At 68.9% G+C, this 54,658-nt stretch carries 47 protein-coding genes, 5 pseudogenes and 1 riboswitch; of the genes and pseudogenes, 15 read left to right on the plus strand and 37 right to left on the minus strand.

Annotated features, from left to right (window positions below):
• From N0A24_10010 to glmU, 30 genes and pseudogenes are all read right to left on the minus strand, one after another.
• Positions 1–108: S-layer homology domain-containing protein (locus N0A24_10010; GenBank protein ID MCS7173685.1), on the minus strand; the 108-nt coding region annotated here is incomplete at its 3' end.
• A 266-nt stretch (positions 109–374) separates the two neighbouring features.
• Positions 375–785: a pre-16S rRNA-processing nuclease YqgF gene (locus N0A24_10015; protein MCS7173686.1), complete on the minus strand. Its 411-nt coding sequence runs from the start codon at positions 783–785 to the stop codon at positions 375–377.
• 1 nt (position 786) lies between these two features.
• A complete protein-coding gene (locus tag N0A24_10020) occupies positions 787–1,074 on the minus strand; it encodes an energy transducer TonB (GenBank protein ID MCS7173687.1) in 288 nt (95 codons plus the stop codon).
• A gap of 584 nt (positions 1,075–1,658) precedes the next feature.
• A complete protein-coding gene (locus tag N0A24_10025; protein ID MCS7173688.1) occupies positions 1,659–3,467 on the minus strand; it encodes a TonB-dependent receptor in 1,809 nt (602 codons plus the stop codon).
• Positions 3,468–3,515: 48 nt separating this feature from the next.
• Positions 3,516–3,672: riboswitch (cobalamin riboswitch) on the minus strand.
• Between the two features lie 62 nt (positions 3,673–3,734).
• Complete coding sequence (locus tag N0A24_10030) at positions 3,735–4,670, minus strand: DUF3084 domain-containing protein (GenBank protein MCS7173689.1); 936 nt, start codon at positions 4,668–4,670, stop codon at positions 3,735–3,737.
• A 74-nt stretch (positions 4,671–4,744) separates the two neighbouring features.
• Positions 4,745–6,367 (minus strand): glycosyltransferase family 39 protein, encoded by a 1,623-nt coding sequence (locus tag N0A24_10035; GenBank protein MCS7173690.1) that lies wholly within the window; start codon positions 6,365–6,367, stop codon positions 4,745–4,747.
• On the minus strand, positions 6,364–7,437 hold the full coding sequence (locus N0A24_10040; GenBank protein ID MCS7173691.1) for an LptF/LptG family permease: 1,074 nt from the start codon (positions 7,435–7,437) through the stop codon (positions 6,364–6,366). The genes N0A24_10035 and N0A24_10040 overlap by 4 nt, the downstream gene beginning before the upstream one ends.
• A gap of 3 nt (positions 7,438–7,440) precedes the next feature.
• Entirely contained in the window at positions 7,441–8,205 is a 765-nt protein-coding gene (lptB, locus tag N0A24_10045) for an LPS export ABC transporter ATP-binding protein (GenBank protein ID MCS7173692.1), read from the minus strand.
• Positions 8,189–8,971, minus strand: a complete 783-nt coding sequence (locus tag N0A24_10050) for a hypothetical protein (protein ID MCS7173693.1) — start codon at positions 8,969–8,971, stop codon at positions 8,189–8,191. Before N0A24_10050 ends, lptB begins: the two co-directional genes overlap by 17 nt.
• Positions 8,971–9,492, minus strand: a complete 522-nt coding sequence (locus tag N0A24_10055) for a hypothetical protein (protein ID MCS7173694.1) — start codon at positions 9,490–9,492, stop codon at positions 8,971–8,973. Before N0A24_10055 ends, N0A24_10050 begins: the two co-directional genes overlap by 1 nt.
• 9 nt (positions 9,493–9,501) lie before the next feature.
• Complete coding sequence (gene lpxB, locus N0A24_10060; GenBank protein ID MCS7173695.1) at positions 9,502–10,620, minus strand: lipid-A-disaccharide synthase; 1,119 nt, start codon at positions 10,618–10,620, stop codon at positions 9,502–9,504.
• The gene (gene lpxI / locus N0A24_10065) at positions 10,617–11,411 is read right to left on the minus strand and encodes a UDP-2,3-diacylglucosamine diphosphatase LpxI (protein MCS7173696.1); all 795 of its coding nucleotides are present in this window, start codon (positions 11,409–11,411) and stop codon (positions 10,617–10,619) included. Before lpxI ends, lpxB begins: the two co-directional genes overlap by 4 nt.
• Entirely contained in the window at positions 11,404–12,222 is an 819-nt protein-coding gene (gene lpxA / locus N0A24_10070) for an acyl-ACP--UDP-N-acetylglucosamine O-acyltransferase (GenBank protein ID MCS7173697.1), read from the minus strand. The genes lpxI and lpxA overlap by 8 nt, the downstream gene beginning before the upstream one ends.
• Complete coding sequence (fabZ, locus tag N0A24_10075; GenBank protein ID MCS7173698.1) at positions 12,219–12,701, minus strand: 3-hydroxyacyl-ACP dehydratase FabZ; 483 nt, start codon at positions 12,699–12,701, stop codon at positions 12,219–12,221. The genes lpxA and fabZ overlap by 4 nt, the downstream gene beginning before the upstream one ends.
• 64 nt (positions 12,702–12,765) lie before the next feature.
• Positions 12,766–13,560, minus strand: coding sequence for a UDP-3-O-acyl-N-acetylglucosamine deacetylase (gene lpxC, locus N0A24_10080; protein MCS7173699.1), 795 nt, complete (start codon positions 13,558–13,560; stop codon positions 12,766–12,768).
• Positions 13,557–14,771 (minus strand): hypothetical protein, encoded by a 1,215-nt coding sequence (locus N0A24_10085; protein ID MCS7173700.1) that lies wholly within the window; start codon positions 14,769–14,771, stop codon positions 13,557–13,559. The genes lpxC and N0A24_10085 overlap by 4 nt, the downstream gene beginning before the upstream one ends.
• A 5-nt stretch (positions 14,772–14,776) precedes the next feature.
• Entirely contained in the window at positions 14,777–15,763 is a 987-nt protein-coding gene (gene lpxD, locus N0A24_10090; GenBank protein MCS7173701.1) for a UDP-3-O-(3-hydroxymyristoyl)glucosamine N-acyltransferase, read from the minus strand.
• 6 nt (positions 15,764–15,769) lie between these two features.
• Complete coding sequence (locus N0A24_10095; GenBank protein ID MCS7173702.1) at positions 15,770–16,168, minus strand: OmpH family outer membrane protein; 399 nt, start codon at positions 16,166–16,168, stop codon at positions 15,770–15,772.
• Between the two features lie 7 nt (positions 16,169–16,175).
• Positions 16,176–17,474, minus strand: coding sequence for a hypothetical protein (locus N0A24_10100; protein MCS7173703.1), 1,299 nt, complete (start codon positions 17,472–17,474; stop codon positions 16,176–16,178).
• Entirely contained in the window at positions 17,474–17,647 is a 174-nt protein-coding gene (locus N0A24_10105) for an OmpH family outer membrane protein (protein ID MCS7173704.1), read from the minus strand. The genes N0A24_10100 and N0A24_10105 overlap by 1 nt, the downstream gene beginning before the upstream one ends.
• 349 nt (positions 17,648–17,996) lie before the next feature.
• Positions 17,997–19,766, minus strand: a complete 1,770-nt coding sequence (locus N0A24_10110; protein ID MCS7173705.1) for an FtsQ-type POTRA domain-containing protein — start codon at positions 19,764–19,766, stop codon at positions 17,997–17,999.
• Positions 19,767–19,822: 56 nt separating this feature from the next.
• The gene (locus tag N0A24_10115) at positions 19,823–20,791 is read right to left on the minus strand and encodes a translocation/assembly module TamB (protein ID MCS7173706.1); all 969 of its coding nucleotides are present in this window, start codon (positions 20,789–20,791) and stop codon (positions 19,823–19,825) included.
• Positions 20,792–21,008: 217 nt separating this feature from the next.
• A pseudogene (locus N0A24_10120) lies at positions 21,009–21,215 on the minus strand (hypothetical protein).
• A 2,093-nt stretch (positions 21,216–23,308) separates the two neighbouring features.
• A pseudogene (locus N0A24_10125) lies at positions 23,309–23,695 on the minus strand (DUF748 domain-containing protein).
• A gap of 1,888 nt (positions 23,696–25,583) precedes the next feature.
• Positions 25,584–25,820 (minus strand): annotated as a pseudogene (locus tag N0A24_10130) (hypothetical protein).
• 182 nt (positions 25,821–26,002) lie between these two features.
• On the minus strand, positions 26,003–26,317 hold the full coding sequence (locus N0A24_10135; GenBank protein MCS7173707.1) for a DUF2118 domain-containing protein: 315 nt from the start codon (positions 26,315–26,317) through the stop codon (positions 26,003–26,005).
• Positions 26,318–26,329: 12 nt separating this feature from the next.
• Entirely contained in the window at positions 26,330–27,514 is a 1,185-nt protein-coding gene (gene wecB, locus N0A24_10140) for a UDP-N-acetylglucosamine 2-epimerase (non-hydrolyzing) (GenBank protein ID MCS7173708.1), read from the minus strand.
• 3 nt (positions 27,515–27,517) lie between these two features.
• Positions 27,518–28,639, minus strand: a complete 1,122-nt coding sequence (locus N0A24_10145; protein MCS7173709.1) for an undecaprenyl/decaprenyl-phosphate alpha-N-acetylglucosaminyl 1-phosphate transferase — start codon at positions 28,637–28,639, stop codon at positions 27,518–27,520.
• A gap of 8 nt (positions 28,640–28,647) precedes the next feature.
• Positions 28,648–29,619 carry a ribose-phosphate pyrophosphokinase gene (locus tag N0A24_10150; GenBank protein ID MCS7173710.1) on the minus strand — a complete coding sequence of 324 codons (972 nt, stop codon included), beginning with the start codon at positions 29,617–29,619 and terminating at the stop codon, positions 28,648–28,650.
• Positions 29,616–30,983: a bifunctional UDP-N-acetylglucosamine diphosphorylase/glucosamine-1-phosphate N-acetyltransferase GlmU gene (gene glmU / locus N0A24_10155; GenBank protein ID MCS7173711.1), complete on the minus strand. Its 1,368-nt coding sequence runs from the start codon at positions 30,981–30,983 to the stop codon at positions 29,616–29,618. Before glmU ends, N0A24_10150 begins: the two co-directional genes overlap by 4 nt.
• 339 nt (positions 30,984–31,322) lie before the next feature.
• On the opposite strand from glmU, the gene N0A24_10160 reads away from it, so the two are divergent.
• On the plus strand, positions 31,323–34,010 hold the full coding sequence (locus tag N0A24_10160) for a calcium-translocating P-type ATPase, SERCA-type (protein ID MCS7173712.1): 2,688 nt from the start codon (positions 31,323–31,325) through the stop codon (positions 34,008–34,010).
• Between the two features lie 220 nt (positions 34,011–34,230).
• Positions 34,231–34,848, plus strand: a complete 618-nt coding sequence (locus N0A24_10165; protein MCS7173713.1) for a hypothetical protein — start codon at positions 34,231–34,233, stop codon at positions 34,846–34,848.
• Between the two features lie 4 nt (positions 34,849–34,852).
• Here N0A24_10165 and N0A24_10170 read toward each other — a convergent pair whose 3' ends face one another.
• Positions 34,853–35,287, minus strand: a complete 435-nt coding sequence (locus N0A24_10170) for a hypothetical protein (GenBank protein ID MCS7173714.1) — start codon at positions 35,285–35,287, stop codon at positions 34,853–34,855.
• 498 nt (positions 35,288–35,785) lie between these two features.
• Here N0A24_10170 and N0A24_10175 point away from each other — a divergent pair.
• The 3 genes and pseudogenes from N0A24_10175 to N0A24_10185 all read left to right on the plus strand — a co-directional run bounded on the left by N0A24_10175 (position 35,786) and on the right by N0A24_10185 (position 37,689).
• Positions 35,786–36,699: pseudogene (locus tag N0A24_10175) on the plus strand (thiamine pyrophosphate-dependent enzyme).
• A gap of 194 nt (positions 36,700–36,893) precedes the next feature.
• Positions 36,894–37,391: pseudogene (locus N0A24_10180) on the plus strand (alpha-ketoacid dehydrogenase subunit beta).
• 109 nt (positions 37,392–37,500) lie between these two features.
• A complete protein-coding gene (locus tag N0A24_10185) occupies positions 37,501–37,689 on the plus strand; it encodes a hypothetical protein (protein ID MCS7173715.1) in 189 nt (62 codons plus the stop codon).
• Between the two features lie 8 nt (positions 37,690–37,697).
• Here N0A24_10185 and N0A24_10190 read toward each other — a convergent pair whose 3' ends face one another.
• Both N0A24_10190 and N0A24_10195 read right to left on the minus strand, forming a co-directional pair.
• Entirely contained in the window at positions 37,698–38,171 is a 474-nt protein-coding gene (locus N0A24_10190) for a low molecular weight phosphotyrosine protein phosphatase (protein MCS7173716.1), read from the minus strand.
• Positions 38,168–39,031: a COX15/CtaA family protein gene (locus N0A24_10195; protein MCS7173717.1), complete on the minus strand. Its 864-nt coding sequence runs from the start codon at positions 39,029–39,031 to the stop codon at positions 38,168–38,170. Before N0A24_10195 ends, N0A24_10190 begins: the two co-directional genes overlap by 4 nt.
• A 69-nt stretch (positions 39,032–39,100) precedes the next feature.
• On the opposite strand from N0A24_10195, the gene N0A24_10200 reads away from it, so the two are divergent.
• Entirely contained in the window at positions 39,101–39,610 is a 510-nt protein-coding gene (locus N0A24_10200) for a hypothetical protein (GenBank protein MCS7173718.1), read from the plus strand.
• On the opposite strand, the gene tkt is transcribed toward N0A24_10200, so the two are convergent.
• Positions 39,607–41,658, minus strand: a complete 2,052-nt coding sequence (gene tkt, locus N0A24_10205) for a transketolase (GenBank protein MCS7173719.1) — start codon at positions 41,656–41,658, stop codon at positions 39,607–39,609. The two genes, N0A24_10200 and tkt, sit on opposite strands and share 4 nt — an antisense overlap.
• Before the next feature lie 86 nt (positions 41,659–41,744).
• Between tkt and N0A24_10210 the strand changes: the two genes are divergently transcribed.
• The 6 genes from N0A24_10210 to glnA all read left to right on the plus strand — a co-directional run bounded on the left by N0A24_10210 (position 41,745) and on the right by glnA (position 50,916).
• Complete coding sequence (locus N0A24_10210) at positions 41,745–44,543, plus strand: CHAT domain-containing protein (protein ID MCS7173720.1); 2,799 nt, start codon at positions 41,745–41,747, stop codon at positions 44,541–44,543.
• A 300-nt stretch (positions 44,544–44,843) separates the two neighbouring features.
• The gene (locus N0A24_10215; GenBank protein MCS7173721.1) at positions 44,844–45,947 is read left to right on the plus strand and encodes a S8/S53 family peptidase; all 1,104 of its coding nucleotides are present in this window, start codon (positions 44,844–44,846) and stop codon (positions 45,945–45,947) included.
• Between the two features lie 81 nt (positions 45,948–46,028).
• Positions 46,029–46,433 (plus strand): periplasmic heavy metal sensor, encoded by a 405-nt coding sequence (locus N0A24_10220; GenBank protein ID MCS7173722.1) that lies wholly within the window; start codon positions 46,029–46,031, stop codon positions 46,431–46,433.
• 588 nt (positions 46,434–47,021) lie between these two features.
• Complete coding sequence (locus N0A24_10225; GenBank protein MCS7173723.1) at positions 47,022–48,041, plus strand: hypothetical protein; 1,020 nt, start codon at positions 47,022–47,024, stop codon at positions 48,039–48,041.
• A gap of 13 nt (positions 48,042–48,054) precedes the next feature.
• Positions 48,055–49,449, plus strand: a complete 1,395-nt coding sequence (locus tag N0A24_10230; protein ID MCS7173724.1) for an SPFH domain-containing protein — start codon at positions 48,055–48,057, stop codon at positions 49,447–49,449.
• 12 nt (positions 49,450–49,461) lie between these two features.
• Positions 49,462–50,916 carry a type I glutamate--ammonia ligase gene (gene glnA / locus N0A24_10235; GenBank protein ID MCS7173725.1) on the plus strand — a complete coding sequence of 485 codons (1,455 nt, stop codon included), beginning with the start codon at positions 49,462–49,464 and terminating at the stop codon, positions 50,914–50,916.
• A 52-nt stretch (positions 50,917–50,968) separates the two neighbouring features.
• Here the strand turns inward: glnA and N0A24_10240 are convergent, their stop codons facing one another.
• The 3 genes from N0A24_10240 to N0A24_10250 form a co-directional block, all read right to left on the minus strand.
• A complete protein-coding gene (locus N0A24_10240) occupies positions 50,969–51,646 on the minus strand; it encodes a Crp/Fnr family transcriptional regulator (protein MCS7173726.1) in 678 nt (225 codons plus the stop codon).
• A gap of 23 nt (positions 51,647–51,669) precedes the next feature.
• Entirely contained in the window at positions 51,670–52,101 is a 432-nt protein-coding gene (locus N0A24_10245) for a hypothetical protein (protein MCS7173727.1), read from the minus strand.
• Positions 52,102–52,663: 562 nt separating this feature from the next.
• Positions 52,664–52,852, minus strand: a complete 189-nt coding sequence (locus N0A24_10250) for a hypothetical protein (protein MCS7173728.1) — start codon at positions 52,850–52,852, stop codon at positions 52,664–52,666.
• 671 nt (positions 52,853–53,523) lie between these two features.
• On the opposite strand from N0A24_10250, the gene N0A24_10255 reads away from it, so the two are divergent.
• The 3 genes from N0A24_10255 to N0A24_10265 all read left to right on the plus strand — a co-directional run.
• Positions 53,524–53,922: a metalloregulator ArsR/SmtB family transcription factor gene (locus N0A24_10255; protein ID MCS7173729.1), complete on the plus strand. Its 399-nt coding sequence runs from the start codon at positions 53,524–53,526 to the stop codon at positions 53,920–53,922.
• A 66-nt stretch (positions 53,923–53,988) separates the two neighbouring features.
• Positions 53,989–54,309: a metal-sensitive transcriptional regulator gene (locus tag N0A24_10260; protein MCS7173730.1), complete on the plus strand. Its 321-nt coding sequence runs from the start codon at positions 53,989–53,991 to the stop codon at positions 54,307–54,309.
• Positions 54,306–54,658: copper ion binding protein (locus N0A24_10265; GenBank protein ID MCS7173731.1), on the plus strand; the 353-nt coding region annotated here is incomplete at its 3' end. The genes N0A24_10260 and N0A24_10265, both read left to right, overlap by 4 nt.

Consider the following 54,658-nt stretch of genomic DNA (forward strand, 5'->3'; position numbering starts at 1 on the left):
AATCAACCCCTTCGCCGCCAACTCCGCAATCGCATCGTACGCCCAGTGGTTCGTCGGAACATCCGCAAACGGCTGGGTGAACCCCGGGGCGACGAGGGCTAGGACCATGGCCAGAACCACTGCACCTGCGGTCTTCCTCGCCATGTAGCACCCCTCCATTGAGTACGATGTCTAGTAAAGCCCAGGGAGCCTCGCGCTAACCGTGTCGGGGAGTCTTCCGGTTTCCTCCACCGTCGACTCAGCGCTTCCTCCCCTGCGACACCCCCTCCGGCGGCATGATGGCATACAACTCCCCCACCTCCTTTCCCGCCTTCCGCCCCTTTCCGGAGGAGCCGGTGTCCGTTCTCCAGATTACATTCCGAATCTTCGCGCCGTCAAACGGATTTCCTCCTCCCCCTCTGGCCCGCTGCGAAAAATCGCTCCGCGAGGAGGACCGCCACGTAGTCGTCGTAGGGACGGTCGGGGACCCGCAAGAAGGCCGGAAGGAGCCGGCGCAGACCTCGGGGGGGGTGGTCTCGGAGGTAGCGGATGCGGGCCTCCAGGGTGGTTCCCCGCTCGGAGACCGGTACGACAGGCCGACCCAACCGCTTTGCCAGGGCCGTGACTTCCCGGCACCCTGTCTGGTCTCCCACCACCACCACCTCCACCCCGAACCGCGTCGCGAGCTCCCGGAGCCGTTCCTCCAGACTCTCCCGGGGGATCACCTCCCGGTGAAGGATCCCCTCCTCGTGGCACACCGCGATCCCGCACTTCCCTCGGCCCGGATCCACCGCGAGGACCCTCATGTCAGGGCTCCACCCGGAAGGTCACCCAGAGCACGTAGTACGCAAGGATAGGTCTCCCGTCCTGCCGGGCCGGCTCAAACCGCCAGGCCTTCAGAGCCTCCGCGGTCGCTCGATCCAGCTCCGGAATCCCGGAGGAGACCAGGACCTCCACCGAGCCCACGGTCCCGTCCGTCTGCACCAGGAGCTTCATGCGCACGCGGCCTTCCGGGACCCGGAGGGCCGCTTCGGAGGTAAGGTGGGAGCGCTGGATGGAGAGGGTGTAAACATCCGGGTAGGCTGGGTGCGGCATCACGAGCGGCCGGGGCGGAAGGAGGGTCGGAGAGGGTGTAGGCTCCGGGCCGGGAGAAGACCCGGGAGGAGGAGGGGTCAGATCGGAAGCAGGCGTCTGCGGAGGGGGGACATCGCCCCCGGCTGATCCTCGCGGGGTCTCGATGGCCAGGGCTGGCGAAGCCGGTTCCGATCCATGGACGGGAAGCCCACCTGCCGGGGATCCCTTTTCTGCGGTGGGGAATCCCTGCGCGCGGAACTCCCGGGTGGGGAGGTGCGACGCGGCTGCCTGGTCAGCCGAGGATCTTCCGGACTTCGGGGAAGGCCGGACGAGGGGGGCAACCGTGGCTTTTTGCCGTCTCGTGAGGGACGGCCGACGGAGTTCTGAAGGACGCATGGAGGGGAGCGGGGTACGGGGGTATGCGAGATCCCGGTGCTCCCGTCTCCCGGGCTGGGCTGCCTGCGCCCTCCCCGGATCTCCTTCTTCCTCCGCGGTTGGCCCGGGAAGGTGGAAGGGGGACGGGTTTGCGGGAGGAGGCGGAGTGCGCGGGGTGCCGGAGCACCCCGTACTCACGAGGAGGGCCGCCAGCAGAATCAGGGGACGCATCAGAAGCTCCCCCCAAACCGCAGGTACACGGATCGCCCCGGGGCGGGATACCCCCGGAGGGTCTCATAGCGGGCGTCCAGGAGGTTGTCCACTACGGCCTGCACGGTCCAGTTCCTCCACCGTATCTCGTACCGGAGGCCCAGGGTGAGGTAAGAGGGCAGGAGGATCCGGTTGGGGGGGAGAGTGGCGTAGTCGAGGTCGGGGCGTTCGCCGACGTAGTGCGCCACGAGGGTCAGGGAGCTCTGGGGGCTCACCTCATACCGCAGGGCCAAGTTCGCGGTCCACCCCGGCACGCGCAGCAGTGGTAGGCCGGTGGTCCGGTCCAGTCCGTCTGACCAGGTGAGGTTTCCCAGCACCGACCACCGGTCTCCCAGCCGGCCTACCGCCTCCGCGGAGAGCCCCTGGATGCGGGCGGAGCCGATGTTCTGCGGGGGGCAACCGCCCGTGATGAGGTCCCGGGAGTCCGTGTAGAAGCCGTTGAGCCGGACCAGGAGCCCTTCCCGTACCTCCGCCTCCATGCCCAGATCCAGGGACCACGCGCTTTCGGGCCTCAAATTTGGGTCGCTGCACCCCGGGAAGAACCGCTCCCCGAAGGTGGGCCCCCGGAAGGTGCGGCCCACGCTCCCTCGGACCCGGACGCCGGGACCCAGGAAGTGCACGAACCCCAACCTGGGGTTGAGCTGCATCCCCCAGGTGCGGTGTAGGTCCAACCGGGCGCCCACGCCCAGGAGCGTCCGGTCTAGCAGGGCAAGGTCGACCTGCCCGTAGCCCGAAAGGGCGGCGTCGTCCGCGGCGTAGCCCCCGAAGGAATCCTGAAAGCGGTAGCTGGCACCCTGCCATTCCGCGCCCAGGGTCAGGAGGGCTCCCGTGGGCAGGCGCAGGATCCGCTGCCAGTTCGCGCCGTATGCGCTCCCCCGGGCATCGGACCCGTACCCGGGAGAGGTGTACGCGAGCCCCTCCCCGTACCACCACATCCGGAACAGGTGCTCCGGCAGGTTTGGCTCCCCCCGCCGCCAGGTGAGGCCTGCGACCGTGCGCCAATCGGACTGCCGGTCGGAGGGCGTGGGCAGGAAGGAGGGCCCGGGAAGGCCGGAGCGCCCGTCCGTGTGGTGGAAGCTCAGCTCCACATCGCCCATCGGGAGCGCGGGAAGGGAGATCCGCCCGGTGGCGGTGAGGCGCCGCGCGTCGCCGTTGGGCAGAAACCCGCCCGTGGTGAGGAGCTCAGCGCCGAGACCGTACCGGAGGGCTTCGGAACCCCCTCCCAGGCTCAGGTGGGCCTGCGCGGTGTCGAAACTCCCGTAGCCGGCAGAGATCCGTGCGCGCTCGGGCCTGCGGGTGATGACGTGGATCACGCCTCCCAGGGCTCCGCTCCCCCACAGGGCGGAGTACGGGCCCCGCAGGACCTCGATGCGCTCCACTTCCGCGAGGGGAAGGGTGGCGAGGTTCACGCCGAACTGAGCGGTGGGGTTAAGGGGGACGCCGTCCAGGAGCACCAGGACCTGGAGGGGGCTCGTGCCCCGGATGCTGGGCTGGAGCAGACCGCCCGGCCCTGGGTAGGCCTCCCGGACGTACACCTCCGCCAGCAACCGCAGCGCCTCGCCCACGGTCAAAAACCCTAACCTGCGCAGCTCCTCGCCTCCCAGCACCGTCACGTACGTGGGCGTGCCCACCACGGGCTGGGGCCGACGGCCTGCTACCACCACCTCCTCGCCCTCGAAGACAGGCGGTACCTGGGCCGAAGCGGACAGGGCGGAGAGGAGCGGGAGGAGAATACTCCAGCAAGCCAGGACAAGAGGGCGTGTGCGCACGGGCCCACCTCCACTTAACCCCCGAAGGGGGTGGGTCTGTGCGCGGGCAGGTCTTCTGGCTCCGGATCCTCGCCTCGCCCGCCCTTCCCAGGCCGGCAGCTTGCACCCCTCCGGCCCAGTGGGTTGCTGTGGGCTCGGCTCCCCGGTTACAGCGGCGGGAACCGCGCCGGACTCGGGGCCCGGGCCCCTGCACCGGACTTCCCTTGGCCCGCGCGGCCTCAGGATAGCGCGGGTCTACGGCCCTGTCCACCGTTGACCCATGGGGGCTTACGGGGATGTCCCTCCGAGCTCGAACCCGAGCCACAGGGGACCCTCGGTGAAGGCATCCCGGAGCACCACCACGCGCACCCGGGTGGGCACCCCTCGCCGGAGGATCTGGTCCGTGATGCGCCGACCCGAGTCTCCGTCCACCACCACATAGGGCGGGCCGTTCACCCGGGTCTGCGGGGCGCTCAGGATGCGGCTGCGGCCTGGCGGCCCCGCGCGCTGCGAGGCTGCCTGCGCCAGGAGCAACAGGGCGTCCCGTACCTGCTCCCGCGGGCCGGGGGTCACCATTCCCGCTTCGAGCACCTGCCCTTTTCGAAACACGAGCTCGTTCTTGACCAGCTGTACATCCACGGGCACGGGCTCCCCCGCGAGTGCGTTCTTGGTGCTGACGATGCGGACCACCACCTCCTGCCTGCGACGTCGGATGAGGCGCTCGATGGCCTCCCAGGAGATCCCCGGCTGAAAGGGCACGATCACGTTCCCGTTCGCATCGGGGCCTGCCCCCTGACCTGTGGCGAACTCCACGGCCCGCTGACGCAGCCGGAAGAAGGCCTCCCGGACCTCCGAAGGCCCGAGGCGCCCATCCAACACTTCCCGGGCCAGCTCCTGATCGCTGAGCACGGCGATGGTGCCCTGTTCCAGCCGGGCGATGTCCCGCCGCAACGCCTCCGCGCGTTCCTCCAGCTGCCTCACCGTCTCCCGCAGCCGGAACAGGGCCGTGCGGGCGTCCCGGGAGAGCCCCAGGAGGGTCCCCACGGTGAGGAGGTGGATGAGCATCCCGGTGAGCACCGTCACGATGTGGGCGGTGGTCCGGGGGCGCAGGCCCCACAGGCTGAGGCGCTGCTTCCCTACCCGGCGGCCGACCACGTTTCCCACATACGCGATGAGCCCGCTGATCAAGAGCAGCAGGGGCAGGAGGAGGTAGCCGATCTCCATCGCCCTCCAGCATACCGCACGCCCCCGGGGCCCTGGGGCTCCGGTAGGAAGCGGCAGAGCGCCCGCAGAGGGGATCATCGGGTTCGGATTTGTCGCGGAACGGGAGGTTCGGTGGACCGAAGACACGCCGGTATCCTTTCGCCCGCGGGCTTCTCCAGCAGCAGATGGCCTCCTACCTGCCGCACCGTCCGCAGGCCTGAGAGCAGGTCCGGGTGGTAGAACCGCTCCGGCACCACCACCACGGCCCTCCGAGGGGAGGGGACCGCGCAGAGCATGCCCCGGAGGGAGTCCTCATCCTCCGCGTACCGCCAGTGCAGGCCGCTGTACGTGATGAGGCTGTTGAGGGTGCGGAAGCCGATCCGAACATCCCCGGGCCGCGCCACCGACGCCGCCGTCCGCCCCACCTCCGGGCCAGAGCGGTGGCGGTCCACCTCGGGCAGGGCGATGCCGACGGCGAGGGCGAAGAACAGCAGGCTGCTGCCGCCGAGGGCCAGCACCGCACCTCTGACGGAGCCGCGCAGGCCCAACCGCGCGGCAACCCCTCCTCCTGCCACCAGGGCGGCCACGGGGGGGACGAGGGCTGGCACGAGGGCCCGGGTCTGGGAGGGGTACAGCAGCGCTCCGTAGGCCGCCACCGCAGCCCCGAAGAGCGCGCAGAGGGCCGCCAGGAGTCTCCACCCACCCCGTGGCTTTTCCTCCTCCCCAAACGTCCCGGCCTCCAGCGCCCGGCCGATGAGGAGGGCCGCCGCGGGGTACAGGCTCAGCACGTAGTTCGGGAGCTTCGTGCCCGCGAGGGAGAAGAAAGCGAATCCGAAGGCGAGCCACACGAGGAGGAAGAGGGAGCGGGGATCCCTCCTTTCCCGCACCGCCCCTGAACAGGCCTCCGGGAGGAAGGCAGTCCAGGGCAGAAGGCCCAGGACGAGCACCGGCACGTGGTACCAGATGGGGCCGCTCTGCCCCTCCACCACGCCCACGTACCGGTTCAGGGTGTAGTAGCCGAGGGCGGTGCGCAGAAAGGCCGCCCCGTGCAGGACGGCCTGGATCCCATACCACCCGCACCCCAACACCGCATAGCTCAGAAGAGCGGGAATCCACGGCACCTCCCGTAACCGGCCCAGCTCCCGGCGGAGCACCAGGAACAGGAACCCCACCGCGCCCGGAACCGCCGCGGCCACGAACCCCTTCGTGAGGGTCCCCAAGGCCGAGGCCACGAAGGCCAGGAGGTATGCCCGACGTTCCCCCCGCGCGTATCCGCGCCAGAACCCGAGGAAGGACAGCAGCATCCACAGCACGAGGAGGGGATCGAAGACCGCCAGCCGCGCCTGCGCCCACCACTGGAGGGTGGTGGCCAAGACGAAGGCCGAGAGCACCCCGCACCGGGGGCCGAAGAGCTCCCGGCCGAGCAGCCCTGTGACGAGCACCCCGAGCACACCAGCTACCGCGGACCAGAACCGGGCCGTGAACTCGGTCACCCCGAAAAGTCTGCCGGTGGCGGCCACAAGCCAGAAGTAAAGGGGCGGGTGGACGAACCACGGTTCCCCGTTCCACCGCAGGGTGACCCAGTCCCCGGTCCGCAGGATCTCCTGCGCGATGCCCGCGTACTTCGCCTCGTCCTGATCCCACAAGGGGGAGGTTCCCAGGCGCCAGAACAGGAGGAACGCAGAGAGGGCAATCCCCACGTGCAGCGCGCGCCTCACCGCCTGCGCCACACCAGAACGATCCCGCTTCCCGCGGTCACCAGATTCGGGAGCCAGGCCGCGAGGGCCGGAGAGAGGTAGCCCGCCTGCCCCAGGAGGGTGCTGGCGGTGGTGAGGAGGTAGTAGCCGATGAGCACCAGAACCACGAGCCCGAAGGCAATCCCCCGACCGCCCCGAGGGTGTACCAGCCCCAGGGGGAAGCCTAGGAGGGCAAAGGCGAAGGGGGTCCCCAGGAGCGCGTACTTCCCTGCGAGATCCACCTCAAGCGGCCGGGTGAGCTGTCCATCGCGCCGGAGCCTCCGAAGCTCCTGCCGGATCTCCCGGATGCTCATCTCCAGCACCGTCCTCTCGGGTGGAGCCACCTCCTGCGGGGAGCGGGCGAGGCGCAGCCGGAGTACTTCGAATCCGGTCAGCAGGACCCCGTCCTCCAGCACCACCATGCGGCCCCGGTGGAAGGTCCATCCCCCCGGCCCCCAGGTGGCGCGCTCCGCCTCGATCACCCGCACGAGCCGCCCGTCCCGGTGCTGCTGCACGGTCACCCGCTCCAGAGTCCCGGCGGAGAGGTCCAGTCTGTGGGCGGAGACCACCACCTCGCTGCCGTCCTGTATGCGATCCCGAAACAGGACGTTCCACCGGACGTCCTCCGCCCGAGGGCTTCCCACGGCCCGGCTCCAGGCCCGCCGGTACTGCAGCTCTGCCCAGGGCACCACTCCCTCCCCCAGGCCGTAACTCGCCGCGCTCACCACCGCGGCCACCAGCACACCCGGCAAGAGGATGCGCTCGGGTGGAATCCCGCCCGTCTGCATGGCTTCGATCTCCCTCCCCTCCGCAAGACGGCCGTAGCCCAGGACGGTGCCGAACAACACCGCCATGGGGAGGGCGAAGCCCACGAGCGTCGGGAGGCGATAGGCCACCAGCTGCACAAAGGCCCCGGGGGGGAACCCGTACTGTACCGCGGACCGGGTGACGAAGAAAAAGTGGTTCGCCACCAGCAAGGTGGTGAACACCCCGACCCCGAACAGGACCGCGCCCAGCACCTCCCGGCCCACGTACCGGTCGAGCAACCGCATTCCTCACATCTGAAAGCGCTCGCCCAGGTAGAACCGACGCACCTCCTCGCTGGCCGCCAGGGCCTGTGCGGTCCCCTCGAACAGGACCTTTCCCTCGTACAGGATGGTGGAGCGATCCGTGATGGCGAGGGTCTCCCGCACGTTATGGTCGCTGATGAGCACTCCGATCCCCTGTTTCCGGAGGGTCGCGATGATGTCCTGGAGTTCCTGGATGGACTTGGGATCCACCCCCGTGAAGGGCTCGTCCAGCAGGAGGAACCGGGGGCGGGTGGCGAGGGCCCGGGCGATCTCCACCCGCCGCCGCTCCCCGCCCGAGAGGGTGTAGGCGGGCTGGTGGCGGAGGTGCGCGATGTGCAGGGCCTCCAGCAGCTCCTCTACCCTGGCCATCCGTTCCGCCCTGGGAAGTCCGTGCTGCTCAAGGATGAGCTCGATGTTCTCCGCGGGGGTGAGCTTGCGGAACACGGAAGGCTCCTGCGCGAGGTAGTGGATGCCTGCCCGGGCCCGAAGGTGCACGGGGAGGTGCGTGATGCGGGTGTTTCCGAGGTACACCTCTCCCGCGTTGGGGCGCACGAGGCCCACGATCATGTAAAAGCAGGTGGTTTTGCCCGCCCCGTTGGGGCCCAGCAACCCCACCACCTCGCCCGGCCGGACTACGAGGCTCACCCCGTCCACCACCGTGCGGGCGCCGTAGCGCTTTTGAAGCCCTACGGCCCGCAGGGCGGTCCCGTCGGGATCCCCTCGTGCGGCAGGTTCACGGACGGACCACAACCCGTGTCCTCCCCACGCTCCACGCTCTCCCATCCCGGTACGCGTACCACACCTCCGGTGCCGTAACCCGATCTCCGTCCCGCACCACCTCCACCCCACCCCGCAGCACCGCAACCCCCTCCGGAACCCGGACCTCCACCTCCTGGGCGGTGGCCGCCATCCGACCGTCCGTGATCCGCACCCCGCCCGCGGCGTACAGGACGCGGCTCCGCAGGTCGGCCCGGAGGAACCCCGCGCGGACCGCCACCCCTTCCACCTGGGCCTCCGGCTGCCCGCGGGCCACCGCCTCCCCGACGTCCCAGTCCACGGAGAGGGTCGAGGCATAAAGGCGCACATCCCGGTAGCTCCCCCGTACCCCGTCCGTAGCCTCTACTCGATTCGCCCGAAGATCCGCCTGGAGGTGTGGAGCCTGCACCACCACGGTCCCTCCCTCGGCTTCCCGGATCACCGTCACCTCCCCCTCCGCCTCCAGCCACCGCGTGTCCAGGCGGTAGTCCAGCCGATGGGCGATCAGGCGCTCAGAGGGACGGAGCAGCGTAACTCCTCCCTCCGCGGTTATGCCCCGCCGGTTCCGGTCGTAGCGGATGCGGGGGGCCTGCACCTCCAGGTCTTGCCATCGGACCCGGACGGGGTCCCCGAGGAGCTGCCAGACGCCCGTCACATCATCCAGGTCCGCCACCCGTGCCTGGAGGACCTGGATGGCCCCTTGCGCCGCGGCCGGAATCACAGCCAGCAGAACCGCCAGGAACCCAACGAGGAGCCTCATCACGGCTCCTCCACCGCCTCCAGGCGTACGTTGCCCACCAGCCGCGCCCGTCGCAGCCCCACATCGGCCACGAGGCGATCCCCCCGGCCCACCAGACGCTCCCACCGCAACTGCACCCGCTCTGCCTGGACCTGGCCGGCCTCGTACACCGCCCGATCCGCCCGCAGCCAGCGGTCCCGGGTCACCACGATCTCCACGGAGCCCACGAGTGCCACGCGTCCCGTGCGGAGGCCATACTCCCCGCGTTGCGCGCGGAACTGCACGGGACGTCCGTCCTGGGCGAAGAATACGCCCCTGGGCTGCAGAAAGGCCGCTACTCCCCTCCGCTCCTCCACGGTCACGGACGCGGCCACCAGTTGCCACACCCTGCGGCCCCGAGCATCCGCCCCCACGACCCAACCCTCCTCCAGCTCCAGCACCGGTGAGGGTGCGGACCACAGGAGGCGCGGTACTCCCACCACGAGGCTCAGGGCCGCCAGGAGCCCCAGGACCCACTTGCCGCGCAGGCAGAGCTGGCTCACGCTCCGATCCTACCCCATCCTGAGGCCCCGGGCGAGCACCTCCCGGGCGGATCGTTCCAGGGCACCGGGCGGTCCGAGCCGTTCCCGCAGCGCCCCGAGCACCCGCCGTATCCGGTCGGCGTGATCCGGGTCCAGGATTCGCAGAAGCTCCTCCGCGAGGGCCTGGGGATTCGCCTGCTCCTGCAGCATCTCCCGCACCACCTCCGCACCCGCGAGGAGGTTTGGGAGGGAGATCCAGGGGACGGTGGCGATGCGGCGGGCGATCCAGGCGGTGACCCGGGAGACGCGGTAGGTGACCACCATGGGGGTCCCCAGGATCAGGGCCTCCAAGGTAGCGGTTCCGCTCGCCACGAGGGCCGCGTCCGAGGCAGCCAGGAGGTCGTAGGGGTGACCCGGGATCACGGGGAGGTCCAGGGCGTGCTGGGCAATGAGCCGCTCCAGGGTTTCCGAGGCCCGGGCGATAACGGCCTGGAGGCCCGGTACTCGTTGCCGGGCGATCCGGACGGCTCCCACCATAGCGGGAAGCAGCGCGCGGACCTCCTGAGTCCGGCTCCCGGGGAGCAGGGCCACGAGGGGACGAGTGGCATCCAACCCCAGGGTGGCACAGAACTCCTCCCGGGACCGCTCCGGACGCACCCAGTCCAGAGCAGGGTGCCCGGTGAAGATCACGTCCGCGCCCGCCTCCCGGTACAGGTCGGCTTCGAAGGGAAAGGGTGCCAGCACCCGGACGGGGAGCCGGGCGAGCTTGCGGGCTCTGCCTGAGCGGCGGCCGTAGGCCATGGGCGGAAAGTAGTACATGGTGGGGATCTGAGGGCTCAGATGCCGGGCCACCGCCAGGTTGAATCCGGGGAAGTCCACCAGCACCAACACGTCCGGCGCTTCCTGGCGGATCCAGCGCAGCACCCGCCACAGCCGTTCCGCGAAGATCGGCACGCGCAGGTAGCTCTCCAGATACCCGATGACCCCCCAGGTGGAGGTGTCCAGCACCACGCGGACCCCGGCCTCGCGCATCCGCTGCCCGCCTCCGCCCACCACCTCCACTCGGGGCTCAAGGGCTCGCAGGGCACGGGTCAGGTGGGCGGCCGCGATGTCCCCGGAGACCTCGCCCGCGAGGAGGAAGACCTTCACAGCCCTACGAGGGCCACTCCTGCCTCCTCTGCCCGGGCCACTACCGAGGCCCGCTCCAGGAGGAGGGTCCGGCCCGCCTCTACCCCCAGGGCGGTGGCACCCACCTGTTTCAGGAGGGTGATGGTCCGGGGGCCGACGGTGGGGAGGTCGAACCGGGGATCCTGATCGGGACGGCCCGCCTTCACCACCACCGCGTGGGGGCCGAAGGCCCGGAGGCGTCGGAGCATGCCGTCCGTCCCTTCCGCGGCCTCCACGGCCAGCACCACGCCGTCTCGAACCGCCACCGCCTGCCCGACGCCTGCCCCCGCGACGGTGCGGGCCACTCGGAGCCCGCGCTGGAGGTCCGCCCACTCCCGATCCGTGGGTGCCCGGCCGCCAATCAGGCCACTCGGCGCTATCAGGTCGGGCAGGAAGTAGGGTTGGGGGAGGATCTCAAACCCGTGCCGGTCGAGCACGGTGAGGAGAGCCCTCCAGAGGTCCGCGTCCGTGCGGTCCGGGGCCCGCTGAAGGATCTCCCGGGCGAGGGGATCCAGAGGGCCGGAGAGGAGCTTCAACCTGTCCACCCGACCCGCCAACACCAACCGGCGGACGCCGCCGGTCTTTAGGGTTTTGAGGACCCGGCCCGCTTCTCCCGGGGAGATCAGGGCGTGCACGTGGCACCACCGCTGCAGGGCCCGCGGGCTTCCCGCCACCTGGACGCAGACGAGCCGGTGCCCCGCGGTACGGATGGCCCGGGCCAGGAGGAGGGGGAGTTGTCCTTCTCCTGCGATGAGCCCCACGGGCTCACACACGGCTCGTCCCCCGACGGATGAGTCCCCTGGGGGAGTGAAGGCTCTCGCGGACGAAGGTCACGAGTTCCGCCACGATCCCTTCCTCTCCCAGCTCCCGCACGATCTCCTCCACCGCGTGCGCGGGGGTAAGACCCCGCCCATACAGGATCCGGTACGCGGACCACACACGCTCGATCTCCTCCCGGGGAACTCCGGCCCGTAACAGGCCCACCCGGTTGAGGCCACGCACCCGGGCGGGCACCCCGCTCGCGAGGAGGAAAGGGGGAAGATCCTGCAGCAGGGCGCTCTTGCCGCCCACCATGGCGAGCCGTCCGATGCGCACGAACTGGTGGACGCCCGTAATCCCGCCGATCTGGGCGCCGTCTCCCACCTGTACGTGCCCCGCCAGCCCGCTCCCCGTAACCACCACCACGTCGGATCCCAGCCGGCAGTTGTGGGCGATGTGGGCCGTGGACATGATGTAGTTCCGGTCCCCGATCACCGTGGCTGCCTCCGGTCCCGTGGCCCGGGCGATCTGCACGTATTCCCGGACCACATTGTCGTCGCCGAGGATGGCGAAGCTGCGCTCGCCGCGGAAGGCACGGTCCTGGGGCTCGCACCCGATGACGGCACCCGTGTAGATGCGATTCCGCCGTCCGATGCGGGTACCGGAGTGCAGGACCACGTGCGGGCCGATCACGGTATCCTCCCCCACCTCCACGTCCGCCTCGATGACCGCGTACGGACCCACCCGCACCCCCGGCGCGAGCCGGGCCCGGGGATCCACGAGGGCGGTGGGGTGAATGTGGACCGCCTGGGCGGCTTCCCTCATGGATCCTGCACCCGGGCTCCCTCCAGCTGGGCGGACGAAACCCTGGGGGCGCGCCCCAGGGAGAAGGTCAGCACTCCGGTGGCCGCCACCTCGTCGCCCACCCGCGCCGTCCCCCGCACCCGGATGAGCCGTCCCCGGATCCACTCCAGGGAGATCTCCAGGAGGAGCTGATCCCCGGGCAGGACGGGACGGCGGAAGCGGAGACCGTCGATGGCCGCGAAGTAAGCCTTTTCCTGACGCAGCCCCACCTTGTGGAATACCAGGATCCCCGCCGCCTGGGCCAGGGCTTCCACGATGAGCACCCCGGGCATCACGGGCGCGCCGGGCAGGTGCCCGCTGAAGTACTCCTCATTGATGGTCACGTTCTTGAGGGCCACGATGCGCCCCGCCTCCGGATCCATCTCCAGTACCCGGTCCACCAGGAGAAACGGGTAGCGGTGGGGAAGGGTGGCCAGGATCTCGTGGATGTCAAACCTCATCGTTCCCTCCAGGCTTCGGGCTCAAGCGGCCGCGAGATATGGTACACGGTACACCCCCCGCCGGCTAGCTCGACCTCCGCGGGATGGCCCGGGCCAAGCGCAGGTGAAGCCCGTGGCCTCCTCCTACGCACACCACGTGGGCCACAAGCCGCTCCCCGAGGAGCGCGAGATCCCCCAGGAGATCCAGGATCTTGTGCCGGGCGGGCTCGTCTGGAAACCGCGGTGGGTTGAGGAACCGGCCTTCCTCCAGCACGAGGGTGTTGTCCAGGCTACTCCCCCGCGCGAGGCCCTTTCCCCAAAGGGCCTCCGCCTCTTCCCGGTATCCCCACGTGCGGGCAGGGGCGATCTCCGAGACGAAGCGCTCCGGGGTCACCACGAGATCGTACGCGCAGGCCTCCCGCCCCCGGAGGGGGACCACGTAGGTCACCCGCAGGTGCGCGTCTGGGAATGCCGCGGCGAGGGCTCCCCCTTGCTGCACCCACACCGGTGCCGCCAACCGGAGCTCGGGGACCTCCTCCTCCAGCTCCCGAGCTCCGGCTTCCCGGAGGAGTTCCACGAACGGCAGCGCACTCCCGTCCCCGGCGGGAATCTCCGGCCCCTCCACCAACACCCGTAGGGCGGTTATGCCCAGGGTCCACGCCGCGGCCAGGAGGTGCTCCACGGTCAGCACGCTGCCCACCGCCACGCAGCGGGCCGTGTGGGAAACCGCCTCCAGCCGGCAGGGAGTCTCCTGATCCCCTGTCAGGAGCCGGATGCCTGGTGTCTCCGAGGGAAGCAGGGTCAGGCGTGCGGGTTCCCCCGTGTGGAGGCCGGAGCCGGAGTACACCACGGGCTTCGCAATGGTCCGGTGCCTGCTCATGGCCTCAGGAAGAGGCGAAGGGGAAGATAGGACCCCGCGGAAGGAACCGTGAGCAGCGTGACGGCCTCGCTTCCCGCCGGAGGGAGCGATAGGGAAAGCAGGTCCCGCTCGCGCCCCGCGGCTAGGTACGAGAGGTCCACGAGCCGCCCGTTCACCACGAACGCGGCATACGCGGGTCCGCCCGCGGCTCGGATCACGATCCGGGCATCCCGGGGCTCTTGGGTGGGGTTGGCGAGTTCCAGAAAGAGGCGGTAGAGGACCCCGTAGTCGCCCACCAGCACCGCCTCCGTGAGCAGGTCGCGCAGGGTCCGGCTCGCACCCACCTCCAGAGTCTCCGAAGCGCCCACGGTGAGTCGCCGGCGCACCTCCAGGGTGGGGCGCGGGAACACCCCGCGGGGATGGCCGGTGGGCTCGGGCTCCAGCTCGGGCAGGGGAGCGTGGTCCAGTACGTAGGAGGGCCGGAGGCCCACGGCGATCTCCAGTGCCTCCCCCTCCAGAAGCTGCGCCTGTAGGAGCCCTGAGACCACGAAGCCTTCGGGGAGGCGTTGGGTCCAGAAGGTGAAGCCCTTCTGAGGCGGAAGTTCCAGTACGTAGCCGCTCCCGGAGGCCACGAGCTGCACAAACCTCCTGGCCGCCGCGTGCCCCGTGGCCATGGTGTCGTGCCAGGGCCGAGGGGCGGCTACCTGGAGGTGGACCCGCGCGGATCGGGCCCCCGGGTTCCCCAGACGCACGAGCACCACCATTCCGCGACCCGTGGCATTCTGGTGGTGGTAGAGCAGGCGCACCGCCTCACCGAGACGAAGTCGCTCGTCGAGCAGCAGGCCGGGGGAGCGCAGCTGCTCCGGGTTGTTGCTCACCACGAGCCGGGTGGGGTCGTGGAGCAGGAGGGAGAGGCCGGCGACGCGCACCCACACGGTCCGCGACAGGGGCGCTCCGAAGGGGTGCCGCGCCTCCACGCGGACAGGCAGGAGGATCTCTTCCCCGGGACCCAGGGAGGAGACCGTGGGGCTTCGGATCTCCAGCACCGTCGCAGGAAGGCGCCGGACGGCCTGTTCCAACCGCCGCGTGATGGCCTCTCCGATCACCTCCGCATCCGCGGGATTCCCCGTCACGTGCACCTCGAGGAAATCCGGGACTTCCGCGGCGGGCGGGCGGCCCGAGGCTGGAAGCGCCAGCAGGAAAATTCCTAGCAGGGCGACGGAGATCCGCATGAAGTTTAGGAGGTTTCCTGCCCGCGACGTCTCCGTCGCACCAGCTCCCGCAGCAGGGCGTGCTCCCGCAGCACCTCCCGGTGAGGCCGGGCGGGGAACCCGGAGACCACCATCCCCGGCGGCACGTCCTTCGTGACCCCCGAAAGCGCCAGGACCACCGCGCCCCGGCCGATCCGCACGTGGTCTCCCACCCCCACCTGCCCCGCGATCACTACGTCGTCCTCGATCACCGTGCTCCCCGCGATCCCCGTCTGCGCCGCGATGAGGCACCGCCGGCCGATGCGCACGTTGTGGGCGATCTGCACCAGGTTGTCGATCTTGGTGCCCGCGCCCACCCGGGTCTCGCCCAGGGTGGCACGGTCGATGGTGGTGCCCGCGCCCACCTCCACCTCGTCCTCCACCACCACGATGCCCACCTGCGGGATCTTGCGGGGGCCCTGCGGCTCCCGGACGAATCCGAATCCATCCGAGCCCAGCACCGCGCCGCCGTGCACGATGACTCGATCCCCCAGGACGCATCGTTCCCCTACCACCACGTGCGGATAGAGAATGCAGTAAGCACCCACGCGCGCATGCGGGCCGACGTACACATGGGGGTAGAGGATGGAGTGCGCGCCGATGCGGGCACCCTCCTCGACCACCGCGTAGGCTCCCACCGCCACCCCTTCCCCCAGCTCCGCGGTGGGCGCGAGGACCGCAGTAGGGTGAATGCCCGAGGGGTGCATCCTTGGCGGCCCCAGGGCTTCCAACAGGAGGGCCAGGGCACGACGGGGCTCAGGGACCACCACCGCGGGAAGGTCCTGGGGAGGAGGATGGGGGACCACCACCGCGGAGGCCCCCCGCCTCCGCGCGGTCTCCAGGGCCGTGGGGGTGTAGCATACCACCACCGCGCCGGGCCCCGCCTCCTCCGGGGCCGCCACCCGCTCGATCTCCACAGAGCCGTCCCCTACCAGGGCTCCGCCCACCAGCGCCGCGAGTTCCTGCAACCGCATGGCGGCTCACTTCAACCGCTCGAGGACCTGGTCCGTGAGGTCCCGCACGTTCCCGGCGTGCACCCCGGACTTCACCAACACCACCCGTATCCGTTCCCGCCGGGCCACCTCCGCCACCGCCTCTCGGACCCGCCGGTTGAGGCGGTCCTCCAGCTCCTGCCTGAGCCGCTGCAGCTCCAGCAGGTAGGCCTGCCGCTGCTGCTCCAGGTCCCGCGGGCTCAGCCGGGCCGCGGCGGCGGCGAGCTCCGCGGCCATCAGCTTCTCCCGGTCGTTGAGCTCCTTCTGGTAGCTGAGGGCCAGCACGCTCTCGTTGAGGATGCGCTGGGTGTCCACCACGCCGACCGCGGGCCGGGTACAACCCGCGAGGGCCAAAACGCACCAAGCCAGCACCACCGCCTTCCGCATGCTTCCCTCACCTCCGCCGAAGGCGCTCCAGGATCTCGTCCGTGATGTCGAGCCCTCGGGGGGCGGAGAGGTGCCGCACGATCACCACGTCCAGCTTGCGCTCCAGGGCCACCGCCGCGGCCTCCACCCGTAGCTCCGCCAGGAGGGTTGCCTCCAGGGTCTGCTGTTGCAAGCGCAGGGCCTGGACCTGCCGGTTCAGCTGCTCCACCCGCGTCCGCTCCTCCTCCAGGTACCGCTCCCGGGCCCTGCGGGCGAGGTCCTCCAGGGTTCGCCGGGCCTCCTCCACCGCGGCCCGCTGCTGTGCCCGGGCAGCCTCCCGGGCTTCCTCCACCGCCTCCTGGATCTCCATCCGGGCTCGCTCCCGAGCTTGGCGGTTCAGCGTCTCCTGCTGGGCCTGCAGCAACTCCCGGAAACGCTGCTCCCGCTCCCGGGCCGCCTCCGCCAACTGCCCCTGCAGTTCCCGCTCCCGCTCGGCAACGCGCTGCCGCGCCTGGACCTCCAGGGCCTGCGCGTAGGCCTGGAGCTCCGCGTTGGCCTGCTGTCGGGCCTCCTCCACGTAGGCCTCGAACTGCCTGCGCTGCTCCTGCTGGAACTCCTGCACCTTCCCGTCCCGCTCCCGCTGCAAGCGCTCGTACTCCGCCACGAGCCGGTCCATCTCCTCGCGGCTTCCGGGCTGCGCCACCTCCAGTTTGAGCCGGAGGTTCAGGAGGCGCTCCCGGTACGTGCGGATCATCTCCTCCTCATAGGCCCTGACGGCGGCCTCCAGCTGCCTGCGGCGTTCCTCCACCTTTGCCTCCAGCGCGGCCTGCAGTTCCCGCTGGCGGGCCAGGAGCTTCTCCTGCTGTTCGGCCCGCACCTGCCTGACGAACCGATCCAGTTCCGCCCGCACGCTCTCCTGAAGCGCCCGCATCTCCGCCTGGAAGTTTGCACGCAGCTGCGCGGCGTGAGCCTGCAACTGCCGCTGGGTCTCCGCCCGGATGCGTTCCTGGATGGCCTGTATCCGCTGCTCCAGGGCCTGACGGACCTGCGCGGTGGAGGAGGGGGGTGTGGGGGAAGGGAGCCGGGGAGGTGCGAGGGGAGTGCGCAATGCGGCTTCCAGCTCGAGGATGCGCTGGCGCAGCTGCACGAGCTCCTGCCCCCGCGGATGGGCCCGTAGGATCCGGTCCAGGTCCACGGTGCCGATCCGCACCGCCTGCAGCGTCGGCAGGGCGGAAGGCGCGGGGGAGGCGGCGGGCCGGGGGGGAGCCGGGGCACACCCGAGGAGCAGCAGGCTCAGCGCGCAGACCGGACCCAGCGCTTTCCCCATCACTTCGCTGCTTTGAGTTCCTTGATCACCGCATCCGTGAGGTCCGTCCCGCCGTACAGGACCACCGTCTTGCTGAGCACCACGGAGACCCCGCTCGCCCGCGCTACCTTCTCCACGGCCGTCCGGATGTCCCGGTCCAGGCTCGCCAGCAGCTCCGCCTGCTTGCGCAGGATCTGCTCCTGAGCCTCCCGCAGGATGCGCTGCTGCTCCACCGCGGGCTTCCCCTGGGCCTGCCTGCGGGCCTCCGTCATCTTCGCCCGCGCGAACTGGTTCAGGGCCTCCTCCGCAGAGGCCTTGCGGGGGTGCGCATCCAGGGCCCGCTGCATGTCCACATACCCGATGACCACGTTTTGGCTGAACCCTACGGCCCCTGAGGTGCTGACCCCCCACGCCACGCCCGCCAGGGCCGCCACCGCTACCACCGCGATCAACAGGATTCGCGTCCTACGTTCCATCGTCTCCTCCCGGGTTCACTTTGAGAAAAACCCTCCGCATGGTACCACACGGGCTCCGGGCACACCCCTAGAAGGGATTGCCGAACTGGAGCCACGTCTGCGTCTGCCCCCCCGGCCCGATGGCGTAGTCGATCCGGATGGGCCCCAACGGCGACTGCACCAGCACCCCTGCCCCGTACGAGACCTGCAGCTGTTCCACCAGTCCGAATCCAGAGGCGGCCACGCCTCCCGCGTCCACGAAAACCGCCAGGGTCACGGACTCCAGTCCGGGCGCGAAAACCCGGAGGGGCAGCCGGTACTCCAGGCTCGCCAGGGTCATGCTCTGCCCCCGCAGGGCACCGATGGCCAACCCGCGGACGCTCTGGGGACCGCCCACCCAGTACTGCTCCTGGAGCGGCAGATCTCCCGCGGAAACCCCGGCGCGGAAGCGGCCCACAAGGGTTCCCTGCCACAGGGGGACGTAGTGTACGTACTCCGCAAGGAGCTTCCCGAACTCGAAGTCTCCCCCCAACAGCCGTGTGCCGTAGTCCAGAGAGGCGAAGGCGTTCTGCCCCCGGGTGGCGGCGAAGGGATGGTCCCGGGTATCATAGCTGGCCTCCATCCGGAAGGCGTGCACGAGACCTCGGGAGAACTGAATCTCCGAGCCATCCCCCTCCAGAACGACAAAGTCCCCGCGTTCGGTCCGAAGTCCCAGGGAGAGGCTCAGGGCACCCGTGAGCCGCCGGCTGAGGGACACGCTCCCACCCTCCAGCAGCTGGAGGTACTTCACCCCAAGGGTGCGGTCATCGAAGAGCTGCGCGGTGTCGTGCAGCTCCAGGGAGAGGGATTGTCCCGACATTCCAAACCAGGGATCGCGGTAACGGATGAGGAGATTCTCCGTGGGGATCCCGGACAGCAGGCTCGCCTCCCCTCCCGTGAGGGAGGTGAGGTTGCGCTCGTAGCTGAGGGCCACGGAGCGCCCCATGCCGTGAAGGTTGCGCTCCGTATACTGGATCCGACCCAGAAAGCCTGCCTGTGGGCTGTAGCCCAACCCTCCCCCCACTTCCCGGCTCGGCCGCTCCTCCACCTCGATCACCAGCACCACCTTGTCCGGATCGGATCCCGGTTGAGGGTTGGCCCGGACGTTCTCAAACAACCCCGTGGCAAACACCTCCTGCAGGTCCTGCTGGATCCGCGGGAGGTGAAAGAGCTCGTTTTCCCGTACCCGGAGGGCCCGCTGGATCACCACGGGCCGGGTGCGCCGGAGCCCCCGGATCTCGATACGCTCCACGCGCCCCTCCCGAATCTCCACCCGCAGCACCCCCTCCCGGAACTCCACGTCCGCCACCCGCACCAGGGGGTAGCCGCGGTCCTGGTAAAGCTTCTCCACGTTGCGGGCCCCCGTTCGCAGATCCACGGTGTTGAGGACCCTCCCCTCCTGTACCCCCAGAGCCTCCCGGATCTCCTCCGTGGGAATCACGGTGTTCCCCGTAACCTCCACCCGCTGCACCACAGGATTCTCCACCACGAGGAACACCACCACCACTCCTTCCGGAACCGGCTGGATCCGCACCAGAACGTCCGCAAACCACCCACTTCCGAGGATCTGCTCCACGTCCTGCCGGATTCGGTCCCGGTCCAGCAGATCCCCCGCCCGGGAACCGATGCGGCCGAACACCACCTCCGGCGGGATCGTCTGGAGTCCATCCACCTGGATGTCCACGATGCGCTGTGGCCCCTCGGGTGTGGGACCCGGGCTTGGAGCAGGTGCAGGGACCTGCGCGCCCGACCACGGATTCAGGGCCAGCGTCGCCACGAAGACCGCGAGGAGCGGGGCACTACGTACGGGGAACGGCACCCTGTGCCCTCCTGTCCAGGGATCTGATACGTCTTTCCGGGTCCCACTGTTCGAACCTACCACAGGAACCGACTCCGGAGGAACACAAGGCAGAAGTTCCGGGTGTCGTACGTAAGGGTGAGGGCCAGGCTGGGGGTGAACCGGTACTCCAGGGACCAGAGGAACTGGAGGGGATCCGTGAAGGTGGTGGTGAGGGCCAGGTACAGGTTCTGCAGGAGAAGCCCACCCACCCGGAGCCGCAGGGGACGCTCGAAGTCGTACTCGATGCGCAGTTCCTCCAACCCCAGGGCCCGGCGCACCCGGGCCGCGAACTCGCCCAGCACCAGGCGGCTCAGCTGCTGCCGCAGAAGCCCCTCCACATCCCCCCGGACCGCGGACGGAAGGCCGACTTCCCCGGCCAGGAGTGCTCCGAGCTGCTCGGGAGGAAGCGGGGGGTCGCTCGCCAGTCGGACCTGCAGATCTCCCGGGGGGCCCTCGATGTTCGCGAACACCGTGACATCCCCGACCTCCGTCCGGGCACGGGCGGAGAGCAGGGGCGTGGCCCCCCGGAAGCGCTGGAACTGGGCGGAGGCGGACTCCAGGCGGAAGGTGCGACCGAGGGCGGTGAAATCCCCATCCCTTCCCGTCACCGTGCCCTCCAGCTCCGGCCGAGCAGGGCTGCCCGTGAGGCGCAGCTGTCCCGAAACCCCAAGCCGGACCGGCCCCGCCACCGCGAGAAGGTTGTCCCCGGCCACGAGATCCAACTCCCAGTGCAGGGGAATGCGGTCAAAGCGCCCAGGAGCAACCCCGCCCCCCGTCTCCGCAAGGATCACCTCCCCGTCCCGCAAGGTCACGCGGCCGCGGAGCTGAGGCCGCAGTACAGGGCCGCTCAGCTGCAGCCGCGCGTCCACCAGACCCCGGTACAGCGGGGTCTGGAGCTGCGCCCCAGAAGCGGTGAGGGAGAGCTGAAGCCGGTCGGGGCGGAGCGCGCGGAAGGCAAGTTCCCCGTCTGCCTGCACCACCCCCGCGCCCAACCGCCCGTGCATCTGCTCCAACCGGGCGACCTGTTCATCGAATCGGATACGCGCGGAGACCCCTTCCAGGGCAGGGCGGAGCCCGTGGAACCGCACCCTGCCACCTGTCACCTGGACTTCCCCTTCCCAACGGGGAAACTCCGCGGTCCCCGAGACCCGGAGGTGCGCGGTGAGGGCTCCGGAGGTCGCTTCGACCAGCTGCGGGAACCACAGACGCAGGATGCCTAGATCCACCCGGTCCGTGCTCGCCTGCAGGGAAAGGGGCCGGGAGGGATCCAGCTGGAGGGTATCGCTCCGCAGGGGGAGGTTGCCGGTGGCGCGGGCCCGGTACCCACCTTCCTCCACCAGCACCTGCTCCAGTACGAGCACCCCCTCCCGGTAGTAGGCCTGCCCCAGGATCCGATCCACCCGTACCTCCGCCGTCCCTACCTCCCGGGCCTCGAGGGAGAGTCCGGCCATCGGCGCCTGCAGGGTTCCCGAAAGCTGCAGGGTGAAATTCAGGGTGCCCAGCAGGGGTGGGATGCGGACTCCCGCGAGCGTCCGGAGGGCCTCCAGCTCCATTCCCTCCCCGCTGAGCTCCAGCTCCGTCTCGCCCGCGAGGTTGAAGGTCCCTCTGGCCCGGAATACACCCCTTCTGGGCTCAAGCTCCAGGGACCCGATGGTCACCGCCCGGCCCTGCAGCTGGAGTTCCCCCGTAGCCCTCTGGATGGGATATCCGCCGAGGTGACCACCCTCGAGGGCGAGGGCGAGGGTCGCCGTGAGGTTCTCCACGGGGCCCCGGAGCGTGAGCCGGCCCACGAGGTCACCGTCCGCGGCAAGGGGAATGCGGCTGAGGCGGAGGAGGGTACCGAGCCGACCGGACTCCGTCCGCAGCGCGAGGTCAACCTCCGGGATCGCTCCCAGACGAACCGTCCCCTCCAGGGTATACCGCTCGGTGCCCCGCACCCCCTCCAGGGTCTGCAGCACGAGTACACCCGGCTGCCACGAGATCCTCCCTCCCGCGGTATTGAACCGCACGCCGTTGAGGACGAGATCCTGGGATCGAACCGCCGCGGAAACCAGGGGCTGCCGCACCGTTCCCCGTACAGTCCCCTCAAGGTCCACGCTTCCCTGCACGGGGAGGTGCAACGCATCCAAATCCTCCAGCCGCAGCCCGCGCAGCGAAAACCCCAGCTGCACCCCCTCCGGTTCCACCCCTCCAGCGAGGCGCAGCTTTCCCCGCTCCAGATCCGCCTCCAGGTCCTCTATAGCCAACCGATTCCCTTCCCACCGGAGGTGCGCCCGGGCGGCCCGTACCCGCTCTCCAGCCATGAGGGCGTCCCGGAGGTGGAGCATGCCCTCGGCTCTAGGCTGTCGAGGGGCCCCAGAGACCTGCACTGCTCCCGAAACCACACCCGCCACCGGAACCTGGAGCCCTACCAACCGACCGAGCCGGCCCACCTCCGCTCCCTCCGTCCGTACGAGGAGGTCGAGCCGCGGCTCCCTCTCCCAACCGATCTCCCCCTCCATCCGGTAAACGTCCGCGCCGTCCCGCACCAAGGCCTGATGCATCCGGAGTCTCCGTCGTGTGAGCACGAGCTCGCCCACTCCTTCCTGAAAGCGGACCGGACCCACCTCCCCCCGCTCCACCCGTACATGCCCCTCTACGTGGGGTTCCCTCGGGGTTCCCCGGATCCGGCCTGCGAAGTGCATCTCCCCCTCCACGGGGACCTGCAGGCCCACCACGGTTCCGAAGCGGGCGAGCGGGGCGTTCCGGGTCACCGCGAAGAGGTCTAGAGCCCCCGCCGTGGACACCGTTCCCTGCACCCCCAGCCACGCCTGCCCGAAGGAGGCCGTGGCTGCCGCGATCCGGAGTTTCCCCTCGCCGTACCCGAAGGCCGCGAAGAGCCGGTCGAACGGGACGCCGAAGGCCCTCCCAGGTCCCCCCTGCAGTGCCGCCTGAACCCACACGTTCTCCGGATCCCCCGCTGCGAGGAGCACGCCCGCGGCACGGAACTGGACGGGGGCCGTGAGGCCTAGGGTCCGAACCACCTCCGTGGGAACGTCCCGGAAGGAAGCCGCCAGCACGAAGCGCCGGTCTGAGGGGTCCAGGAGGAAGTCCCCCCGCACACGCCCGCCAGAGAGGAGGGCCCGGAAGTCCGAGAAGGCCACAAGTCCGGACTCGTAGGCAAAGTCCGACGCTACGGAGCGCAGGGACTGCTCCGCCACCACGAGGGAGGAGGACCGGAAGTACCCGGTAAGGCGCGGGGCCCCTGGAGGCCCAGCCAGCCGTATCCGGCCGCTAAGTCGGCCCTGGACGGGGAACATGCCCGGTAACAGGCGCCGCAGGAGGTGGGTGTCCACCCCCGTGACCTGGATGTCCAGATCCAACGAGCCGCCGCCCGCGAGCAGTGCCTCGCCTCGCAGGGTGGCCGTCCCGCGGCCCAGCCGCACCCGGACTTCCTGTAGTTCCAGCCGGGACGGGGTAAAGCGGACCGGACCGGTGGCCACAACCCGGATGCCTTCGGGGAGGATGGAGAGGGTCACCCCCTGGAGCCTCAGGCTTCCGTCCCAGCCCGTTCGGCCAGGGCCAGGCCCGTAGAGCCGCACCGAACCGGAGACGTATCCTCCCTCCCATCGCACCCTGGGATGGGGCACAAGATACGTCCCCCACGATCGCACCGGGACCCTCGCCACCCGCACCTGAAGGTCCAGGGCGCCCTCGTCCCCGCGGATCCAGCCGCTGGCCTCCACGGCCGCGGATTCCTGGGCGGTGGCCCGCCCGCGGAGCGTAAACCGCACAAGGGGGAAGTCCCGCAGGGAGAAATCGCCGGAAAGCTCCTCCAAGGAGGCCTGAAAGACGGGGTGCCGGGAGGCGTCCAGCAGGTGCACCCGCCCGTCCCGGATCACCACGGTGCCGGTGAAGGCCGGTTGCATCGGGCCCTCGGGAGGTGCCCTTTGGAGGAGCTCCCCGAGGTTCCACCGACCCTTCGGATCCCGCTCCAGCAGCAGGACCGGACCTTCCAGGAGGACACGGCGGACGGCGGGGAGAACCAGACGTGGACCCCGCAGCAGACCCCGCAGAAGGGCCTCGGGGTCGAGTTCCACGGTGAGGCGACGGATGCGCAGAAGATCTCCGCCCCGTGGGGTGCGGTCTTGGGTAACCCGCACCCCCTCCGCCACTACCCCCCGCCATGGATCGCCGCGGAGGGACCGGATCTCCACCTCCCGCCCCAGAGCCTGCGTCAGGGTGCGTGCCACCGCATCCCGGACCGCGGCTTCCAGGATCCCGGCCCGCACGAGGTACACCACGGCCCCCAAGAGGCCCACAAGGGCCCCCGCCAGGAGGAACGCGGCCGCAAGAAGGACCCGCCGCATGCGCACCCGCGGAGAACCCCCGCCCTCACTCCACCACGATGGGAATCACCACCTCGCCCCGCACCACCCAGTCCGTGGGCAGAATCTCCCCGGCGAACGCATCGAAGTAGATGAAGCGCTTGGCAGGGTCGTCGGAGGGCGGGATCCCCGTGGGGATCAACTGGAGCAGCACATCTGTGTTGCGTCCGAACCGTTCGAAGAACTCCAGTTCCTGTTCCAGGCTGTCAAACCGCGTCGGCTGCGGTTCCCCCGCGACCCGGCTCAGCAGAAGGTTCGTGGGATCCACGGCCTCCCGGGAGCTGCCGGCGCTGCCGACCACGAGGAGGGCCGGACCCCGCGGGAAGTTCTGAGGGACCTGGATCTCCACCACCCGGGTCCACTGCTCCTCCTGGAAAGGCCGCAGGCGGAGGCGTACCCGGAGTTTCCCCCCCTGCGGAACCGTCCGGTGCTCCGCCTCCACCTCCACCACAGAGGCGATGAGGGGCCGGCGGGTGAGGGTGACCTCCACCGAGAGGTCCACGGGCTCCAGAGGCGCGAACTCGTTGTGGAACAGGATGCGGGTCGCTTCCACCACGTCCAGCACGGCGGCGGCAGCCACGTCGCGGGCGCTGTAGACGCGGTTCGTGCGCTCCACGGGCCGTGGGAGCCCCCGGGCCCGGGCGGCGATTCGCACCTCCGCGGTGCCCCCTCCGGAGGCGTCCCACCCCCGCTCGATGGCGGAGAGCACCAAGCCGGGGATGAGGGCCTGCGCGAGATCCCGGCGGCGGACCATGTGGGTTCCCAGCTGCAGGCTGCGACCTCCGTCCCGATCCACCACCCGGACCACCACATTGAAAATCCGGGGAAGGCGCCCCAGCTCCCCGCCGATGCCGGCCGCCCGATCCCGGGTCACCGTGCCCACCACGTTCCCGAGATCTCCCTCTTTGAAGGACATCTCCAGGCTTCGCACCACCGTGTGGATGTAGGCGGTGGTGAGCATGTACGCGCTCTCTCCCGAGCCCAGCATCTGATGGCCCAGCCCGAGGAACCGTCTTCCGCGGCGGTACGTGAGGGTGCCGAAGGCCACCAGGTTCACGTCTCCCCGGGCCAGGGCCACGCCCACCGCACTTCCGGGCACAAGCGGCGCTTCCGGGAACCGGCCGACTCCCCCGTAGCCCTGGACGGGGACCACGGGAAGAGGGCTCAGGGAGGCCCGGAGGAGGCGGAAGGCCCGATCGCCGAGCCCGGAGACCACGAGGGGGGTCACCACGGGCGCAAAGGCAGGGATCCCCATCCGTGCGGAAGCCGCCCGGCCGGAGGCCACATCCCGGGCCACGAGGATATGATCCACGGTGCGCCCCCCCAGCCGCAGCGGCCGATCCAACCGCATAAGGCCGGGGTGATGCGCAGCTGGCCGTCCTGCCTCCAGGAGCTCCAGCATTCGCTCAATGGGCGTGAACAGCCCCAGGTTCCTATCGGGTCCCGCGAACACGTAGCTGTATGAGAGCGCGCCCGCAAGCCGACCCTGGAGGTACATGGGGCTCCCGCTCATCCCCGCCGCCACCCCACCCGCCTGCTCGATCACGGGACCGTAGGCCCGGAAGAGCACGAGGCGTCCCGAAGGCCCCTCCGTGGTCCCGAGGACCTCGAAGGAGAACTCCTCCACCCGCGTGCCCCGGATCACCGTCCGACCCACCCCCCGCATCCCTGGCCGGATCTCCGCAAGCCGCATGAACGCCTCGGGCTCCGCGGCGTGGGCGGCCGGAAAGACGAGGCTTACGGCCACCAGCACCCACCCACCTCGCTTCACCCACCCGAGCATCCGATCCCTCCCGGAGCACTTCTCCGATGCGGCTTCATGCTATCACAGGCCTGTCGGGGAGAAGGTCACCGCGGCGCCAGGCGTACCACGGGGTCACCGATCTGGATCCGCTGCCCCGGACGCACCAGGACCTCCACCACCTCCCCGTCCCGGGGCGCGCGCGCCGCCACCTCCCGGGGTTTCGTGCCGGTGCGGACGTACACCAGGGGATCTCCCTCCGTGACCCGATCCCCCACGGAAACCGTCTCCACCACCACGCCGCCGATGGTGGCTCGCACGAGATCCGGATCCGGGGAGGGAGCCGCGGCGGTCCACCGAACCCATCCCGGGATCCCGAAAAGCAACGCCCAAACCGTCGTGAAAACCGCCACGCGCCGCATGGCTCCCTTCCGTTAACGAGCCTTCCGGGTTGCGGGTTCCCCCACGGGCGGAGGGGCGGGATCAAAGGGCTCCGGGAGGCGGTCCGACAGTCCGAAGTGTACCCGCAGGATCTGACGGATGCGCGCGGCAGCTCGGCCATCTCCATAGGGGTTGGTGGCGTTCGCCATCCGGGCATGAGCCTCGGGATCCCGAAGCAGCCGGTTGGTTTCCTCCACGATGCGGTCCGGATCCGTCCCCACCAGTTTCGCAACTCCCGCCTCGATCCCCTCCGGCCGCTCCGTGGTCTCCCGGAGCACGAGGACCGGGGTACCGAAGGCGGGGGCTTCCTCCTGGACCCCTCCCGAATCCGTGAGGATGAGGTAGGCCCGGCGCTCCAGCGCCACGAAGGGCCCGTAGTCCGGAGGATCCAGGAGGTGCACCCGAGCCAGATCTCCAAGCTCCCGGAACACCACTTCCCGGACCACGGGATTCCGATGCACGGGGAAGACCACCTCCACGTCCTCGAACCGCTCCACGAGGACGCGCACCGCCACGCAGATGCGGCGAAGGGGCTCCCCCCAGTTCTCCCGGCGGTGGGCGGTGACCAGGATCATTCGGGCACCCGGGCGCACGGGCAATCCAGGATCCGGGAGAGGATCCCGTGCTGTGATCCACCGCAGGGCGTCGATCACGGTGTTGCCCGTCACGTAGACGCGGTGGGCCTCCACTCCCTCCCGGAGCAAATTCTGGAGGGCACCGGGTGTGGGCGCGAAGTGGAGGTCCGCCAGCGCCCCGGTCATGCGGCGGTACATCTCCTCGGGGAAGGGATGGTACTTATCGTGGGTGCGCAAACCTGCCTCCACGTGGGCCACGGGCAGCCGGTGGTAGAAGGCCGCGAGGGCGCCGCAGAAGCTGGGTGCCGCATCCCCCTGCACCAGCACCATCTCCGGCCGCACCCGACGGATGCACGCATCCAGGCCCACCAGGGTTCGGGCCGTGACCTCCGTCAGGGTCTGGCGGGGCCGCATCACGTTGAGGTCCACGTCGGGGGTGAGGTGAAAGAGCCGTAGGACCTGGTCCAGCATCTCCCGGTGCTGGGCAGTGGCCACCAGGATGGGCTCGAACGCGGGGTCTGCCCGCAGCTCCAGGACCACGGGCGCCATCTTCACCGCGTCCGGCCGCGTGCCCACCACCAGGAGGAGGGGAATCCGCCGCATCCGCTAGGTCCGCTGGAGCTCAGAACTCCGGTCCGGCGTGCGGACCAGGAGTCCCAGCCGCCAGGCGGAGATCCAAAGGCTACCGCCTAACCCGAGGGCGAGGAGGAGGAAGACCCCGGGTCGTACGCTCCCCGCGATCCACAGGGCGAGGACGGCGAGAAGGGCCGAGAGCCCGTACAGCAGGAACACCGTCTGGCGCTGTGAGAGACCCCGGTCCAGCAGCCGATGGTGGAGGTGTTCCCGATCCGGCTGGAACACCGGCACCCCCCTGCGCAGCCGGCGCACGATGGCCAAGGCAGTGTCGAAGATAGGGATCCCCATGGCCAACAGCGGTACCGTCAGGCTGATCAGGGTAAGGGTCTTGAACATCCCCACCACAGAGATGGCACCCAGGAGGTAGCCCAGCAGCAGCGCCCCTCCGTCGCCCATGATCACCCGGGCGGGATTGAAGTTGTAGCGCAGGAAGCCCACGCAGCTTCCCACCACCGCGGCACACAGCACCAGGATCCCGAGTCCACCCCGCAGGGCCGTGGCCGCGGCAAAGAAGGTGGCCGCCACGATGGCCGCGATCCCCGCCGCGAGCCCGTCCACCCCGTCGATGGAGTTCATGGCGATGGCTGCGGATCCGATCCAGGCCACGGTGAACAGCTGGCCCAGTACCCCGAGCGGTACGAGCTTTCCGGTGAGAGGGTTGGTGAGAAAGGGGGTGGTGACGCCGAAGAACACAGGGAGGGCGGCTGCAAGATAGATGAGGGGGAACTTGGTGCGACCGGAAAGCTGCCGGAGATCATCCACCACCCCGAGGGCGGTGATGGCCACGGCTCCCAGCAGCACTCCCACCAGCCGCCCGTCCACGGGCCCGTAGGGGACCGCCAGTACGAAGTACTTGGGCTCCCGCACCAGGGCAATGGGGCCCGGGATGGGGAGCGTGAGGAGCGCGGCGAGAAAGATCCCGCAGAACAGGGCCACCCCGCCCAGGCGGGGGAGCGGCCTATGGTTGATGCGTCTACCGCCCGGATAATCCACGGCCCCCGTGCGGCAGGCGATCCAGCGGGCGGTGGGGGTAGTCCAGTAGGTGACGAACCAGGCCACCACCGCGCTCACCACGTACGGCGGGATGAACATGCTTCCTCCTACAGGATCACCTCCGCGGGCTGCGGCTCCTCCAGCAGCTCGCTTATGGAGGTGTTCTCGTGAATGCTCAGGATCGCTTCCGCCACCAACCGCGCGATGGAGATCACCCGGATCTTCCCGATGCGCTTGTGGGGCGGAATGGGGATGGAGTCCGTGACCACCAGCTCCCGGATGGGGCTCGCCTGGATGCGCTCCACCGCGGGATCCGAGAGCACAGGGTGGGTGCAGCAGGCGTAAACCTCCGACACACCCCGGCGCACCAGGGCCTCCGCGGCGGCCACGAGGGTGCCCGCGGTGTCCACGATGTCGTCCACAAGAATGGCGGTGCGCCGGTACACCTTCCCGATCACGTGCACGATCTCGCTCACCTGGTTGGGCTGGTCCCGGCGTTTATCGCAGACCGCCACGGGCGCCTCGATGGCCCGGGCGAAGTCCCGGGCCCGCTTGAGGCCTCCGATGTCAGGGGAGACCACCACCACGTTGGCTAGGCCCTTGCGGAGAAAGTAGTCCGCGAAGAGGTTGCGGGCGGTGAGGTGATCGAGGGGGATGTCGAAGAAGCCCGCCACCTGCCCTGCATGGAGGTCCACACAGAGGATGTGGTCCGCGCCCGCCCGGGTGAGGAGATTCGCCACCAGCTTCGCGGAGATGGGCTCCCGGGGACCCAGTTTCCGGTCCTGTCGGGCGTACCCGAAGTAAGGGATCACCGCGGTGATCCGGCGGGCGGAGGCCCGGCGCAGGGCATCCAGGATCACCAGGGATTCCACCAGGTTCTCGTTCACGGGAGGACAGGTAGGCTGGAGGAGGAAGCAATCCTGACCCCGCACGCTCTCGTCGATCCGAACCCAGACCTCCCCGTCCGGGAAGCGGGAGACCACCATCTCCGCGAGGGGCACATCCAGGTACACGGCCACCCGCCGGGCCAGGGCCACGTTCGCGGTACCCGCGAAGATCTTGGGGGGATCCTGTCTCATCCTTCCGACTTCGGTTCCACGGTGCGGATCACCCGGGCGGGGACACCCACCGCCACCGCGCCCGGCGGGAGGTCACGGGTTACCACCGTCCCCGCTCCCGTCACTGCTCCCGCACCCACCCGCACTGGAGCTTGGAGCATGGTGTCGCTGCCGATGAAGGCGCCGTCCTCGATCACCGTCTGCTGCTTCCCAGCTACACCATACCGCAGATTGCAGGTCACCGTGCCTGCCCCGATGTTCACCCCCTGCCCCACCAGGGCATCCCCCAGGTAGGAGACGTGGTGGACCTTCGTGCGGTCTCCTACCCGCGCGTTCTTCAGCTCCGCGAAGTTGCCCACCTCCACCCCCCGGCCCAGCACGCACCCTGGCCGCAGATGCGCGTACGGCCCCACCCGGGATCCTTCCCCGATCTCGCTGTGCTCCACCACGGACCACCACACCCGGACCCCATCCCCCACCCGGGCGGAGATGAGGTGCGCACCCGGCCCCAGGATGCAGTCGCGGCCCACCGTGGTCTCTCCCTCGATCACGGTGAAGGGGTGGATCACGGTGTCCGGGCCGATCCGGGCCCGGGGGTCCACGTAGGTGGTGGCGGGATCCACCACGGTGACTCCGGAGGCCATCAGTTCCTCCAGCACCCGCCGACGCATGGCCGCCTCCGCCTGCGCGAGCTCCTTCCTCGTGTTGATCCCCATGACCTCCTCCGCCTCCCGTACCTGCAGAATTCCCACCCGACTCCCTCCCTCCCGGAGAAGCCGGAAGACGTCGGTGAGATAATACTCCCCCTGGGCGTTCTCCGCACGGAGGCGGGGAAGGATCTCCCGCAGGGCGCCCACCTCGAAGCACCCGAGCCCTGTGTTCACCTCCGAAACCGCCCGCTCCTCCGCGGTGGCGTCCGCCTCCTCTACCACCCGATCCAGGGTACCGTCCGGCCGGCGGATCACCCGGCCGTAGCCCGTGGGATCTAGCATCCGGGCGCTTACCAGGGTGGCGGTGTTCCCCTCCTGGATGTGCCGCTCCACCAGGCGCTGGAAGGTGGCCGTTCGTACGAGTGGGGTGTCGCCGTAGGCTATGATCACGGGGCCCTCGAGGCTCTCCAGGTAAGGGAGAACGCAGGCCACGGCGTGCCCCGTTCCGAGGGGCCGGTCCTGGACCGCTACGGATACCCCGTCCGGAAGAACTGTCCGCACGCGTGTTCCCTCCTCGCCAACCACCACCACGAGGGGGCCCTGCACCACGGGCCGGAGGGCTTCCAGGACATACAGAAGCATGGGCCGGCCGCAGAGGGGATGGAGGACCTTGGGGAGGCGGGAACGCATGCGCTTTCCCTGTCCTGCTGCCAGAACCACCGCCGCCGCCCTCATCTCAAACCTCCCGATATTGACCGTATTGACCGCCAGAGGTACAACCGGTAAGGTTTTGGTGGCCTCGCGGGGCGCGAGGCTGAGGGGAGTAACCGGCGGTAGCTCGCGGCAGAGGACCGCAGCTGCCGCGGTCCGGTCGTCAGGACGGCGATCCAGGAGATCGCCCGGCTGGACCTGTGGTGGGATCGCACGGTGAGACCTCCGGCCTTGTGGTCGGAGGTCTTCCTATTGGGCCTGGCCGATGAAGCTGGACCGGCTCCCCTTACCCCTGACTCCCTCCTGTTGGAGGCGATGGGGACTCGGACATCCATTAGGGAGGTACGGAAGGGGGAGCCTTCCATGCATCCCCGGGGCGAAGAGGAACGTCCCATCTGGCACACGCTCCCTGCCGAAGCCGTCCTTGCGCTACTTCACTCGACATCCGCCGGTCTGGCTTCTGCCGAAGCGGCGCGCCGCCTCGCGGAGTACGGACCCAACGCGCTGGAGCCCGGCCGTAAGGTCTCCCCGTGGGAAGTCCTGCTCGGCCAGTTCAAGAACATCCTCATCCTGATCCTGCTCGTTGCGACCGGGTTGTCTGCGGCCCTCGGTCATGTCGTTGAAGCCATTGCCATCACCGTCATTGTACTCTTCGCGGTCCTGCTCGGATTCGTCCAGGAATATCGAGCGGAACGGGCCCTCGAGACCCTGCGCGAGATGGCTGCTCCCACCGCCCACGTCCTTCGGGACGGACAAGAGATTGGAATCCCGGCACGTGAACTCGTCCCGGGTGATGTGGTGATCCTCCGAACCGGTGACAGGGTACCCGCTGACCTGCGCCTCATCGAGGCGATCAACCTCCAGATAGACGAAGCACCCCTGACGGGGGAATCCGTGCCGGTGGAGAAATACACGTCCCCTCTGCCCGACCCCGCGCTCCCATTGGCGGACCGCCACAACATGGCTTACGCGGGGACTACGATCACTTACGGTCGTGGGCGTGGGGTGGTGGTGGCCACGGGCATGGCCACGGAGTTCGGGCAGATCGCCCGGATGCTTCAGACCGTCGAAACCGGACGAACACCTCTCCAGGAGAACCTCGACAGGGTCGGCCATACCTTGGCGCGTGCCGCCCTCGTGGTCGTCGCCCTCGTCGCTGCGCTGGGTGTCGTCCGGGGAGAACCCCTGATCCAGATGTTCGTCTTCGGAATCGCCCTGGCCGTGGCGGTAGTCCCGGAGGCCCTGCCCGCTGTGGTAACTATCTCCCTGGCCATCGGAGTGCAGCGGATGGTCCGCCGGAACGCCCTCATCCGCCGCCTTCCCGCCGTGGAGACCCTCGGCAGCGTGTCCGTGATCTGCTCCGACAAGACCGGAACGCTCACCAGGAACGAGATGACGGTCCGTGAGATTTTCGTCGCGGGCGAGCTCTGGGAGGTCTCCGGAGAGGGGTATGAGCCGCGCGGCAGATTCCTTCGGAATGGACACCCCTACGATCCCCCCGAGGCCCTCACCCTCCTGCTGCGGGCTGCAACTCTGGCGTCCGATGCGGAACTCGTACAGGTGGGTGGTCGATGGCAGGTCCGGGGCGACCCCACCGAGGCAGCCTTGGTGGTCGCCGCGGCCAAGGCAGGACTCCAAAAGCAAGCCTTGGATGCTGCGTTCCCCCGTCTGCACGAGATCCCCTTTACCTCGGAACGGAAGCGGATGACCACGCTCCACCGGGATTCCCAGGGCCCCGTTGCCTACTCCAAAGGCGCCCCTGAGGTACTGCTGGCATCCTGTCACAGCGTATACACGACGGATGGCGTCGCTCCGCTGAGCGAAGAGCAACGCGAACAGATCCTGGATGTCGCGCGCCGAATGGCGCAGAGAGCCCTCCGAGTTCTGGCTGTGGCGTTCAAACCGAACCCCAACCCCCAGGACCCAGAACAGGATATGATTCTCCTCGGCCTCGTGGGGATGATGGACCCTCCGCGCCCGGAAGCCAAGGCAGCAGTCCAGACCTGCGAACAGGCCGGAATCAAGCCGGTCATGATCACCGGCGACCATCCCATCACTGCCCAGGCTATCGCCCGGGAGCTGGGAATCCTGAAGGACGACTGCATGATCACGGGGCCGGAATTGGATCAGCTCCCGGATGAGTCCCTCGCTGCTCAGGCTGACCACATCCGCGTGTATTCCCGGGTCTCCCCAGCCCACAAGCTTCGCGTGGTCACCGCGCTGCAGCGGAACGGCCACATCGTCGCCATGACCGGCGACGGAGTCAACGACGCTCCCGCCCTCAAGAAGGCGGACATCGGGGTCGCCATGGGCATCACGGGGACCGACGTGAGCAAGGAAGCTGCGGATATGGTCCTCCTGGACGACAACTTCGCATCTATCGTGGCAGCCGTGGAAGAGGGTCGAGCCGTCTTCTCGAACATCAAGAAATACCTCATGTACCTGCTCTCCTCCAACGTGGGCGAAATCCTCCTCATGGCCGCCGCTAGCCTTCTCGGGCTTCCCCTTCCCTTGACCGCGGTTCAGATTCTGTACGTGAACCTAGCCACCGACGGACTGCCGGCCCTTGCCCTCTCCGTAGATCCACCGGAACCTGACCTCATGCGCCGTCCACCCCGGGATCCACGGGCTTCCATCTTCACCCGTCCCGTCATCGTCCTCCTCCTGGTGGGGGGCATGTGGTCTGCCTTGGTCAACCTGACGGTGTTCTCCTGGGCCCTGGGATCCGGGCGCGGTCTATCGGAGGCCATGACCATGACCTTTGTCTCCCTGGTTCTCATCCAGTTCTTCAAGGCGTACAACTTCCGTTCCGACCGACACTCGGTCCTGCACCGGCCCTTCGCCAACCGGTGGCTCAACCTCGCCATCCTCTGGGAACTCCTGCTCCTCTCCGCTATCGTCTACCTTCCCTTCTTCCACGCACCCTTCGGTACCTTTCCGCTCACCCTGGAGGACTGGGCTATCGTCGTCGTGCTGGCCTTTACGGTCTCCCCTGTGTTGGAGATCACGAAGTGGATCCTACGGCGAACGGCATTCGCGGGGACATCCTGATCGGAAGTCCCCGTACTCCCCGGCAGGCTACCTCTAGAGCCCTGGCCATCCCCACGGGAGCCCTGTGGCTTCACCGGGCCGACGACCTCTGAGCTCAGAAGCCCGCCGAGCATCCTCCACCATGAAGATGCTCTGGTAGAAGCCCAGGGCCTCCAGACCTCCCCACGGAGAGCGAGAAGTCACGGTTCCGCGGGGTTTTGAAGCGCGGTAAGATGGTCTTGTGAACCGGATCGCCATCACCCTGGAGATCGTGGACACAGGGGAGGATCTGGAGGCCCTGCCGTGCCTTTTCTCCCTGGAGGTCGACGGACGGCCGGTGCTCCTGCTCGGGGAGTGCGCACGGCCTCAAGGGATCCCTTCCCATGACGCCTCCTACGGGACCTACTCCCTCTTCGAGGCCACCCAGGGCCTCATCCTCACCCTCCTGGCGGATCACCACCCTGTTCTGGACCCCGAGGATCCCTACGCGGCCCCCCTCTTTGTGGCGGAGTGCGGCATGGACTGCTGCGGGTATCACGATCTGGGCATCTACCATCGGGGCGGGGCCATCGTGGTGGAGGTCCCGGACCGGGGAGAGCGCTACACCGTGGATCCTGCGGATTATGCGGCCGCGGTGACCTCCGCGGTGCGGGGCTTCCTCCAGCTTGCCCTGGGGGAGCGGCGGCTGCGGGACGACGAGGCCTGGCACCTCTACGACCACCTCGCGTGGCTGCTACGGCGTGCGGCCCACGACGGACCCGTGCCCATCCGGCAGGTGTGCCGCAGGTTCCTCGACGAGGCGGAGGAACGGATTCAGCAGGCCACCCAGCCCGTGCAGGCCGTGCAGGGGACGCACTGAACCGTTATCGTTCGTACCAGATGGCCTGTGGCCGCAGGTTGCGCTGGAGCCCCAGCTGCGCGGCTATGCGGTTGGTCCACGCCACGAACCCGTCAATGATCTCCAGGCATTCCTCCTCGATCTCTTCGGGGCTCAGGGGACCGTACTGCAGACGGGCCAGCATGTCGCCGATGGCGCTGCAGAAGGCGCTGATGTCCTCCAGGAGTTCCCGTCCGATCCGCAGTCCCTGCAGGCTGACCCCCGCGGGACGGCGGACTCCCGTCCCGGAAAGCCGCCGCCGCTGCTGCGTGGCCCACTCGTTCAACTCGTCCAGCACGAAGTACGCATCCTCCGGCCCCCGCTCCATCACCAGGGTCACGAACCCCTGACAGGCACGCCAGGTCTGGTGGATGATCCCCGCCAGATACCGCTTGTCCTGAGCCTCCAGCTTCGGTGGCATGTTTCCTCTCCCTGGTGAAGGATTCGACCCCCACACCCGGTTTCCTCCCGGGCACATGGACAGCGACACCAGGGTACAACGGCCTGCGCCCTCGGTCCAGGCAAAAGCCAACCCCTCCGCCGCGCCGGATCCCCACAGCCCCGTGGGCCACGGCCCGGGCACATCACTCCGCTGCCTGTACTACGCCCCATGGTCCACCCATCCCATTGACGTTTCCCCTTCCGGGAACTACCGTGAGCATGGGGCAGCAAGGATCCTGGGGGTGTGTCCTTAAAGCCTGCATCCCCTCCCGAGCCTGAAGCGGTTTCCAGGATTCCCCTGTACGTTCCCAAAACCGGTGGCTTGAGCACCACAAAGGTCTCCGTAGTCCGATGGCTGAAACGGGAGGGCGAACCGGTGTACAAAGGCGAGCCCCTCGTGGAGCTCCTGACGGAGAAGGTCACCTATGTCCTTGACGCTCCTGCGGGTAGAGAGAAACTTCTTTGGATGTACACCCAGATGGTTCGCATCCGCCGGTTTGAGGAGAAAGTAAAACAGACCTTGGAGAACCACCCCGGGATGATCCGTGGCCATACCCACCTCGCGGATGGCGCTGAGGCGGCCATCGTCGGCGCGCTGGCCACCCTACAACCAAATGACTTTGTCATGTCCACGTACCACTGCCACGGCTATCCCATCGCCCTCGGAACCCCCACCCGTCAGATCATGGCTGAGATTTACGGTAAGTGGAATTGTCGGACAGGTCATTCCTCAAGCCACGGGCGCCGCCTGGCCGTTCAGGTTAAAGGTACCCATCAGGTCGTCCTCTGTTTCTTCGGCGACGGCGCCACCAAGCAGGGAGCCTTCCACGAATCCTTGAATATCGCCTCCCTTTGGAAACTCCCTAGTGTACATCTTCTAGTGTACATCTTAGAGAACAACGAATACCAAGCTTACACCCGTGTCGAACTGGAGGACGCCAATGCCGCGGCCGGCGAGGATCTCTCCGTCAAGGCGAGAGCCTACAGCATGCCCGGCGTGACCGTGGACGGCTCCGATCCCATCGCCGTGTATCAGGTCGTTGGACAGGCCGTGGCCCGTGCGCGGGGGGCAAGGGTCCTACGCTGGTGGAAGCCAAAGTTTACCGGCTCAGTGCACACGGGAACGCCATCACGGTGCCCCCGATTCCCACCAAATTCCCCGAGCATGAGGCCATCTCCGTTTACGACAACCCGGGTGAGTACGAGACAGGCCGGAGAAAAGACCCCATACCCCGATTCCGGGCGTTCCTGCTCGATGCAGGGATCGCCTCTGAGACGGAGCTGGAAAGCATCGAACAGGACACCCAGAGTGAAATGCAGGAGGCCGTGGCCTTCGCCTTGGAGGAGCCCTATCCGGCCCCCGAGGAGGCCCTGAGGTACGTGTACGCCTAGGAGGGGATGACGATGCCCAGAGAGGTCATGTACGCAGAGGCCATAGGGGAAGCCATTGCGGAGGAGATGCAGCGTGATCCCACGGTCATTTACTACGGCCAGAACATGGCGATGACCGAGAAGGACCCCTTTTGCGAATCTTCGGCAGGAACCGAGTTCGGATCACCCCTGTTTCGGAAACGGCACAGATCGGCATGGCCATTGGCGCAGCGCCGGCCGGCCTTCGTCCCATGGTGGAGCTTTGGATGACCGACTTCATGCTTGTGGCCCTGGATCAGGTCATCAATCAAGCCCCACGACTTCGCTATATGTCCGGCGGCCAGGTCAAGGTGCCTTTGGTATTGAAGGCGGGATATGGCTTCATCGCAGGCTGGGCAGGCCAGTATTCGAACTGCTACTACAACCTTTTCCTGGGCGTCCCGGGATTAAGGGTCGCCATCCCCTCTACACCCTATGACGCCAAGGGGCTGATGAAGGCAGCGATTCGAGACGATAACCCGGTCGTGTACCTGCATCACTGGAACCTGACCCTGATTCAGGGCGAGGTCCCGGAAGAGGACTACGTGGTGCCTTTCAGGGTTGCGGACGTAAAACGAGAAGGAACGGACGTGACCGTGGTCGCGACGGGATGGATGGTCCACAGATCTTTATCCGCTGCGGAGCAGTTGGCTCGGGAAGGGATCAGCGTGGAGGTGGTGGATCCCCGGACCCTGGCTCCCCTCGACATCCAGACCACCCTCAACTCCGTGAAGAAGACATCGGCGGCTGGTGCTTGTCGATCAGGCGCCGAAATACGCATCGGTGTCCTCGATCATCGCGGCAGCTGTCGCGGAGGAGGGGGTCCATTCCCTCAAGGCTCCGATCAAGCAGGTAACCGGACTCGAGGCGACGATCCCCTACAGCAAGCCCATGGAAGAGTACGTGATCCCCAGTGAGGAGCGGATTATCCAGGCGGTCAGGGAAGTCCTCGCCGAACGCGCGGCTGCCTGAGGCGGCCCTTATGACTCCGCCACCGAGCCTGCGGGAAACCGCCGCAGGTACTCCAGGAGCCCCCGGCAGCATGCCTCGATGAGGCGATACGTCCCCTCGAAGTCCCCCGTAACGCGGGGATCCGGGATATCCTCCGGAGTGCCGGGAGGTCCAAAGGCCGACAGCAGTCGCAGCTTTCCCTCCGTACCCGGTGGGGCCATGGCACGCAGGATCTCCAGATTCGCACGGTCCACTGCCAACACGAGGTCGTACACCCGGAGATCCTCCCGTGTGACCAGGCGCGCCCGGTGATCCGTCCACAGTCCGTGCCGCTCCAGGACCGCCAGGGTGGGAGGAGGGGGAAGCTGTCCTACCCGGTAGTCCATGGTCCCCGCGGAGTCCACCTGGCACGGGATCTCCGCCTCCGTACAAAGGGCCCGGAAGATGGCCTCCGCCATGGGAGACCGAGCCATGTTCGCGGTGCAGACGAATAGGATCCTCACGTCCGTACTCCCTCCAGGCAGAATACCGTCACCACAGCACCCCAGATGAGGGCCGCCAATGCCAGATGGGCGGAGACTACCGCGGGATGCAGCAGGAACCACTTGTTAAGGGCACCCACCAGGATCTGGAGCCCGTACAGGGCGGCGGCGAGGTGCGCGGCTCTCCGAACCACGGGGCTGAGGGATCGGGTACGCACAACGAGTCCCGCCAACAGCACGAGGCCACCGAGGGCCAGTACCCGGTGGGTGAAGTGCACGTGCACCCCGGGAAGCGGAGGGGGAAGGAGCCGTCCACGACACAAGGGCCAGTCCGGGCAGGCGAGTCCCGCGGCACTCGCCCCCACGTACCCGCCCAGGAGGATGAGAAGATACAGCGTCCCGAGCACCAGGAGGACGTACGGACGGAGTCCTCCGCTCTGCACCGCAATCCCGGAGGCCCGGAAGGCGAGCATCAGCAGAACCGCGAGGACCAGAAGTGCCAGTCCCAGATGCACCACCACGGTCCAGTCCTCTAGCCCGCTCAGGACCACCACGCCTCCCACGAGCCCCTGCACCACCACAAGCCCCAGGGCCGCCCACGCCAGCGGGCGCAGCCCGCGTAGCTCCGAAAGGCGATGGGTCCAGACCACGGCCCCCACGCCCAGCAGACCCACCATACTCGCCACGAGCCGGTGCGCGTACTCCAGGAGCACCCGAGGCTCTGGCGGAGGAATCAGTCGTCCGTGGCAGAGGGGCCAGTCCGGACACGCATCTCCCGCACCCGTGGTCCGCACCACGCCACCCAGAACGATGAGGACGTACGTGAGGCCCACCAGGGCTGCCGTGTACCGGGCGAACGTCCTCGCGCGCGAAGGGTACATCGGTCTTGCGATCTCCAGGTCCTTCGGACAAACTGGACACGAACCGTCCTCATTCTACCGGAGGGAGACGTGATCGCACACCGGGAACTGCCAACGAGTGGTCGGCACGTCTTCGGGGTGGGATTTGCCGCCACCGCCACCACCCTGCTCGCCTCTCTCCTCGTGGTCCTGTGGGGGCTGGGGCGCGCCGTGATGCATCCGGAGGCCACGGACTTCCTCACCCGGTGGTTCCTAGGTCTATGGGACAACTTGGTGCTGGACCGCACGCGGGTGGCCTTCAGCTGGTCCCTGGTGGCGTTCGCTCTTACGGGAGTTCTGTACGCGCACCTCTACGTCCGCACCTTCGGTCCCGTGTTCTACCGGGTGGAGGCCCTGGCCACGCGGCCGTGGCTGTGCGGACTGCTCTTCGCACCCGTCCCGTGGTTGGTGACCCTGTTCGTGACCCTGCCGCTGGTGGGCGCAGGCTTTTTAGGAAGCGCCCTCGCCTCCGGCGGGTTTGCCTGGCTCGCACTCCTGGCCCACCTCCTGCACGGTCTCCTGCTGGGCGTCTGGTTCGACGCCACGGCCCGATCCGGTTAATCTGCCTCCAGGAGCTCCAGACTCAACCGCTCCACGCGGTCCGGGGTAAACCCGAATCGCTCCGCCACCACCGGATAGGGGGCAGAGGCCCCGAAACGGTCCACTCCTACGATCCGGCCCCGGCAGCCCACGTATCGTTCCCAGCCGAGGGGACTTGCCGCCTCCACCGCGATGCGGCGCTCCACGTGCGGAGGAAGCACGGCCTCCCGATACTCCCGGGGCTGAATGTCGAACAGTTCCCAGCACGGGAGGCTGACCACCCGGGCCCGGATGCCCCGGCGCACCAGGCGCTCATAGACCTCCACGCACAGCACCACCTCCGAGCCGCTGGCGAGGAGGATGAGTTCCGGAGGGCCCTGCCTGGAATCCGCGAGCACGTATCCGCCCCGGCGCAGGCCGCTTGCGGGCGCGTACCGGGTGCGGTCCAGGGTTGGGACCGGCTGGCGGGTGAGCACCAGGGCCACGGGACCCGCGGTGTACTCCAGGGCCACCCGCCAGGCCTCCGCGGTCTCGTTGGCGTCCGCGGGCCGGATCACGAGAAGGTGGGGGATGGCCCGCAGGGAAGGGAGGTGTTCGACGGGCTGATGGGTGGGGCCGTCCTCGCCCACGAAGATCGAGTCGTGGGTGAAGACGTAGATGACGGGAAGCCTGCTCAGGGCCGCAAGCCGGATCGAGGGCCGCATGTAGTCGCTGAACACGAGGAAGGTGGCGGCAAAAGGGCGCACCCCGCCGTGGGCCGCTAGTCCGTTCGCAATAGCCCCCATGGCGTGCTCCCGGACCCCGAAGTGCAGGTTGCGACCCCGGTAATCCACGGAGCCGCCGCTGCCGCCCTGCGGGTCCCCGATGCGGCGCGCGGGGCTCTGGAAATCCCCCAGACCCCGTAGGGTGGTGTTGGTAGAGGGGTTGAGGTCCGCGGACCCGCCCACCAGCCACGGAACGCGCGGCGCGATGGCGTTGAGGATCCGTCCGCTGGCCGCGCGGGTGGCCACCTGCTCCCCGGGCGGGAAAACAGGAATCTCCTCATCCCACCCTTCCGGGAGCTCGTGGCGATGCGCGTGGTCCCACAGAGCGGCGAGGTCCGGGTAGGCCTGCGCCCACGCTTCGAAGTTCCGCCGCCACTCCGCCTCCCACCGCCGTCCCCGTGCGAGGGCCTCCCGGAAACGTCGCAACGCCGCCTCCGGCACCGTGAAGGGCTCCTCGTAGGGCCAGCCCAGCCGCTCCTTGGTGGCCCGCACACCCTCCACCCCCAGGGGGGCCCCGTGCGCCTCATAGGATCCCTCCTTCGGGCTTCCGTAGCCGATCCGCGTGTGCACGATGATGAGGGAGGGTCGGTCCAGCTCCTCCCGCGCTGCACGGATAGATGCCTCCAGGGCTTCCAGATCGTTGCCGTCCGGGACATCCTGCACGTGCCATCCGTATGCCTCGAACCGCTTTGCCACGTCCTCCGTGAAGGAGTAGTCCGTGCTCTCGCTCAGGGTCACCCGGTTGCAGTCGTACAGGTAGATGAGCTTGCCCAGCCGCAGGTGCCCCGCGAGGCTCGCGGCCTCCGCGGCCACCCCCTCCATGAGATCGCCGTCCGAGACCACGGCGTACACGTAGTGGTCCACGATCTCATACCCAGGGCGGTTGAACACCGCGGCAAGGTGGCGCTCCGCGATGGCCATGCCCACTCCGTTCCCGAAGCCCTGTCCGAGCGGCCCCGTGGTTACCTCCACCCCGGGGGTCAGGTGACGCTCCGGATGTCCCGGGGTACGGCTTCCCCACTGCCGGAAGTTCCGGAGGTCCTCCAGGGAGAGATCGTAGCCCGTGAGGTACAGAAGGGCGTAGAGGAGCATGGAGGCATGGCCCGCGGAGAGCACGAACCGATCTCGGTCGGGCCAATCTGGGTTCTCGGGATTGTGCTTTAAGAACTTCGTCCACAGGACGTAGGCGGCAGGCGCGAACCCCAGCACCGCCCCGGGGTGTCCGGAGTTGGCCTGTTGGATGGCGTCGATGGCCAGCATCCGGATGGTGTTGATGCACAGCTCGTCCAGCGCCCGCTCCTCCATCTCCGCCTCCCGCTGGGTACTCACCCCTCCACGATAGCAGGAGCTCCTGGGATCGGGAACGAAAGCCGCACACGATGCCGGAGGCTTTGGAGCCTGATCTGGCCTGGGAAGCGACCACGGAAGCGGAGCTGCGGGCACGGTTCGGCCCACCCACCCCTGAGACGGTGGAGATCCTGAAGGACCGCCTAGACCGCCTCGCGCACCGCGCCCCCTCGGCCGCCCTGCACGGCGCCCGAATCCTCGTGGCGTACGCGGCGAGCGGAGCGCCCGCGTGTCGGGCGCTGGCCCAGCTCGCCCTGGCCAACGCCCTCCTGTGGACGGATCGGCTCCGGGAAGCTGCGTCGGCCTATGACGTGGCACGGGCGTGCGCGGAGGAGGCCGCAGACCCGGTGCTCGGGGCCCGATGCGGGATCGGGAAGATGGGAGCCCTCTTCCTCCAGGGACGTTCGGAGGAGGCCCTCGCCCTGGCGGACGCCATCGAGCCGGTGCTGGCCGGATCGGACCAACCGCTCCTCCTCGCGCGGGTCCTCAGCCAGCGGGCCACCCTGCTCAAGCACCGGGGAGACCTGGTAGGGGCCGTGGAGGCTTATACCCGGGCCATCGCCCTCCTGCGGGGCGTGGAGGGTGGAGCCCTGGACCTGACCATCGCCCTCCACAACCTTGCCCTCGGCCTCTTGCGCCTGGGCCGGGCAGAAGAGGCCCTCCACCGGCTGGAGGAGGCGCGGGAGGCTGCCCATCAAGCCCGCAGCACCCTGTGGGAGGCCCGGGTTGCGGCCGCGGAGGGGGAACTAGACACGTATCTGGGCCGGTATGCCCGGGCCATCGTCGCATTCGAGCAAGCCGCAGACCTGTACGAGGGGGCCGGCGTCGGGGCCACCGCGGCTATGTACCGGCTGCGGGCGATGGAAGGATGGCTGTACCTGGGCCGGTGGGAACGGGTGGAGCAGGAGGCCGGTCCGCTGGCGGAGGACCTTCACGTCCGGGGGTTTGCGGCGGAGGCCGCCCGGGTCCGCTACCTCCTAGCCCTAGCCCACCGGCAGGCAGGGCGATGGACGGAGGCGGAGGACCTGTTGCGCCAGGCGGCCTCCGCCTTTGCGGCCGCCCAGCGCACCCTGTGGAGGACGGCGGTGCTCGCGGAGCTGGCGGCCCTTCGGTTGCGCCGGGGAGCGGTAGAGGAAGCGGCATCGCTCCTCCAGGAAGCCCACGCCGCAGGCGCCTCGCAGGACGCCGTGGGGTTCGTGCGCGTCCTCCTGGTGGAGGCGGATCTGCATGCGGCACGGGGAGATCTGTCCGCCGCAACCCGGGCCGCCCGGGCGGCCCTGCGCGCCGGACGGCGGCTCCGCCTGCCATGGGCCTGCGCCCTCGCCCACCGCCGGCTCGCCTGGCTCAGTCCCTCGCCGCGCGGGCGCCGGATGCATCTTCTGAGTGGAATCGCCTACGCCCACCGCATCCTCGCAGCGGTTCCCGCGGATCTCCGGTGGAGCACCTATCGAGAGTTCCAGCAGCTGTACGGGGAGGGCCTACGGGTCCTAGCGGAGGCAGGGCAACCGGACCGGGCGTGGGAGGTGGCGCAAGGCATGAAGGCCCAGGGCATGGCCCAGCTCCTCCTCAGAGACCCTGTGGCGCACCTGCGCGCCCCCACCCCATCCGAGGACTCCCTTGTCCGGGAGCTGCAGCGCCTGCACACCCAATACCGCGTCCTCGCCTCCGGGACCCTGGAGGCACCCGCGGATCCTACGGTCCTCCGCACACTGGAGCGCCGGATTCAGGAGCTCGTGGAACGGCTCGCGGTCCACGGCACAGCCCTGGACGAGGCGGTGCTCCTGGGCTTTCCACACGCACCTGAACGGCCCTCCTTTGGCTCCGAGACGGCCCTGGTGGAGTACGTGGCCATGCCCGACGAGCTGCTCGCCTTCTGCCTGCGGGATCGAAGCGTGCGGATCTTCCGGAACCTGGCGCCCCTGCCCGAGGTCCACCGACGTACCCGCTGGCTCGGGCTGGGCCTGCACGCGTACGCCTCCGGCCACCTGAAACCGCAGGAGGCCCTGGCGCAGATTACTCGGGTCCTCAGGGATCTCTCCACCCTGCTCCTGCAGCCCCTGGAGCCTGCCTTATCGGGGTGCCGAAGACTCATCCTCGCCCCCAGCGGCCTCCTGTTCGGGCTTCCCTTTCATGCCTTCCTCCAGGGGGATCGGTGCGTGTGGGAGGATCGGGAGGTGAGCTACATCCCCGCCGGTTCCCTCCTCCCTCTGCTGGAGCGTCGGATCCCCACCAGAGGGCCCGCAGTACTCTTCGCCAGCACCCAGGGCGGCCAGATCCCGCAGGCCGCGGAGGAGGTGGCACGGATCGCCCGCTGGATTCCCGCCCGGGTGCTCCGGGAACCGACTCGGGAGATCTTCCTCTCCGAGCTGCGCCGATGCGCACTCCTGCATTTCGCGGGCCACTGCGTGTTCCACCCGGAGGCACCACTTCTGTCCGCCCTCCACCTTGCGGATGGTCCCCTCACGCTGCTGGATCTCCTGGAGGTGCCCGCGCGGGTGGAGCTCGTGGTGCTCAGTGGCTGCAGCACGGGAGCGCATACGGTGCTTCCTGGAGACGAGCTCTTCGGGTTCGCACGGGCCTGGCTGCGGGTCGGGGCCCGGGGGTTGGTGCTCTCCCTGTGGCCAGCGGAGGACTGGTCCACGTGCCAGCTCATGGAGGCCTTCTACCGGGAACTCGCAGGCGGTGTACCTCCCGCCGCGGCCCTGCGCACCGCAGCGCTCCAGATCCGGGAGAGGTTCCCACACCCCCTGCACTGGGCCGGATTCCTCTACATGGGTTCTCCGAAACTCGGACCACCATCCGTTGATTCTCCGGAGACTCCAGGAAGGAGGGAAAGGGAATGAATCGCCGCTGGCGGTATCTCGATGCGCACGTCCTCTTCGCAGGGCCTGCAGAGATTCTGCCCGCGCTGGAGCGGGACCATCCCGTCCGGTGCCTCATGTGCAAGACCACTCCCCGATCCGCTTTTGTTCCGGTCCGGGAGGGCCGCACCACCCGATGGACCCGGATCCCAATTCCCGCCTTCCCCCTGCCCACATACGGCTGGACCGTTCAGCCGTACGTGGTCGAATCGGAGGACCTCTCCCCGCGCGACCTCCTACGCCGGGTGCTTCGTGCACGCAGCCCCCCTGGAGCCTCCCCTGGTGGGATCCCTAGACTACGAAGCCCGCGGCCAGGCGGACGGGGTACACGGAAGTCCCACCCCGGACCAGGCCATCCGGATGCCGGACGCCACGGAAGCGGAGTTCCGCACACAGGTGGCCTTTGAGCGCATCGGGCTGCTGCGCATGGAGCGGGCGCCGCACCGACCCCGGGGCGCGGGGGTGACCGTGGTCATCCTGGACAGTGCTCCAGACCTGCAACGGGGTGAGCCCGCCTTCGATGCCGCACTCGTGGACGTGTACGTGGAGTGGCCGCACCCGCTCCCGGAGAACCTCCCAGCGCTGCGCAGCGTGGAGGAGGCCGAAGAGGAGGGGTGCGGGCTAAGCGAGCGCCGGCGATACCGGGCGTTCTCCCCTCTCGTGGCGGACGCGGACGGGATGCGACAGTACCGGGCCCACCACGGCCTCATGATCGCCGCCCTTGTGCGCCGGATCGCGCCAGAAGCGAACATCGTGCTCGTGCGGCTGCTGAACGGGGAGCTCGGGACCCTGACCGGGGACCTCATCGAGGCCATGCGCTGGGTGCGCCGCCTGCAGCGGGTGCCCCACCCCTCTGGTGCTCACTCCTTGGTGTACGGAAGCCTGGTATACAACCTGAGCCTAGGGGTGGACCGTTCCCAGCCGGAGACCGTGCAGTCCTGTGTCCTGCTGTGGGCCGTGGACGAGGCCGCCCGGGCGGGCGCGGTCCTGGTGTGCGCCGCCGGCAACCTTTCCGAGGGGCGGCCGGAGAACTGTCTGGAGCCCGCGGCCTACGGGCACTTCGGGGACACGCGGAGCGTCCGCACGCAGGTAATCCCCGTGGCCGCCAGCAGCTACGCATCCCCGGAGCGCTACGCGTGGTTCAGCAACGAAGCCCACTTCGCGGCACCCGGCGAGGACCTCATCCTGGACTGTGGGGTGGAGGTGGCAGGCAGCCGCTACGTGCGGTGGTCAGGAACCTCCTTCGCCTCCGCCCTCGTCACGGGAATCGTGGCCCTGCACCTCAGCGCGGGCCTTCCTCCGTACGAGGTCAAGCAGCGGCTGTGGGAGGAGGCTCGCCATCCCCACTCCTGGGACGGCGTGCACCTGGTGCAGGCGGGCGGGTAGTACCCGCGTCAGCATTCCGTCTTCACCCCCACGTGAACAAACGGGAGGTCTCTAGGCGTAGGAGAACAGGACGGAGGTGAGATGGTGCGTAGGATCGGCGTGCTTCTCCTGCTGTTGGCTCTTTTGGCGGGGATCTGGGCGTGGAAGCCGGCCCGGGCAGCCCCCGCTCCCGCGGATCGGTTCGTGTGCTGGGACCCCGCGGTCCGATCCCAGATCGAGACGGTCTACGACCGGCACCGCACCAGCCTGCGCAACGCCCGGCTGCGGGTGGAGGACGAGCGGTACGCCCTGCGGCGGCTGCTGCTCTCCCCTCAGGCCACCCGGCAGCAGGTGGAGTCCCAGGTCGCGCGCCTACTGGAGGCCCAGACGGCCCTGCAGCGGGCCCGGCTCGGCCTCCTCCTGGACCTGCGGGAGAGCGTCCCCGCGGACCGTCGGGAGCAGGTCCTGCGCTGCGCGCTGGGCCCCTGGCGTGGATTCCGGAGGTAACCATACGTCCCCTCGGCCCGCCCCCTCTTGACAGGAGGGGACTACGGCCTTAACTTCCTTAATGGGTTGCGACGCCCACCATCTGGTGGGCGTCGCTTTTCTTTTTGGGGGGTTAAAATGAGCGCAAGGCGCGCCCCGTTCGCGCTCCTTGCGGTGCTGGTGAGGATGGTACCCGCCTGGGCTGCAGGTCACGCTGGCCCTGCCCCCCGTAACGCCAATTCCGCCCGCCCCACGAACCTCCTGTGGACGCTGGTAGCTGCCTTTCTCGTCTGCCTACAACTTGCTCGTAGGCGCGAGGCTTTACGGCGTGGTGCACGGAGCCAGCCCGTGGGGATGGTAGCGGCGGGTAGGTGGTGAGGAGGTCTACACGACAAGCGACGAAGGACGTGGGAGGTGACCGCGGTGTCCTGGGAAGCATGGTTAGCGGGAGCAGCCTTCGCGGTACTGTTCATCGTGTGGTCGTTTTTGCCCAGCAGGTTCTTGAGGCGCACCAGACCCAGCGAGGCGGAAGCGCGCCCGGCGGCCTCACCGCCGCAAGTCCGTTCGTCCCCTCCTCTTCCGGCGCGGATTCCGGGAGCCGCAGCGACCATGGAGGTGCGGTTGCTGCGCAATCCCGCCTTCGGGCGCGGCGCGGACCCTACGGTACCGCGCTACTTCTACATGGTTCGCCTGAGCGGAGAGGGAGAAGCGCGCCTGCCGGTGTACTGGGCCCCGCGGCCTGATCTGCGGGATCCTCTCCTTCGGGAAGCCTATCGGGTACAGGTGGCGGGGCGCACCCTGGAAGCCGGGAACCTGCAGGTGCTGGGCGAGCAGGTGCGGATGGCTCTGGGCGCGCTGCTGGTTGCAGGCCGTCTCTCGCGGTTCTGGCTGGTGAACGGTACTTCCGCCATCCCTGTCTACCGTGAGGGCAAGGCGCACGTGGCCCTCACCGATGGCCCAAAGCTGTGGGGCAACGACCTCGCGCAGCTCAGGGCCCGGTACGTGCACTACTTGGCCTCGTGCAACGGCGGACGCTGCGATCCGGTCACGGTGGCCCTGTTCTCCCCCGCGGATCTGGACCTACACCCTCCGGAGGCGGTGCTGGTAGGCCCCGGGCTGTGGATCCCGGTCTTTGCCCACGACGGATGCCTGACCGCCTTCGGCCCCGCGGACCGGTGTTGGTCCGTCCCCTCGGGACCGGCGGCATTGCTGGCCCTGTGGGAGCAGGCCGCGGGCGACCTCGCCGCGCGTGGCCTCCTGCCCCACCCCGGCGCCCTCTGGGCTGCGGAGTTGAGCGCACGGGCACGCGGGACTCTGCTGGCCGCCAGCGAGCCCACGGGGCTTGCCCTGCGGTTCGTGGGATTCCGTAGCTCAGGAGCAGGCCGGGTGACGCTGCCCGTGCGGCGCCTGGAACGGTGGGTGTTCGCGAGCTGCGAAGAGGACTCCTGCCTGCACGTGGCCCCGGATCCCGCGACCCTGCGCACCCATCTTTCTGAGCACCTGGTCCAGGAGGGCGTGGTGACAGGGGCCCACGAGGTGGTGTTGGAGCTAGACGCCGGCGGGGGAACGTCCCGCGGGTCTGTGCTGGCCCGCAGCCCTGCGTTGGATCTGGCTTCGTCCAAGGCGTAAGGGGGTGGTGAAGGTGTCCTGGGTGTGGTGGACGGTGTTGGCAGTCCTGGCGGCCGCGGCCGCGGTGGTGTGGGCCGTGCGGTACACCAAGGTGGGCCCCAACGAGGTCCTGATCATCTCGGGCCGCCGCCGGACGGTCACCGGTCCCGACGGCCGGCGCCGCACGGTGGGCTACCGGCTGGTGCACGGCGGCGGCACCTTCGTGTGGCCCATCAAGGAGAAGGTGCAACGCATGTCCCTGGAGCTCATGACCCTGGAGGTCCGCACTCCGGAGGTGTACACGGTGAACGCCATCCCCGTCACCGTGGACGGGGTGGCCCAGGTGAAGATCAAGGGGGACGAGGAGAGCATCGCCATCGCCGCGGAGCAGTTCCTCTCCCGCTCCCGGGAGGACGTGATGCGGACCGTCCTGCAGACCCTCGAAGGCCACATGCGGGCGGTGCTGGGCACCCTCACCGTGGAGGAGATCTACCGGGGCCGTCAGGAGCTGGCCCGCCGGGTCCGCGAGGCCGCCAGCGAGGACCTGCACAAGATGGGGATGGAGATCGTCTCCCTCACCATCCGCAACGTCACCGACAGCCAGGGGTACCTGGAGGCTCTGGCCCGGCCCCGCATCGCCCAGGTGAAGCGGGACGCGGTGAAGGGGGAGGCGGAGGCGGAGAAGGAAGCGCAGCAGGCCCGTTTCCAGGCGGAGACGGCCATCGCCCAGGCGCAGCGCGACATGGAGCTGAAGAAGGCGGAGTACGAGGCGGAAGTGAAGGCCAAGCGGGCGGAGGCCGACCTCAGCTACGACCTCCACCGGCACCGCATGGCCCAGCGGGTGAAGGCGGAGGAGATCCAGGTGGGGATCGTGGAGCGGGAGAAGCTGGCGGAGTTGGAGGAGCGGGAGGTGGCCCGGAAGGAGAAGGAGCTGGTCGCCACGGTCCTCAAGCCCGCGCAGGTGGAGCGGCAGCGCACCGAGGTGCTGGCCGAGGCGGAGCGGTACCGGCTGGAAGCGGAAGGCCTGGGCCGCGCGGAAGAGATCAAGGCCCGGGGTGCCGCGGAAGCCGAGGTGATCCGCATGAAGGGGCTGGCGGAGGCGGAAGCCATGCGGAAGAAGGCAGAGTCCTGGAGCCAGTACAACGAGGCGGCGATCACGGAGCTCATCGTCCGCGTGCTGCCGGAGCTCGCCCGGGCGGTGTCGGAGCCGTTGTCGAAGACGGAGCGGATCGTGGTGGTGAACGCAGACGCCTCCGGTGCCGGGGCGTCCCGCATCCCCGCGGACGTGGCCCGGGTGGTGGCGCAGCTGCCCACGGTGGTGGAGTCCCTCACGGGCCTGAAGTGGGAACGGCTGCTGGAGCGCATCCCGGACCTCGCTAGCCGCGCGGAGCGCACGCCCGACCCCGCCTCCGTCACGCCACAACCGTAGGGAGGGAGAGCCATGGCCTTGACCCGCCCCCGCGCCCGCGAACAGCCCGTCGCGACCCCCGAGGACGTGCTCGAGCTGTGCGAGCGCCGCGGGATCCAGATGGTGGACCTGCGGTTCACGGACCTGGTGGGCGCCTGGCAGCACTTCTCCCTACCCGTGGAGGAGCTGTCCGAAGACCTGTTCACGGACGGCGTGGGGTTCGACGGCAGCAGCATCCGTGGGTTCCAGGAGATCCACGAAAGCGACATGATCCTCATCCCGGACCCGCGGACCGCCCGGGTGGATCCCATGTGCAAGACCCCCACCCTCATCCTGGTGTGCGACGTGTACGACCCGGTGACCCGGGAGCGCTACAGCCGCGACCCCCGGGGCGTGGCGCAGCGGGCGGAGGAGTTCCTGGTGCGGACCGGGATCGCCACCACCAGCTACTGGGGGCCGGAGGCGGAGTTCTTCGTGTTCGACGATGTCCGGTTCGACCAGAACGTGCATTGCGGCTACTACTTCGTGGACTCCGCGGAGGGCGCGTGGAACACCGGCCGGGACGAGCGGCCCAACCTGGGGTACAAGCCCCGGTACAAGGAGGGGTACTTCCCCGTCCCCCCCACGGACAGCCTGCAGGAGTTCCGGTCCCAGCTGGTGCGCAAGATGCGGGAGGCCGGCGTGGAGGTGGAGGTCCACCACCACGAGGTGGCCACCGCAGGGCAGTGCGAGATCGACCTGCGGTTTTCCACCCTCACGGACATGGCGGACCGGGTGCAGATGTACAAGTACCTGGTCAAGACCTTCGCCCGGGAGCACCTGAAGACCGCCACCTTCATGCCCAAGCCGCTGTTCGGCGACAACGGCAGCGGCATGCACACCCACCAGAGCCTGTGGCACGAAGGACGGAACCTGTTCTTCGACCCTCGAGGGTACGCCCAGCTCAGCGAGCTGGCCCTGTACTACATTGGGGGGCTGCTGAAGCACTCGCCGGCGCTGCTGGCCTTCTGCGCCCCCACCACCAACTCCTACCGCCGGCTGGTGCCGGGCTACGAAGCGCCCGTGAACCTGGTGTACTCCCAGCGCAACCGCAGCGCGGCCATCCGGATCCCCCTGTACTCCACCAGTCCCAAGGCCAAGCGGATCGAGTACCGGCCCCCGGACCCCAGCTGCAACCCGTACCTGGCCTTCGCGGCCATGCTCATGGCGGGCTTGGACGGCATCTTGAACCGCATCGACCCCGGGCCGCCCATGGACGTGGACCTGTACGAACTTCCGCCGGAGGAGGCGAAGCACGTGCGCCAGGTGCCGAGTTCCCTGGAGGAGTCCCTGCGTGCGCTGGAAGAAGACCACGAGTTCCTCCTCCGGGGCGGGGTGTTCACCGAGGACCTCATCGAGACGTGGATCCACTACAAGCACAGGCGGGAGGTGGACTACATCCGGCTCCGGCCGCACCCCTCGGAGTTCTATCTCTACTACGACGTGTAGCTGTCCTTCTTTAAGGATCCCCGTCGGCCTAGCCGCTGTGCGGAGTGAGGCCCTACCCAGTCTGCAACTGGGCCTGGGCCCGGGGTAAATCCACCCACACCCGCCGCCGGGCTGTCCGCACGACGCCCTGCCGCGCCAGCTCGCCCAGCGTCAGGGTCACCGTCTCCCGGCTACAGCCCACCATGTCGGCCAGGTCCTGGTGCGTGAGCCCGACTTCAAGCCGCACGAACCGTCCTTCGGGGACCCCGAAGCTCTCCGCCAGCTTGGTCAGCAGGTGCAGCACCCGCGTCCAGACGCTGGAGAGTGCCAAGCGCTCCAGCATGTCTTCCAGCTCCCGCAGCCGCCCAGAGAGCACCATCCGCACCGCCACCTCGGGGTACGTGCGCATGAGGCGCTCCAGGTCCGCCTCCCGCAGGGTGCACACCAGCATGTCGGTCACGGCTTCCGCGAAGCTGTGGCGGGTGCCCGTGGACAGGCCCTCCAGCTCGCCGAACACGTTCCCCGGGCCGAGGAGGCTCACGGTGAGCTGCCGCCCCTCCGGGGTGATCCGGTACAGCCGCACGTACCCCCGCTTCAGCAGGTACAACACCGGCCGGAACCGGGTGGGGTCAAGGAGAAGAGTCCCCTGGGAGACGGTCTGCAGCTCCGCCAAACGGTCCACCGCCTGCAGCTCTTCGGGGGAGAGCTGCCGGAACAGGTCGATCTGGTTCAGGTACGCGGTCTTGTCCACCGCGGGAGTGTTCGCCCGACCGCTCAGCTCCCCCTCCAGGTGGGAGGCCCGCTGACCGGCGCAGGGCAGTTCACCACGAACAGCTCGCCCTTGGTGTCCGGCATGCCCGGCCACCGCTTCAGCCGGCCCGCGCTCTCCTCCGTGAGGATCTCCTGCTCGCTGCCCAGGACCTTCGGCCGTGCCCCGTCGGTCCAGGTGAACGTGTAGTGGTCCCAGAAGGGGCTCCAGATGGCGTCCCCCGGGTTGGAGTCGAACACCGACGGCTGGAACCCCATGGGCCCTGGCCCCTGGATCCCGTTCCCGAACACCAGGATCTTCGCGGTGGCGCCTGCTTGGGCCAACGCGGCCGTCTTCGGCGAGGCGGCCACCTTCATCATGGGGGCCATGGGGGCCGCAGACGTGTCCGTGACGATGTACCAGTGGTTGGGGAAGCACTGGTGGAGCTTGAAGGTCACCTCGCGTCGGTCGAGCTTGGGGTCCTCCAGGAGCTGGCCGTCCCCCAGGTACTAGGTCCGCCGCCGGTCCACCGACAGCTGGCCGTGTCATCCGGTGCACGCGGTAGGCAGGGGTGAAGTCGTCCCGGTCTGGCACCGTGCTCACCACCGGCAGCTGTCCAGCCGCCCCCGCGGGGAACACGTAGTAGTCCGCGGCGGCGTCCCGCCGGAGTGCGAGGGCCAGCTTGGGGACGAACACCAGACCCCGTGCCTGCGCGAACGCCTGGTCGGAGGCGTCGGTCCGGATGTGGTACGCGGTATTCCCCTCGAAGAACACCGGGTGCAGCCGGAACGTCATGAAGCCGAACAGCCCTTATCCAGCCCTGTGGGCGGGTGGAGAACCGCAGCACGTCTCCCACGTTCTTTCGGGTCGCCGCGGGGGCCGTCCAGCCCACGCCCTCCAACCCCCGGCCGGCGGCCAGGACAGCCCCTGCCACCGCCGACCACCGCAAGAACTCTCTGCGGGTCACCCACGTCTCCATCCTGTCCCCTCCTTTCAGCCTTCCCTCGCCAGACCCCGAACTCACCCGGAGGTGGCGGTCTGCTGCCCGTGTGCGGTGCGGGCGTGCTCCTCGAGCCCCTCGCGGGTGTAAAAAGCGAGGCCGCAGCACGTTCCCACAGGCTCCCGCGCGGCCCCGTGTGCTTCCACGTCGTGCCGCACCGAGGCCTCCTCGCTGTCAAACTGCCTGCCACAGCACTGCCACCGTCCCATCGCTTCACCTCCTCCGTTGGGTTGCCCTCGTCACGGTTGCGCCACCCGGGTGTGGGACTGGAACGCAGCCCACGTTGACGCACGTCCCGCCCATGGTGCCGCGTTCTACCAGCACCACCCGCGCCCCCAGCTCTGCCCCACGGATCGCCGCGGCAAACCCCGCAGCCCCCACCGACCACCAACAGGTCCACCACCTCTGCCCCGGCCGGCTCCCGCTGCTCGGCCTCCACGGCCCTGTGTTCCACGACCGACGCGCGGTAGGTGTGGCCGGGGGCCTGCCCGCCGGCCGCCCGAACGGCTCCCACGAGCAGCTCCTCCGCCACCTCCCCCGCCGCCACGACCGTCACCCGGCCCGTCTGCCACCCGTGAACTTCCGCGCGGATCACGCCCGGGGTGCTTTCCAGAGCTGCCCGCACACGCTCCGCGCACGCCTCGCACGTCATCCCCGTGACGTCCAGGACAACTTCCTTCCCGACCGCCACGCCCTCACCTCCCTACGATCTATTCGATTTTTCGTATAACTACTCTCATACCTGGGGGCCCGCGCCGTCAAATCGAACAGACGTGCGCTTCTTGCCCGGGCCTCGGATGTCCTGCGCTCGGTTGAGGGAGTGAGCGGTTTTGGTTATCGTCGAATCAGATCGGTTTTTCCGTACCCAAGGAGAGACGCCATGCGCCAGGAGCTGATGCCGCCTCCGTTCGTGCTGCCGAATCTTTCGGACGAAATCCTCACGGCGAAGTTCTTCCGGGCCCTGGGAGATCCTACGCGGCTTCGGATCCTCCAGCTCGTGGTGGACCAAGAGAGAAACGTCAGCGAGCTCGTGCGCCTCGTGGGCTCCCCCCAGGGCCGCGTCTCCAGCCACCTGAGCTGCCTGCGGTGGTGCGGGTACGTCACGGCCCGCCGGGAGGGACGCCGGGTGTACTACCGGGTCACGGATCCCCGGGTGCGGGAGCTCCTGCTCCTCGCTGCCTCCCTGGTGCGGGACCACACGGACCGGATCCGCTCCTGCACCCTCATCGACGGCCGCAGAGCCCGCCGGTCCCGTGCGCGGCGGACTCGGGCAGTTTGACGTGCCGCGGGAATCTGCTACGATGCCCTTATCCCCTCCCCTATGGGGAGGGGGTGGAGGATCGGCATGGCAACGAAGACCCAGCGCCACAGGGCCTTCCAAAGTACGGATCCCCGAGCCAAGCAGGAGATCCTGGCCCGCCTGCGCAGCATCGAGGGGCACCTGCGCGGCGTGATCCGCATGGTGGAGGACGACGCGTACTGCATCGACGTCCTCCAGCAGACGAAGGCGGTGCAACGGGCCCTGGACCGGGTGAACGCCCTCCTGCTGGAGCGGCACCTCAACCACTGCGTCACCACCGCCATCCGGTCCCACGATCCCAAGGAGCGGGAGCGGGTCATCGCGGAACTGCTGGACGTGTTCCAGGCGAAAGGGGCAGGTCCATGAAGCGGCTCGTGCTGCCCATCGAGGGGATGTCCTGCGCCTCGTGCGTGGCCAACGTGGAAGGCGCCCTCAAGGAGCTCCCGGGGGTGCGCGACGTCCGGGTCAACCTCGCCACGGAGCAGGCCACCGTGGACTACGACCCCTCCGCGGTGGACCTACAGGCCATGCGGCGCGCCGTGGAGGAGGTGGGCTACGGCCTGCGGACCGCGACCACATACCTCCACGTGACCGGGATGAGCTGCGCCTCGTGCGTGGAGAACGTCCACCGGGCCCTGCGGGAACTTCCAGGCGTCCTGTCTGTCTCCGTCAACCTCAGCACCGAGGCCGCGCGGGTGGATTACGTACCGGGCGC

The organism is Armatimonadota bacterium, from assembly GCA_025059775.1.
GTDB lineage: Bacteria > Sysuimicrobiota > Sysuimicrobiia > Sysuimicrobiales > Sysuimicrobiaceae > Sysuimicrobium.

Excerpts from the sequence above, each read along its gene's own strand:
- N0A24_10015 (MCS7173686.1), bottom strand. The coding sequence starts at position 785 with ATGAGGGTCCTCGCGGTGGATCCGGGCCGAGGGAAGTGCGGGATCGCG.
- N0A24_10020 (MCS7173687.1), bottom strand. The coding sequence starts at position 1,074 with ATGCCGCACCCAGCCTACCCGGATGTTTACACCCTCTCCATCCAGCGC.
- N0A24_10030 (MCS7173689.1), bottom strand. The coding sequence starts at position 4,670 with ATGGAGATCGGCTACCTCCTCCTGCCCCTGCTGCTCTTGATCAGCGGG.
- N0A24_10040 (MCS7173691.1), bottom strand. The coding sequence starts at position 7,437 with ATGCGGTTGCTCGACCGGTACGTGGGCCGGGAGGTGCTGGGCGCGGTC.
- N0A24_10050 (MCS7173693.1), bottom strand. The coding sequence starts at position 8,971 with ATGAGGCTCCTCGTTGGGTTCCTGGCGGTTCTGCTGGCTGTGATTCCG.
- lpxA (MCS7173697.1), bottom strand. The coding sequence starts at position 12,222 with ATGAGGGAAGCCGCCCAGGCGGTCCACATTCACCCCACCGCCCTCGTG.
- fabZ (MCS7173698.1), bottom strand. The coding sequence starts at position 12,701 with ATGAGGTTTGACATCCACGAGATCCTGGCCACCCTTCCCCACCGCTAC.
- lpxC (MCS7173699.1), bottom strand. The coding sequence starts at position 13,560 with ATGAGCAGGCACCGGACCATTGCGAAGCCCGTGGTGTACTCCGGCTCC.
- N0A24_10085 (MCS7173700.1), bottom strand. The coding sequence starts at position 14,771 with ATGCGGATCTCCGTCGCCCTGCTAGGAATTTTCCTGCTGGCGCTTCCA.
- lpxD (MCS7173701.1), bottom strand. The coding sequence starts at position 15,763 with ATGCGGTTGCAGGAACTCGCGGCGCTGGTGGGCGGAGCCCTGGTAGGG.
- N0A24_10095 (MCS7173702.1), bottom strand. The coding sequence starts at position 16,168 with ATGCGGAAGGCGGTGGTGCTGGCTTGGTGCGTTTTGGCCCTCGCGGGT.
- N0A24_10100 (MCS7173703.1), bottom strand. The coding sequence starts at position 17,474 with ATGGGGAAAGCGCTGGGTCCGGTCTGCGCGCTGAGCCTGCTGCTCCTC.
- N0A24_10115 (MCS7173706.1), bottom strand. The coding sequence starts at position 20,791 with ATGCACGGGCGGTTGGGCGCGGGGGTGGTGCAGGCAGACGGGGAACTT.
- N0A24_10135 (MCS7173707.1), bottom strand. The coding sequence starts at position 26,317 with ATGCGGCGCGTGGCGGTTTTCACGACGGTTTGGGCGTTGCTTTTCGGG.
- wecB (MCS7173708.1), bottom strand. The coding sequence starts at position 27,514 with ATGCGGCGGATTCCCCTCCTCCTGGTGGTGGGCACGCGGCCGGACGCG.
- N0A24_10145 (MCS7173709.1), bottom strand. The coding sequence starts at position 28,639 with ATGTTCATCCCGCCGTACGTGGTGAGCGCGGTGGTGGCCTGGTTCGTC.
- N0A24_10150 (MCS7173710.1), bottom strand. The coding sequence starts at position 29,619 with ATGAGACAGGATCCCCCCAAGATCTTCGCGGGTACCGCGAACGTGGCC.
- glmU (MCS7173711.1), bottom strand. The coding sequence starts at position 30,983 with ATGAGGGCGGCGGCGGTGGTTCTGGCAGCAGGACAGGGAAAGCGCATG.
- N0A24_10160 (MCS7173712.1), top strand. The coding sequence starts at position 31,323 with ATGCATCCCCGGGGCGAAGAGGAACGTCCCATCTGGCACACGCTCCCT.
- N0A24_10170 (MCS7173714.1), bottom strand. The coding sequence starts at position 35,287 with ATGCCACCGAAGCTGGAGGCTCAGGACAAGCGGTATCTGGCGGGGATC.
- N0A24_10195 (MCS7173717.1), bottom strand. The coding sequence starts at position 39,031 with ATGTACCCTTCGCGCGCGAGGACGTTCGCCCGGTACACGGCAGCCCTG.
- tkt (MCS7173719.1), bottom strand. The coding sequence starts at position 41,658 with ATGGAGGAGCGGGCGCTGGACGAGCTGTGCATCAACACCATCCGGATG.
- N0A24_10220 (MCS7173722.1), top strand. The coding sequence starts at position 46,029 with ATGGTGCGTAGGATCGGCGTGCTTCTCCTGCTGTTGGCTCTTTTGGCG.
- N0A24_10225 (MCS7173723.1), top strand. The coding sequence starts at position 47,022 with ATGGAGGTGCGGTTGCTGCGCAATCCCGCCTTCGGGCGCGGCGCGGAC.
- glnA (MCS7173725.1), top strand. The coding sequence starts at position 49,462 with ATGGCCTTGACCCGCCCCCGCGCCCGCGAACAGCCCGTCGCGACCCCC.
- N0A24_10250 (MCS7173728.1), bottom strand. The coding sequence starts at position 52,852 with ATGGGACGGTGGCAGTGCTGTGGCAGGCAGTTTGACAGCGAGGAGGCC.
- N0A24_10255 (MCS7173729.1), top strand. The coding sequence starts at position 53,524 with ATGCGCCAGGAGCTGATGCCGCCTCCGTTCGTGCTGCCGAATCTTTCG.
- N0A24_10260 (MCS7173730.1), top strand. The coding sequence starts at position 53,989 with ATGGCAACGAAGACCCAGCGCCACAGGGCCTTCCAAAGTACGGATCCC.